This window comes from Veillonella sp. S13053-19, from assembly GCF_002959835.1.
GTDB lineage: Bacteria > Bacillota > Negativicutes > Veillonellales > Veillonellaceae > Veillonella > Veillonella rogosae.
Genome location: NZ_PPDA01000008.1, coordinates 230686 through 288356, shown reverse-complemented (window position 1 = coordinate 288356; position 57671 = coordinate 230686). Strand labels below are relative to the sequence as shown.

Sequence of the window (57671 nt, the reverse complement as noted above, 5' to 3'; positions counted from 1 at the left end):
TCAGTAACAGTTTTGTCACCATCTTTAATGAATACTTGTTCTAATAGGCAGTTTTCTTTATAGAATTTTTCAATACGACCAGCAACCATTTTTTCCAAAACAGCTTCAGGTTTTGGTTTACGGCCAGCTTTTACGTCTTCTTCAGCTTCTACTTTAGCTTGTTCCAACAATACTTGTTTTTCGTGTTCGATTACTTCAGCAGGAACTTCTTCACGGTTCAAGTATGTAGGGTTAACAGCAGCGATTTGCATAGCGATATCGCGTGCTAAGTTTTGGAAGTCGTCAGTTTTAGCAACGAAGTCAGTTTCGCAGTTAACTTCAACTAAAACGCCGATACGGCCACCAGCGTGGATGTAGGATTGTACTACACCTTCAGCTGCAATACGACCAGCTTTTTTAGCTGCTGCAGCTAAACCTTTTTCACGAAGAAGGTCAACCGCTTTATCGATATTACCGTCAGTTTCAACCAATGCTTTTTTAGCGTCCATCATACCTGCGCCAGTCATGTCGCGCAATTCTTTTACCAAAGCAGCAGTAATTGCCATTATTTTGTTCCTCCTAGTACTAATTAAGGTAAGGATATAGTCCTTACCCTAATTATATATGTTATAGATTTATCTTTCAAATGCTAATCAGAAATGATTAAGTAGCTTTGCAGAATTATTCTGCAGCTTCAGCATTGCCTTCTTCAAAGGATTCGCCTTGACGACCTTCAAGAACAGCGTCAGCCATTTTACCAGCCAACAATTTAACAGCGCGGATAGCGTCATCATTTGCTGGGATTGGGAAATCAACTTCATCTGGGTCGCAGTTAGTGTCAACTGTTGCAACTACAGGAATACCCAATTTTTTAGCTTCTGCAATAGCGATTTTTTCTTTTTTAGGATCAACTACGAAAAGAGCACCTGGCATTTTAGGCATATCTTTGATACCGCCAAGGTATTTTTCCAATTTTTCCATTTCATGACGAAGACCGATAACTTCTTTTTTAGGCAATACTTCGAAAGTACCATCTTCTGCCATAGCTTCCAATTGTTTTAAACGTTTAATACGAGTTTCAATTGTTTTGAAGTTTGTCAACATGCCGCCCAACCAACGTTCGTTAACGAAGAACATGTTAGCACGGATAGCTTCTTCTTTAATAGCTTCTTGAGCTTGTTTTTTAGTACCTACGAACAAGATTACTTCGCCTTGAGAAGCAACTTCACGCAAGAAAGAGTAAGCTTCTTCTACTTTTTTTACTGTTTTAGACAAGTCAATGATATAAATACCATTGCGCTCAGTGAAGATGAATTTCGCCATTTTAGGGTTCCATCTTCTAGTCTGATGACCAAAGTGTACACCAGCCTCTAATAATTGTTTCATTGATACTACTGCCATTGTGGCACCTCCTGTTAATTAACCTCCGCCGCTTCATCCTTCGGGTCACCCAAAATTAGGCACAGTACCAAAGTCCACCGACGTGCATATTTTTCATACCCAATAATTTTAACAAATAATTATTGTAAAAGCAAGCAAGGAGTTAGGATTTCTTAAAGAATTCCTAACTCCTTATCTTAATTCGTAGTTTAGATCATCACTCTATTATTTTTAAGCCTATAATAGATAACTCCAATACTAATATAGATTTAGTTATTGCGAATGGCTTCAATCATATGAGCACGATCTTCAGCACCAAACACAGCAGAGCCAGCTACTAATACAGTAGCACCTGCTCTTTTGATGGGTACACATGTAATATCGTTGATACCACCATCTACTTCAATTACAGCCGTAGTATTATCTACTTCCTCTAACAATATCTTAGCTTGTTTAACCTTTTTAATGGCATTTTTAATAAAAGATTGTCCCCCAAAGCCCGGATTTACAGACATAATTAAAATCATATCTAAATCAGCAGCCACATCTTCTAACACGGATACTGGTGTGCTTGGATTTAAAGCAACACCAGCTTTCATACCACATTGCTTAATATGTTGGATTAAACGATGCATATGCGGTACTGTTTCTTGATGGAACGTAAAATATTCTACACCGATTTTTGCATATTCTTCTACATAGTCACCAGGGTTTGTAACCATTAAATGTACATCAAAAGGCAATTTTGTATATGGACGAATCGCTTTCACAATAGGAGCACCAAAGGTTAAGTTTGGCACAAAATGTCCATCCATAATGTCGATATGTAATAAGTCAGCCCCCGCTAATTCAATAGATTGTAACTCTTCGCTTAAGGTCGCAAAATTTGCGGAAAGCATTGATGGTGCAATTTTAATCATATTAAAACCTCTTTCGTTGACTTTCTATATCATTACGTATAGACATATAAGCGTCATATCGCCCTTGATGAATATGACCTGCTTCAAGAGCATCTTTAATGCCACATATTGGCTCATGTTCATGATAACATGGGTTAAATTTACAAACATCCACATATTCACTAAATTCTGGGAATAATGTAGGCAATCGCTCAAGAGATACATCATTGAACTCAATAGCACTAAATCCTGGTGTATCCATAATGAAGGAATCTGCATCTAAACTATATAGGGAAGCATGACGGGTAGTATGTTTACCACGTTTTATTTTGTCACTTACCTCACCAGTTTGAAAGGCAAACTTAGGATCTACCGCATTTAATAGGCTGCTTTTACCAACCCCAGATGGGCCTGCAAAGGCCGTTACCTTATGTTGCAGTACATGACGTAAATCTTCAATGCCTGTCATATCATAGGTGGATGTCATCAATACGTCGTAGCCGATTGATTTATAAAGCTCAACCATCGCTTCCGTATCGGAATCCATCAAATCACATTTATTGATACATAGCACGATAGGAATATCTGCATGTTCAATCATAACGAGCATTTTATTTAGTAAAAGCTCATTAATATCTGGCTCATGAGCTGCTACAACTAATACAACTTGATCAATATTAGCTACTGCAGGACGAACCATAGCATTATGACGTTCGTGGATGGATTCAACGAATCCATCCTCCGAAATCGTAACGCGGTCACCAACAAGTAGACTGTAGCGACCTTGCTTAAGTCTACCTCGAACTTTGCATTCATGAATAGTACTCGTATCATCTTGAACATAAAAGTAACCATTCATATTTTTGACAACAATACCTGTAATCATAGTACCTCTTATAATGCAGTCTCTTGTACTAATGCACCATTGAGATATACCTCAATACGCACATTACCTACGCCAGATACTTTACGAACGATACGATCACCAGGTTTATTGGTATCATCATAAATGACAGCAGAACCTTCATCGTCTTTCACAACGATTTTAAGTTCTTGATTTTTAGAACCAGATGGTACAGTAACATCTACAGTACCAGTTGTTTTATTGCTACTGCTTTCTTCTTTTTTCTCAGATTTCTTTTTATCTTCTTTGAATTCAGTAGTAAGGTTTAATGTGGAGCCTTCATCAATCTCATCACCAGCTTTAATACTTTGCTCAATGACTACAGATTTTTCCTCCACAGAGCCCGCTACTTGATTTACACCTAAATGAGCATTGCTCAAAGTATTGCGAGCATCTTTTAATGTCATACCTACAAGATTAGGTACTTTTACTTTTTTAGCTTTTGCCTTATTTACAACAAGATCAATTGTAGTACCTTTAGAAACTTTAGAATCCCCAGAAGGACTTTGAGCAATAACTACACCATCTTTTTTACCTTCTACAGATTGTTGTGTTATCTTACCTACAACTAAGCCAACATCTTTAAGTCTTTGGCGGGCTTGATCTACAGTTAAGTCAGATAAATCTGGTACTGTAATATCACCAACACCTTTAGAAACAACAAGGTGAATCGTACGTTGCTCCTTAACTTTTTCCCCAGCTCCAGGAGTTTGTGAAATGACTTGACCTGCTGGAACATCTGGGTTTGTAACCTCACTTGTAGATACACGTAAATGTTTATCTTCTAAAATATTTTTAGCCACAGATACTTGTTTACCTACAACATTAGGTACATCTACCGTTGTATTACTCCAGAAGTTACCATAGCTTAAGAAAGCTCCTAAAAATGCTACCAAGAAAATGACAGCAGCACCTAGAACGATGTATTTTTGTGGAATCGATGCAATTTTACTTAACATACTCTTCTTTTGACCCTCGTCTTTACGTTCTTCTTGAATAGTGCTGAAATCCTCAAGTGCTTCAGGATCAACAGCAGGAATCATTTGCGTAGCAAAGTCATATGGCTCATGACGCTGTGTTTTCCCCATCGTAAAGCCTTGAGATAATCGTAAATCACTAATCATATCTGAAATAGAATCAAAACGATCAGCAGGGTTCTTAGATAAGGCCTTTAAAACTACAGCTTCTAAAAGCGGTGGAATAGATGGATTATAACGTGTTGGCGGTGCCACCTTCTCACGAACATGCTTTAAGGCAACTGCGATAGGTGTTTCCCCTTCAAATGGCACGCGACCTGTGAGCATTTCATACAATACGACACCAAGTGAATAGATATCTGTATTACCATCTACAGGTTTTCCACTCGCTTGCTCAGGTGATAAATAGTGAGCAGAGCCTAAAATTGAATTCGTATACATAACTGTATTAGTAGCATTCATAGCACGAGCGATACCAAAGTCAGTTACTTTTACACGACCAGTCTGAGTAATAATTACATTATGCGGTTTTATGTCACAGTGAACAATGCCCATTGTATGAGCGTGTTCAAGACCTTCAGCTATGGCAATAGTAAACTTAACAGCCTCATCTATGGATAGTCTGCCATGACGAGTAATATATTCTTTTAAGGTTTCACCGTTTACATATTCCATGATGATATAGTGTAAATCTTGATCAAATCCTACATCATACATATTTACAATATTCGGATGATTTAATTTACCTGCAGCTTGCGCTTCTCGCTTAAAACGAGTTACGAATTCATCATCATTAGCAAAGTTTGCATGCAATACTTTAATTGCTACTTGTCTACCTAATAAGGTATCTTCTCCTAGGTATACGTCAGCCATTCCACCAACGCCAATTTTATCAACAATTCGGTAGCGGTTATCTAGAAGTATACCTTTTATATTCATAGTACTCATTATTTCTCCATTTCTAGATTAGATTGTTCCCACTACAATGGTCACATTATCTCCTGCTCCGACTTCATAAACAGTATCCATCAATGATTCAACAACCATCATGTTATCATCAGACGATTGCAATGCAGAGGCAATTACATCATCTGTTACATAGCCACTTAATCCATCAGTACAGAGTAAAATACGATCACCGGGAAGAATCGACTCAATGCCGCTATCAACCTCTAATACTTCATCGACACCGACAGCGCGTGTCAATAAATTACGTTGAGGGTGACTTAGCATTTCATCCTTTGTAATCTCTCCAGCAGTTAATAATTCTTGTACCATAGAATGATCCGTAGTAATTTGTCTTAAAAGACCATCCCTATATACATACAAACGACTATCACCAACACTTGCCCAATATAACTGATTATCTTTTATTGCTGTAACTACAGCGGTAGTGCCCATACCAGCAAGGCGTTCTTCACTAGCCACGCGATTAACAATGCGTTGATTAGCGTGAATGATAGCGTCGCATAAATCTTGTTGACCCACCGTTTCAAGGGAGGCCAAATATTCTCTTATTTCATCTACAGCATAAGTACTAGCGATTTCACCACCGCTATAACCACCCATGCCATCAGTGACAGCGCAAACGTTACCATCAATAAAGAAACGGTCTTCATTGCGCTGCCGCACAAGTCCAATTTTACTTAAACCAACAAAATTATTCATGATTCTCCTTTTTCCGACCATGAGCAGCTTTTAATTGCCCACATGCGGCTTGGATTGCATCGCCCATTTCCTTTCGTACCGTTACAGATACTCCATAGGAACCAACGATGTCTTTAAATGTATTCATATTCGTAATAGATGGTTTATATAATTCAATATGTTCATTGCCGTTAACAGGAATTAAGTTAACATGACAATTTGGAAAATCCTTACAGATTTGTCCCAATGCATGAGCCTCCTCCATAGATGCATTTACAGAATCTATGAGGATATACTCAAAGGTGATACGACGTTGTGTTGTATCATAATAATATTTTACCGCATCTAAGACTTCCGTCAATTCATAACGGGCACCAACGGGCATGATACTACGACGTACTTCATTATTTGTAGCATGTAATGAAAGGGCCAACGTTATAGGCAAACCTTCATCGGCTAATTTATAAATATTAGGAACCCAACCACAAGTTGAAATAGTCATCTTACGATAACTAATATTACAAATCACTGGATCATGTAACAATTGCAAAGCTTGTAACACATTATCATAATTTTGTAATGGCTCCCCTGCCCCCATAACAACAACAGAATGTATTTGTTCTTTAGTAAGGGCACCAAAAATAACGACTTGACCAAGGATTTCAGCCACTGTTAAGTCGCGGTATAAGCCACCTTGTGTAGAGGCACAGAATACACAGCCCATAGCACAGCCTACTTGTGATGAAACACATACGGAGTAACCATAATGTTGCTCCATTAAAACAGCTTCTACTCGGCTTTGATCTGTCATCTCCAATAGGATTTTTCTAGTCTTTCCATCTGGAGATATAGACTCTGTAATTAATGTAGGCAAAGAGATAACACAATTATCACTTAACCATTGACGCAATTCTTTTGGGAATTGTGTCATTTCTTGAAAATCGAACACATATCTATGATAGATATAGTCGATCAACTGTTTCGCTCGAAACTTTTGTATATTATGGGTCTTAAAGATAGATTGTAATTCTTCTAAAGACTTACCCAATAATTCTATCATGGTACTCCATTTCTTATATTATGATAGGCGTTTCATACGAGCCATAAAGAATCCATCCATATGATCTCGCGGAGGATATGTCGAAATCATACCATCTGTAGCCGGTGGCAACCCTTCATAGGATACAGGGTCGATAACAAAGTTCTTATGAGTTGCTAGGAATTTTTCCAATACATCCTCATTTTCACCGCTATTGATAGTACATGTGGAATATACTAAATAGCCATTAACCTTAACCATTTCAGATGCTTTTTCTAAAATTTCTAGCTGTAATGGAGGTAATTCATTTAGCAAGTCCTCTGTTTTACGCCAACGCATATCTAATTTCTTTTGTAATATGCCAAGGCCAGAACATGGGGCATCAACTAAGACACGATCAAATTGTTCCTTCCAATTATCGGGTAAATATCGACCATCTTGTAATTTAGTAGAAACAATAGATACGCCTAATCGTTCTGCATTCTGATTCATAAGATCTAACTTATGGTCATAAATGTCACAACTCATAATAGCGCCCGTATTATTCATAAGGCTTGCCATATGCATAGACTTACCACCTGGTGCGGCACAGCAATCTAAAATACGGTCCCCTGGTTGAGGATCTACTACATGGGCAACGAGCATAGACGCTTTATCCATAAAGGTAATATGGCCTTCTATAACTGGTTTTGCTTTTTCTAAGTGCCCTTGGTGACTATTAATATACACTACTTCAGGAATATCTTTATCTTGTTCAATAGTCCATCCTAGATTTTGTAGTTCTTTTATACAATCCTCGATTGATACTTTCACCGTATTAATACGTGCTGTTAAACGAGGTTGTTCATTGAACCAAGCACATAGGTCTACGGTCTTATCTTTGCCAATTTCATTCATCCACAAATTGACAAGCCATAACGGTTGATTGTAGATGAAAGAAATCTCTTCGGCTTCAGACTTAGCAAGTTCACCAATAGAAATACTATCGCATTCACGCAAAACGGATCTCAATACAGCGTTTACAAAACCAGATAATCCTCGTGTTAACTTCTTAGCAAGTTTGACAGATTCATTGACCGCCGCACTTTCAGGAACCTTATCCATGTAGATAATTTGATAAATCCCAAGTCTAAGGATTTCCACAACCATAGAAGAAAGTTTCTTCAAAGGTCGTTTTGCAAAGTGAACAATTATGGCATCCAAATAATTTTTTCTACGAATAACACCATATACAAGTTCTGTAAAAAACCGTCGATCCAAATCGGATAAATGATATTTTTGTAAATACTCTTGCAACTTAATATTTGCATAAGCACCATTACGATTAATATCGCTCAATGCTTTCACAGCAAGCAACCGAATATTCTGTTGTTGGTTATTCTTTACTTCTAACATCACTATTCCTACCAATCAATTGTTCTACTACTGCACGAACACGTTCAGGATCTACGGTTGTATTACAACACGGCCCATTAGGACGTTCATTTAATACGCCAATAACTGGGATGGGAAATACATCAGCCATACCGCTTGCTAAATCTCGTTCGCAAGCTATTGCTACAATAGCTTTTGGCCGCGCTTCCTTTACCTTCATTCGTGCTAAAGTACCTCCAGTGACAACTATAAATTGACACCCGTAGTCTTTAGCCACTTGTAATAAGCTACCAACTTGACATCGCCCACACTGCTTACAGTTGTATACGTCATGTGTAACCTTATGAACACACGAGCTTTCTTGTAGACAATGTGGCGTCAATAATAATATACGTTCTGGATCAACCGTATACATATCAAGCATCACAAGATGATTAATTAAATCAATCATAGACTGACGAAGTTGATCCTTAGTAACCCCTCTCACCTTACCGATAGCCAAGGTTAATGGAAATAGTCCATATATAAACTGATTGGCTAATCTTAAAACAATAGGATGTAACCGAATAATACCTAAAGTTGCAACAATAAGGGATAAACACAATAACCATATAATACCTATCAGAATAGAAAGAACTATACTACTCATAACAGGTGCAATAGGATGTAATTGTAATAACCCAGGTTCTAATACATACATTAGAAAACCAAGTACTGCAGTGAGCAAAGCACATGTAATAGTTGATAATATTAGGTATAACGGATACGTTTCGTACTGTTTAATTTGAGTCCCCAAAAACGATACCTTCCTTTATCTGATGTCCATTAATAAAATCTGTAGCAGAAATGCGCTTTTTATTTTCTGGTTGGACTTCTGTTAATAAAATTATATTTCCATCACCACAAAATACACCTAAACCGTCTATTTTAGATACGATTGTACCAGGCACAGTGGTGACTGATATAGCAATTGGTACATGTTTACCACGGATATCTATCAAACAGTGAGTCGTATCACTTGGAACCACTTCTCCAGACCATATTTTTAAACGTTTTCCATCGAGATAAGTATAACATCCAGGTGCTGGATTAAGTCCTCTAATGAGATTTACAATTTCATTTGCTGGCTTAGACCAGTCTATTTGCCCCATTTCTTTTGTAATCTTAGCAGTATGTGTAGCCATTGTATCATCTTGTGGCGTCGCCACAATTTCCCCATTAACCCAACGAGTTAATACGGGAACAATTGTTTCACCACCAAGCACCGCTATACGTTCAAATAACTGTCCTGTCGTTTCACCAGGTAAAATATCAGTCTCCACGATATCGATAATATCACCAGTATCAAGTCCGTCATCCATGTGCATAATGGTAACACCTGTTTTAGTATCCCCATTTAGAATGGCATAGTGAATCGGCGCAGCCCCTCTATACTTAGGCAAAACAGAAGCATGTACATTGATACACCCATATTGAGGTAATCGAATTAGCCATGGCGGTAAGATTTTACCATATGCAATAACTACTACTACATCAGGTTTTAATGCTTCTAATTCTGCTTGCACTTGTTCATCCCGTAAAGTAACAGGTTGATAAACAGGCAAATTATGTTCTAAGGCAGCTACCTTTACTGGTGGCATTTGAACTTGTTTGCCACGACCCTTTTGTTTATCTGGCTGACAGTACACACCAACAATAGTATGTCCTGCTTGAATTAGCGCTTCTAAAGTGGGAACAGAAAAGTCTGGCGTTCCCATAAAGACAACACGTAAAGGATTATGATTAGACAATTTCTTTCTCCTCTGGATGCTCTGCAATCAATCGTAAGTTTGTCGCTTTTTCTATAAATAAATGACCCTCTAAATGATCGATTTCATGCTGGAAAATACGAGCCAAGAAGCCTTCCGCTTTAATAGTAACCTTTTTGTTATGTGGATCAATACCTTTAACGGTGATCTTATTAAAACGTTCTACATCTCCATAATAACCAGGTACACTTAAACACCCTTCAGGGCCTACTTGAGAGCCTTCAGCATGTGTAATTTCAGGATTAATTAATACAATAAGGCCACTACCAACTTGATCGTCTACTACGATAATTCGTTTAGAAACAGCTACTTGGGGCGCAGCTAGACCTACACCTTCCGTTTTATACATAGTTTCAGCCATATCATCGATAAGGGCTCTAAGTTTTTTATTAACATGTTCTACAGGTTCCGCTACTTGTTTCAAAACGGGATGACCTGCTTTTACAACATCTAATACTGCCATTGACACTCCTATACTACACAGGATCCACGTCAATCAGAAGCCCTTCTTGCGTGAAAATCCATGAGTTATATATATATTCTTTCAAATTCGTTAAATCAGTACCACGGATCATAATCGCTAAGCGATACATGTCCCGTACCTTTTTTATAGTTGCTTCGTAAGGACCATTAATAAGAATATCTTCATCCCCTTTATGAGCCTCCAAATCATCTACTATTCGATTTGCAATGGACTCTAAGGTCTCCATATCTTGATGACGCACTACCATGTGAATCATTTCTCTAAATGGAGGATATCCTAAAGCTTTTCTATTTTGAATTTCTTCATGGTAAAAGCCTACATAATCATGAGCCTTACTCTTTATTATAGCATAATTTAACGGATTATATGTTTGTATTACAACACTACCGGTTTTATCCCCTCGACCAGCTCGTCCAGAAGTTTGGGTAAGCAAATCAAAAGTTCTTTCAGAAGCAGTATACACAGGAATATTTAAAACCGAATCAGCTGTTAAAATACCAACCGCTGTTACATCTTTAAAGTCATGCCCTTTAGATACCATTTGGGTTCCCAATAAAATATCGTATTTATGAGCTCCAAAGTCATGTAAGATGTCTTCTGCCATTTGTTTGTTTTTAGTTACGTCTTGATCAAGGCGGGCAATGCGAGCCGATTTAAAATGACGTCGCAACTCTTCCTCTACCTTTTGTGTACCTGAGCCAAAGAATTTAATGCGTTTACTATTACACTTTGGACAAACCGTAGGAATCGGTTCGTGATGTTCACAATAGTGACAGCGCAATTCCTCACCTGATTGATGATAGACCATCGCTACATCACAATGAGGGCACATAATAGTTTCCCCGCAATCGCGACACATTACAAAGGTACTATAACCACGTCTATTCAACAGAATAATCATTTGATTATGTTCATGTAATGTTTTCTGAATCAACCGACTCATAGCGTCAGAAAAAACAGAATAATTGCCATGGAGGATTTCTTCCTTCATATCAACAATAGTTACCTTTGGCATGGGTTGTTCAAAAATACGATGAGGTAACTCGAGTAAATGATACTCTCCATGCTTGGCTTTATAGTAAGAAGTAATAGCTGGTGTAGCAGAACCTAAAATCACAGGACAATCATGTGCTTCACCACGCCATAAGGCAACATTACGGGCATGGTATCGAACCATATCTTCTTGTTTATAAGATGTATCATGTTCTTCATCCACAACAATAAGACCGATATCCTCAGCAGGAGCAAACACAGCCGAACGGGCACCAATAATGATATGACTATCCTTACGACGCAACCGTTCCCAATTATTATTGCGTTGTTGTACCGTCAATTTACTATGGAATACGACAACTTCATCGCCAAAGGTTTCCACAAAGCGTCGCACAATTTGATCGGTCAATATAATTTCAGGCACCAAGATAATAGCAGTCTTATCTTGACTAATACATTTTGCTGTAGCTCGTAAATATAATTGAGTTTTACCGCTACCAGTTACACCATGAAGTAAGAAGGTTTTATGCTCATGACTATTCATAGCCTCTTGTATAGGCTCATATACGGCTTGTTGAGCTTGAGTAAGAGGAATATTAACCTCTTCCGTTAAAAGCTCTGTAAAGGTCGTTTTTGTAGCTTTAAAACGTGATTCAATAGTAATCCCTTTAGCTTCACTTACTTGCTTTATAACCATGCGAGAAAAGCCTTTAGCTAATAATAGTGCCTTGGACGCACCACCGACTTCAAGTAAGTATTGCGCTAATTCACGTTGTTTCTTTTTTCGATCACTAAATTGATCTATTGAAAAATCAGGCATAACTACAAGCCATTCTTCTTTTGGTGCCTCATAGGATTTCAATGTTTTATTTACTGTAAATAATCGTAGTGCATCACCATAAGAAAAAAGATAATACTCATTTAAACGTCGTGCCGTATCCATCATTTCTGGTGTAAACCAAGGCTCACTATCTAATACTTGCACTATATTTCGCAACGTGAACTCAGGTGGCTCAACTAATTCTTCATAACCAATGAGGATCCCTTCTTCACGACTATGACCTAAAGGAATGAGTACGCGAGTACCAGGTAGGACATTACCAAACTTTTCAGGCATTAGATAGCTCAATGGTTTATGAAGTTGTTTGGCAGGTCTGTTGATAATAACTTGTGCTACACGCATAGACTCATATCCTTTCATTTACTATAAAAGGTCTCAGTAGAAATTCTACTAAGACCTTTTGTATTATAAGCCAGCTTCAGCTTTTAAAATTGCTGCTTTGTCAGTACGTTCCCAAGGTAAATCTACATCAGTTCTACCAAAGTGACCATACGCTGCAGTTTTGCGATAATGAGGTTTTAACAAATCAAGCATTTCGATGATACCTGCTGGACGAAGGTCGAAATGTTTCTTAACGAGTTCTTGAATTTTGGTTTCCTCAATGCGAGCTGTACCAAACGTATCTACCAATACAGATACAGGATGCGCAACGCCAATAGCGTAAGCAACTTGTACTTCACATTTATCAGCAAGACCTGCTGCTACAACGTTTTTAGCTACATAACGAGCTGCATATGCTGCAGAACGGTCTACTTTAGATGGATCTTTACCAGAGAAAGCACCACCACCATGACGAGCCATACCACCGTAAGTATCTACAATGATTTTACGGCCAGTTAAACCAGCATCACCATGAGGGCCACCGATTACGAAACGACCAGTTGGATTGATGAAGTATTTAGTATTTTCATCAACAAATTCTGCAGGTAAAGCCGCATCGATAACATAGCGTTTCAAATCAGTTTTAATTTGTTCTTGAGTTACTTCAGGGCTATGTTGTGTGGAGATAACAATTGTATCAATACGTTTAGGTTTACCATCAACATATTCAACAGTAACTTGAGTTTTACCATCTGGACGAAGATATGTTAAAGTGCCATCTTTACGAACTTCCGCCAGACGACGGGACAAGCGGTGTGCCAAAGAAATTGGTAGAGGCATGAGTTCAGGTGTTTCATTAGATGCATAACCAAACATCATACCTTGGTCACCAGCACCGATTTTATCAAGTGCTTCACCATTACCTTCTTTAGATTCAAGTGCTTCATCAACGCCCATAGCGATATCAGCAGACTGTTCATCAATGGATACAAGGACACCACAAGTATCACAGTCAAAACCGAATTTTGCACGTGTATAACCGATTTCACGAACTGTATCACGTACGATGCGAGGGATATCTACATAAGTGTGAGTAGAAATTTCACCTACTACATGTACTAGACCAGTAGTAACTAAAGTTTCACAAGCTACACGAGCAGTTGGATCCTTTTCAATAATCGCATCCAAAACAGCATCAGAAATTTGGTCAGCTATTTTATCTGGATGGCCTTCAGTAACAGATTCAGAAGTAAAAAACATATGTTTTTCAGCCATTTTATCCTCCTAATACGAAAAAAAGCCTCTCATGTACTCATGAGAGACCCTCCCATCTAACGACATTTGTCATAGGAATTAGCACCTTTTCCCCTTGGAATGGTTGCTGTAGCTTCACAGGGCCTATCCCTCCGCTACTCTTGATGAGTTACAGAATTATTATAGTGTATTTACAGTGAGAAAGCAAGTCATTATTATACTTCTTTACCATCTTTCAAGGCTAAATCATGTTCAGCTTTATGAAAGGCACTGTCGAACAGTCGATACATATGATGACGTCCTAGAACATCTAAAAAGTCAGATTTATACATTTCTCTACGAATATCGTAACTCACATCGCTAAGTAAAACTTCAATGTCTCTCTTTTGAAGTTCTTCTATGATGCCTCGCAGAATACGTAATCCCGTCAAATCTACAAAGGGTACTTTTACAAAACGAATAATTAAATATTTTGGATCTTTATGTATAGAACTTAATGCTCTGTCAAAAGCACTGATAGCACCAAAGAATAAAGGTCCTTCCACGGTATATACCATAATGTCAGGATGAAGTGTTATTTCGTGCTTAATTTGTTCAGATAATTCAGCACAACTCGCTTCATGGACATCGATAGTATTAACCATTTTACGCATAAACTGTAAGACTGCAAGAACCACACCAACGTTTACAGCAACTACCAAATCGGTAAAAATCGTTAAGAAAAAGGTGAGCAATAAGATTATCTGATCTGGTCTTGGTGCTAATATGAGCATTCGTATAAAACGCGGTGCATCACTCATATTATAAGATACTACAAACAATATTGCTGCCATAGATGCTAATGGAATGTAGACAGCATAAGGAGCTAAAAATAATAAAATAGCCCCTAATGTAATAGCGTGAACAATACCTGCTATTGGAGAATTACCGCCTTGCCGAATATTGGTAGCCGTTCGAGCAATTGCACCTGTGGATGCAATACCGCCGAACAAAGGTGCAAAAATATTGGCTAACCCTTGTCCAAATAGCTCCGTATTAGACTCATGCTTAGTACCACTCATACCATCTGCCACTACTGCAGACAATAAGGACTCAATAGCACCTAGCATGGCAATTGTAAAAGCTGGACCAATTAATGTCAAGATTTTATCAACATCAAAGTGTGGCACAGAAAATGCTGGCAAACCTTGTGGAATACCACCAAAAGCACTACCTATAGTCAAAACGGTAGGAAACTGATAAACAGCTTGTATGACTGTAGCGACCATCATGGCTACAATGGGAGCTGGAACTTTATTAATATAAGGAATTTTCGGCAAAACTAATAAAATGATTAAACTCAGTAAAGCAATCCCTAAGGTTGGTATATCAGAATACGGCAATGATTGAATCATAGCCCATAATTTTTCATGGAAATGAGGTATATACGGTAACTGAGGGAATCCAAAGAAGTATGGCCATTGACCTACCCAAATAGTAACACCGATACCCGCAGTAAAGCCCATAATAACCGGCGTTGGTATAAATCTAATAACAGTACCTAATTTGGCTATACTCATTAAAATAAGCATAACGCCAGCCATCATGGTTGCAATTTGTAAGCCATCAAAACCATAATTAACGACGATACTGCTCAATAAGACAATAAACGCTCCTGTAGGCCCTGCTATTTGTACGGGTGAGCCGCCAAACAAAGATACAAAGATACCGGCAATGATAGCCGTATAAATACCAGCTTGAGGTGTTACACCACTTGCGATAGCAAAAGCCATGGCTAAAGGTAAGGCTACAACTCCTACCACTAAGCCAGCAATAATATTATTACTCCATTTATCTTTACTTAAGGATCCATTTAAATATGCTTTTTGAATAGCAAACATATAAATAACACACCTTTCTCAAACTACACACAAAAAATTTGATATTAGGGGTGTTTATTTGCTACTAACTCAACTACTTCTTTCATAATATATTGAGCTAATTCAGATTTCTTCATATTAGCCATTTCTTTAGGCTCTTTATCAGGATATAAGAAATAACCTTCGTTTGTATCTACGTTAAATCCAGCATTAGATTTGCTTACATCGTTCGCTACAAGCATATCTAAGTTTTTTCTTGCTACTTTATCTTGACCATACTTAATTACATGCTCTGTTTCTGCCGCAAAGCCAACAAGGATTTGATGTTCTTTATGAGAGCCTAAACCTTGTAAAATATCTGGATTTTTTACAAGCTCCAGCGTCATAGATTCCATTTTCTTAATCTTTTGCTCCGCTTTATGAAGTACTCTAAAATCGGAAACCGCTGCCGCCATAACCACAACATCTACATTTTTATATCTAGATTCAACAGCTTCTTGCATGGAAAGTGCAGAATCTACTGGAACAAATTCAACACCACTTGGTACTGATAAAGATGTAGGGGCACTCACTAAAATGACATTCGCACCCATTCGTACAGCTTGTTCAGCAATAGCATATCCCATTTTACCGCTAGAACGATTTCCAATATAACGAACTGGATCTATATTCTCCTGAGTACCACCAGCAGTGACAAGCACTGTAGTACCTTCAAGTTCAGAAGTTTTACACAGTTGGGCTTCTAGCCATTCTACAATAGCTACAGGCTCTGGCAAGCGACCAACACCTGTAACGCCACAAGCAAGCCAACCTTCAGCTGGTTCCATAATATGATAACCCAAGGAACGTAGACCTTCTAGGTTACGTTGCGTAATTGGATTGTTATACATTTCTGTATTCATAGCAGGGCAAATATATTTAGGTGCTGTAGTTGCCATAATAGTAGTAGTCAACATATCATCTGCAATACCAGCATAGATTTTACCGATTACATTAGCTGTAGCTGGTACTACTACATACGCATCAGCCCATGTAGCCAATGCAATATGCTCCACATCCCATTGATGCACTTGTTCAAACATGTCTAATGCTACAGGGTGACCACTAATCTCACCAAAGGTCAATGGTGATGCAATATTCGTAGCATTACGAGTCATCACAACCTTGACCTCTGCCCCTTTTTTACGAAGACGACTAACCACTTCAATTGCCTTATATGCTGCAATACCAGCAGAGACTGCGACAATGATATGTTTTCCGCGCATGTTCTTCTCCTTTTAAAAATTCCTTGTATCAAGGATACAAGGAATTGATTTATCTTATTTAATGCCTTCTTTAGTACGTTTATACGTCACTTCACCTTCGGCAATTTCATAGAATGCCAAGGAAACAGGCTTGTCAGTTGCATGTGTAGATTCAGCTAAGCATGGTTCACCATCTGTTAGTTCACGAGCTCGTTTAGCTGCCAATGTTACCAAAGTGTATTTGCTATCTACTTGACTTTCCAATTTTTTCAATGGAGGTTTTACCATCATACTATCACTTCTCCTTAGACTCTTTATATTGTTTATAAATAAATTGAATTTGCTCTTTATTGCGACTAATCTTACAGGATTCAGCCCGTAAAATAGATGCAACCTTCTCTGACGCATCTGCAAGATCATCATTTACAACTATATAGTCATATCGATGAGCTAATGCCAATTCAGAACAAGCTAATGACAATCGTTTATCAATAACCTCTTTTGCATCAGTACCACGATTATGTAATCGTTCAGATAATTCAGTTAAGGATGGCGGTACAATATAAATAAATACGGCATCACTAAAGCGTTCCTTAACTTGCATAGCACCTTGAATATCAATTTCTAATAGTACACTTTTACCATCATCTAATAAATCCATTACATGTTGTTTAGGCGTACCATAGTAATTATCATATACCTTTGCATACTCCAAGAATGCATCTTCACTGAGTAAAATCTCAAATTCCTCCTTGGAGCGGAAGAAATAGTTAACCCCTTCCTCTTCACCAACACGCGCTGCACGTGTGGTCATAGAAACGGAATAAACTAAATTAGGCATTTCTTTACGAATATTCGCACAAATCGTACCTTTACCTGCGCCAGATGGCCCGGATATAACGATTAATAATCCTCTGTCTGACATATGTACTCCTATGATTCCACTGTATCTACATCTACATCATGTTGCACAAGTCGATGTGCTACGGTTTCCGGTTGAATTGCAGATAATACAATTTGACCACTATCCATAACTAATACAGCACGAGTCTTACGACCATATGTAGCATCAATGAGCAGGCCCTTATCTCTAGCATCTTGAACCATTCGCTTAATCGGTGCAGATTCAGGACTAATGATAGCCATAACACGGTTCGCAGATACCATATTACCAAAGCCTATATTCAGCAATTGAATACTCATTCATGGACCTCCTATTACTCTACATTCTGTACTTGTTCTCTAATTTTCTCTAACTCACATTTAAGTTGAACCACAAACTCTGTAATATTGGAATCCATAGCCTTGGATCCAATTGTATTTACTTCACGATTCATTTCTTGCAAAATAAAATCGACCTTTCGACCGATTGGATTTTCATCTGTAAGTGTGTTTTTTAATTGTACCACATGTGAGCTGAATCGGACAATCTCTTCAGTAATATCAGTCTTATCAGCTAATATAGCAATTTCCTGTAGAAAACGCTCTTCGCTGATACTTGATTCTAAAGAAACTAAATACTCTTGAATTTTACTTCTAATATGTTCACGATACGCTTCTACAGCACCAGATTTATTAGTATCAATATGAGAAATAATATTTTCTAGTGTGGCGATACGGCTCACTAAATCTTGTTGAATATGTTCACCTTCCACAGTTCGCATAGCAATCAAAGCATCTAATGCAAAACCTGTAGATTCTTTCACTATATCAGAAAGTACCTCTTCTGCAATGGGAGTATCTTGTTGTTGAATCCAATCATTAGAAATTGAATTTACAGCTTGTAATGGTACCTTTTTAGGATCATCATAAAATTCTTCTTGAACGAGCAATTCTTGAATTTGTTTTCTTAATACACTATTTATAGTAAAAGTTTTAGGTCTCTCACCTGCATCTTGAATAGAAACCGATACCTCTACCTTACCGCGATTTATACGATCTTGTACCATCCCACGAATGATACTTTCAAAAGGATTCATTTGTTTTGGACAACGTATAAATAAATCCAAGAAACGTGCATTGACGGACTTAATTTCTATCGTACAGGTAATGCCATCTTTGGTTGCTGTACCAGAACCAAAACCGGTCATACTTTTCATAAGATATCCTCCTTAGTAGTTTTTATTATTGTACCACGAATTACACAATCCGTGTTTAAATACTAAGAATTATATGTACACTATGGTATACTAAACTATACTTCTAAATAAATTTGAAAGGAGTACTATGAATTTAGACGGTCTTACCATGTCTGTACTCGCTAAAGAGCTAAATGAGCGATTACAAACTGGCCAAATACAAAAACTATATCAAATAGATAAAACTACACTATTATTTAAAATTCGAGCCCTTAATGAAGATCAAAACTTGATCATCACCGTAGGTGCTACCCCAGCCATGTATCTTAGCAAGCCACTGCAAGATTTACCAAAAGAGCCTAGCTCACTTTGTATGTTCTTACGTAAACATATCGAAGGTAGCCGCATTGTAAAAGTTGAGCAAATCAATGGGGACCGTATTATGTGTATCCAAACGGATAAACTAGAAATGGATGGTTCCATTACAAGTACACTTATTTATGTTGAGTTAATGGGCAAATATTCTAACTGTATCTTTGTTCAAGATGGAGTTATCTTAGAATCTTTAATTCATGTTTCTCCACTGATGAACCGTGAGCGTTCTATTAGCCCTAAACTTCAATACGAGTTACCACCAAATGCTAATCGCGTTAGTCTAATGGACTTTGATTATAATGAGATTAGAAATCTACTAGTCTCCTTTGGTAATGGCAGCGTTCAACAATCTATTCGCGCTATTTTTAACGGCTTTGGTAAACCTTTACTTGATGAGGTTTTATATAACGCTAATTTAAATGGTGATGAAATTATAACTGATTTAGAGGCATCACAAGTCGACAAGTTAGCAAATGCTTTGTACGATTTAAAAATGATGCTTCAAAACGGCAATGGATTACTCTCCTTAGTAAATGATAACCATAAAAAAGCATATTCTACCTTTATCTTACACAACTATAATGTTGTGAAAACATACGAAACTATTTCTGAAGCTTTAGAAGAAACAATTCACAGTACAAAAGCAATCCACACAGCGGATAAAGAGCAAGAAAAGATTTTGACGGCGGCCATCAAAAAAGAAGAAGGTCGTCACAAAAAAATTAAAGAGGAATTAGAAGACACGAATAAAATGGATACCTATAAATTATATGGTGATCTATTAATGATTAATGCACATCTTCAAGTGCAATACGAACCTTCTATTGAATTACAAAATCTTCTTTCTGATGAAGGAGAAATGCTAACAATACCATTAAAGCCAAATCTAACGATTGTAGAAAATGCACAATGGTACTACAAACTTTACACTAAACTGAAGAATCGTATGGTCAGCGGTGAGTACCAACTTAACGCAAGTACTACAAAACTTGAATACTTAAAGTCAATTTTGTATAGTATATCGCTTGCAACTACTCGTGAAAGTTTAGAGGAAATCCGCAAAGAATGTATGGATGCGGGCATTATAAAAAAATCGAAAAAGCCCCTATCCTACAAGTTAGGTAAATCTAACTACATTCACTTAACAATTGACGAAGGTGAAATGTTTATCGGTCGTAACAATCAGCAAAATGAATATTTAACGCATCGTTTTGCTAAACCAACGGACATTTGGTTCCACACGCAAGACATTCAAGGCTCTCACCTTATTCTTAGACTTAATGTTAAACCAGATGATATGATCTTATCTAAAGTAGCACAATATGCAGCCTACTTTAGTAAGGCACGAGAAACTAGTAAAGTTCCTGTAGACTATACATACATTAAAAATATCAAAAAACCGCCTGGATCGCCTTTAGGTTTTGTTATTTTTAATACACATCAAACTATGATTGTAGAGCCTAAAAAACCTGACAATTATACTGAATAAACCACAAAAAAGCGAAGGGCTGCCCCTTCGCTTTTTATAATTCAAAAATCAATATGTGCACATATTAATTATAACTAACTTATTATATATAAAACGGCTAGATACATCGTATTTAGCCGTTAATTTATATTATTGGTTTTCTTCTGTACGTTGTTCAGTCTGTTTCAAACTTTCACGGTTTTGACGTAAGCTTTCCAATGTTTTCTCTAAGTTATTTTCTACGTATTTAAGAACATCACCAGCATATTGAATGGAGCTGGATTTCAATTCTTCAGAGGATTGATTCGCAGCATTGATAATTTGATTAGCTTGTTCTTGAGCTTGTTTAACAAGTTCACTTTCTGCTGTTAATTTAGCAATGTAGTCTTTAGCTTGATCAATCAAAGTTTCAGCTTGACGTTGAGCATCAGCTAATACTTTATCCTTATCAGCTACAATACGACGAGACTCTTCAAGTTCCAATGGTAAGGACTCTTGAATAGAATCGATAATACGCATAATTTCGTCTTCCTCAACCATACGTTTTGTAGTCATAGGAATACGGCTGCTAGATTCAATAAGAACCTCTAAATCTTCTAATAATTTTTCTGTTTTCATACAATTCACCCCTATTTATTATGGACCGTATTAAATCGTTCTTCAAGTTTTTCCTTAACATCATCCGGAACAAGGCCATCTAGTTTACCACCAAATTTAGCTAGTTCTCGAATACCTGTGGAGCTGACAAAAGAGTATTTGTTATTTGTCATAATAAATACTGTTTCGATGTCATCATCCAAATATTTCGCAAACAAAGCACGCTGAAATTCATATTCAAAGTCGCTCAATGCACGTAAACCACGAATGATAATAGTAGCATTCTTTGATTTAACATACTCGTTAAGCAAACCACCTGTACAATCAATTTCAACATTAGGAATATGTTTGACAGAATTTTGAATCATCGCAACCCGTTCTTCCATGGTAAATAAGGAATTTTTATTCGGATTCGAGCTAACAGCAATGATTAATTTATCAACTAATCGACTGCCCCGTTCAAAAATATCAACATGTCCATTAGTAACTGGGTCAAAACTACCCGGACATACACCTATACGCACAGGATTAGCTCCTTTCAGCTATGTTTACAAAATAGGAAACTATCGTATAACCAAATTTCTGTTCTTTTATACACTCCCATGATTCAGGTAAACTAAAAACCTCATCCTTATGATGTTCTAGTAATAAAACACCTTCAGGTTTTAATAAATCATAGGTCACAACCAAATCTATGGTATCTTGTATAAATCCATTCTCATATGGCGGATCAGAAAAAATATAATCGAACTGTCGTCCCACTATATAATTTTTTAATTGTGAAAGTTTCCTCGGAATAATTTCTAACCGATCATCCACACGACAATGTTTAGCATTCTCTAAAATTAATTTTCCCGTTTTAAAGTCTACCGCTACTGCATGTGCTGCACCGCGACTTAAGGCTTCAATTGCTACTGCACCAGTGCCAGAAAATATATCTAATACGTCTGTACCAAATATGCCTCTATTAGCTAATACATTGAATACACTTTCCCGAACACGATCAAGTGTAGGTCTAGTATCAACCCCTTTAGGTGCTTTTATAGCATGTCCCTTCGCAGTTCCGCCAATAATTCGCATACAACCCTCACAAGATTATACTCATTAATTATAGTATATAAATAACCAAATTAAAAGTATCTTTTATTTATGATACTTCAATTTTAATATCGCGCCCCATTAACTCAGCCAAGGCTAAAGCAGGCGATTTCTCCTCATATAAAATTTCATACAACGCTTTAGTTATAGGCATTTCGATTTGATGTTCACAAGCCATTTTATATATAATATCGGTGGCAAAAAAACCTTCCACCACCATATTTGTATGATTAATAATATAGTCCATCGTCTTACCATCTGCAAGCTTTTGACCAGCCGCACGGTTACGACCATGAGGACTCATACAAGTAGCAATTAAATCGCCCATACCGGCTAGACCAGCGTAAGTTTCTTTCTGGGCACCTAAGGCAACCCCAAAGCGAGTCATCTCATGTAGGCCTCTCGTTAATAATAAGGCCTTACAATTGTCGCCAAGTTTAAGGCCATCAACGATACCAGCAGCTAAAGCGATAATATTCTTTGTAGCACCAGCAAGTTCAACACCTATGATATCAGTATTGGCATAAATTCTAAAACTTTGGCTACATAATGCTTTTTGAAGTGTAGTAGCCACCTCTAAATCCTCTGTACTTAATACAGAAGCAGCCGGTAAATTACGCCCAATCTCTTCTGCGTGATTTGGACCAGAAAGAACAGCCAAGTGACAACCAACTGGACCTAGAACCTCTTTCATAACAGTGGTTAATAATTTACCTGTTGTTCGTTCAACCCCTTTTGAACAAAGAATATAAGATTGATTTTTATGCGCATAAGGCTTTATAGACTCCAAGCTAGTACGGACATGTACAGAAGGTGTAACCATTAAAACAACTTCTGCATTTCTAATAGAAGTCTCTAAATCAGAGCTATATAGTAACTCTTTAGGTAGCTCTACACCCGGCAAGTAATCTTTATTTTCTAAATCTTTAGCCAATTGGTCAGCAAATTCTGGGCGACGACAATATAAAGTTGTAGTATTTCCAGCTAAAACGGATTTAATAGCAAGGGCTGTGCCCCAACTACCAGAGCCTATAACAACAACATTCATACATTAATCCTTTTTAATACGTTCTACTTTTAACTCATTACCTGCAAGTAAACGTTTAATATTATCCCAGTGACGAACTATAACAAATAACGCAGCTAATCCACCAAAGCCAACAAACCAATAAGATTCACCTGTAACGTACATCAATACAGGTACTAATGCAGCAGCTACAATAGAACCTAAGGATACAAGCTTGGTGAAATATACGATGATGCCCCACACAAGGAAGCAAAGCAATGCTACTAAAGGAGAAAGAGCAATGAGAACACCTAATCCGGTAGCAACGCCACGACCACCTTTGAACCCTAAGAATATAGACCAGTTATGGCCCATCATAGCAAGGATACCACCTAAAATCATATACATAGGTCCATAAGAGGATAATAATACTACCCCAGAAGCACCTTTTAGAGCATCACATAAAAATACTGGTAATGCAGCTTTGAGACCGATAACACGATATGTATTGGTAGCCCCTATATTCTTCGATCCATATTGGCGTACGTCTGTATTAAAGAAGGTTTTGCCAATGATTAAGCCACTAGGAATTGAACCAATAAAATACGCTAATACAGCATAAACGATAATCATAATATCCATTAGTCCTCATCATCCCGTTTCTTGCCACGTAATACTAAGCGAATTGGAGTACCTTCGAAACCGAAGGATTCACGCAATCGATTCTCTAAGAAACGCATATAAGAGAAGTGAATTAACTCAGGTTCATTTACAAACAAAATAAAGGTCGGTGGCTTGACACTTGCTTGTGTCATATAGTAAATCTTAGGAATTCTACCATTGCGAGATGGTACAGGATTTACTGTTTGCGCATCTTGTAACAATTGATTCAACGTACCGGTAGATACACGACGATATTGTTGTTCGGAGACGAATTTCAACATATCTGCTAATCGATGTATACGTTGCTTAGTTAAAGCAGATGCAAAAAGAATCGGTGCAAATTGCAAGAAACCTAATTCTTCATAAATATCTTCAGTAAAGCGCAATGTTGTTTTATCGTCTTTTTCAACAAGATCCCATTTATTAACAACAATGACTACACCCTTACCTGCTTCATAAGCATAACCTGCAATCTTCTTGTCTTGTTCGGTAACACCATCCTGTGCATCTAGCACAAGAACAACAATATCAGAACGGTCTACGGATCGCAAAGAGCGTACAATACTATATCGTTCTACAGCTTCATCAATTTTAGATTTGCGACGCATACCAGCTGTATCGATAAGTACAAATTTTTGATCCCCATGTGTCCAATATGTATCGATGGAATCACGGGTAGTACCTGCTACATCAGACACAATAACACGATCTTGACCCAATAAAGCATTCGTCAAAGAAGATTTACCAACATTTGGACGACCAATAATAGCAACATGAATTGTATCTTCGTCATCTACATTAGTACCTACAGGAGGGAAATGTTTCACGGTATCATCAAGCAAATCACCTAAGTTCATTAGATTTTTTGCAGAAATACCAATAGGATCACCTAAGCCAAGATTGTAAAATTCATAAATATTAGGCTCTTGATTTACGCTATCAATCTTGTTAACTACAAGAACTACAGGTTTACCACTAGCGCGCAAAATATTTGCAACCTCTTCATCAGCTGGCACAATACCTTGTTTACCATCAACGACAAATAAGATTACATCCGCTTCTTCGATAGCCAATTCAGCTTGTAATCGCATCATTTTTGGAATAACATGGCTATTTTCAGTAATGAATTCGATACCACCTGTATCGATCATTGTAAATTCACGATTTAACCACTCTGCATCGAAGTAAATACGGTCCCGTGTAACACCGGGAATATCTTCGACTATAGAGATACGTTTATTAACAATGGCATTAAAAAGTGTAGATTTACCTACATTTGGACGGCCTACAACGGCCACTAATGGTTTTGCCATAGTTTCACCTCATTATCTAATCTAATACATTACTATATTTTATCATATTCTACGTATAGTACGCAAAAAGGCTAACCAAGTAAACCTTGGTTAGCCTTATATTAGACAATGAATTATTCAGCGTCTTCTGCAGTTTCTTTGGATTCCATCATTTCAGTTAAAGCCAAACCCAATTTCTTTTCATCTTTGTTAAGAGAAATAATTTTAACTTCAACTTCTTGACCGCGGTTCAAGTAATCTTCAACTTTCGCATTACGTTGTTTTGTAATTTGGGAAATGTGAAGTAAGCCTTGAATGTCGTCGTTAACAGCTACGAATGCACCGTAAGCTACCAAACGAACAACTTTACCGTTGATAACATCGCCAACATGCAATGTTTCTTCAGCTACGTCCCATGGGCTCTTAGACAAAGCTTTCAAGGACAAGGATAATTTGTTGCTTTCAGCGTCGAAGGATTGTAATTTAACTTCGATTTCTTGACCAACGGAAAGAACATCTTCCACTTTTTTGATTTTTTGCCAAGAAATGTCGGAAATGTGAAGTAAACCTTCAATACCGCCGATATCTACGAAAGCACCATAAGGCATGATTTTACGAACGATACCTTTATAGTTTTCGCCAACGTTGATGTTTTTCAATGCTTCAGCTAATTTAGCTTGACGTTCAACTTCTAATACTGCACGACGGGAAAGAACCAAACGGTTTTTCTTTTCATCGATTTCAAGTACTTTAGCTTCGAATTCTGTACCAACCAAGTTGTCCAAGGATTTCACGAAGTGAACATCACCTTGGGACAATGGAATGAAACCACGAAGGGATTTTACTGTTACTACCAAACCTGCTGGGATAGCATCAATACCTTTACATACGATAGCTTCATCTTTTTCTTGTGCTTCGATAACATATTGCCAATCTTCATCTTTAGCCAAGCGAGTCATGGAAAGATAAATAGGATTATCTTCTTTGATGTGATTCATGATAACTGCTTTAATTTCATCACCATTTTTTAACACATCTTTGGCAGATTCTGGTGCTGGATAAGAAATTTCAGTTCTGTTCAAAATGGCTTCAGTTTTGTAGCCAAAAGATACATAAGCGCGTTCATCTTCAACTTGAACTACTGTACCTTCTACAACGTTCCCTTTCTTAAATTCTTCTTGACCTTCGGCTGCTAATAATTCTGCAAAATCTTTCATTGTCTCAATGACCTCCTTAATAATCCAGTCGGGAGTCGATGCTCCTGCTGTTACTCCTACCGTCTGTACTCGGTTAAACCATTCCAGTTGTAATTCAGTAGAAGTTTCAATGTGATATGTTGTACATCCAACGTCACGACAAACCTCTGCCAATCGGTTTGTATTGCCGCTGTTCTTACCGCCTACCACAATCATAAGATCTACATTACGTGCTAATTCAACGGCAGAGTTCTGTCGTTCTTGCGTTGCATTGCATATCGTTTTGAAAACCTTAAGATTCTTAGATTTTTTCTCTAATATGTCTATTATACTGTTAAATTTGAATTGTGAAAAGGTTGTTTGTACAACAACACCCATTTTTTCCACAATTTGTAGTTTTTCTGCGGATTCTTCATCTTCGATGATTATGCCTTCGTTATTAGCCCATAAATTAATACTTTTGACCTCAGGATGGTTTTTTTCGCCCAAAATCACCAAAGTCATCCCATCTTCAATGACAGACTTCGCATCTTGTTGTGCCTTTTTAACATGGGGACATGTAGCATCTACAATGTTTAACCCCTTTTCTTCAGCCTCTTCATAAATAGCAGGACCAACACCATGTGATCGTATAATCATTGTCCCCTCTTCGATGTCAGATACTTCTTGAACAGGACTAACCCCTTTATCTTCAAGACGACCTACAACTTGAGGGTTATGAATAATAGGACCCAATGTATAACTTTTGCCATCACTGTTCGCAGCTTCATTAGCCATTTCAACGGCTCTTTTTACACCATAGCAAAAACCATGGTTTTCAGCCAAAATTATTTCCATAAAGTCTCCTCTACACGATTTTCATGATAAGAATCAATCATTCGTTGGATTTCACCTTTAACATGATCATTTACTTTTTTAATTGCTTCTGGGGTAGCCTTTTCCTTTTCTACAGGTATTGGTTTTCCAATAATACAAGCTACCTTATCTCGCTCCATATTATAAGAGCCAATGATAGCTACAGGCACGATGCTAACTCCTGTCCTTAGCGCAATAGATGCTGCTCCATCGTGGAATTTACCAAGTTTACCACTTTTTTGACGGTTACCTTCCGCAAAGATACCTAATACCTTATTATCTTTGAGCAGCCCCATAGCATGGCGGATAGCAACTTTATCGATAGCGCCTCGATTTAATGGGAATGCACCAAGCCAAGTACAAATAAAACGAGAAATAGGATTTACAAATAATTCTTGTTTAGCCATGAAATGTACATGTCTAGGTAAGGCATAGCCACAGATAGGTGGATCATTATTACTTAAGTGATTCGGTACGACGATAACAGGACCTTCCATAGGGAAATTATCTCGTCCATATACTTTCAATCCATACCCAACCTTATAGCGAAGCCAGAAAGCAGTGCGCCATAGCCAGGTAGAAAATTTATTCATGATTGATGGTCTCCTGTATTAATTTCAACATATATGCCACAGTTTCATCGAAATTCATATCGCTAGAATCTACAACTACTGCATCGTCAACGCATACTAGAGGAGATTCCTCTCGATTTTTATCCATTTCATCGCGACTTTCAACATTCTTTTTAATTTCATCTAAAGTCTGCTCATTTGGTGTACCTTGTACTTCTAGCCATCTTCGTTTAGCACGGGCATCCACAGAAGCAGTTAAATATATTTTTAACTCTGCATCAGGCAATACAACAGAGCCGATATCTCGACCATCCAAAATAACACCACCAACAGCAGCCATTGCTTGTTGACGTTCTACCAAATATTGTCTAACCCCTTTATAAGAAGCAATGGTAGATACATTTTCATTGATTTGTTGTTGTCGTATTAATGATGTTACATCTTTACCTTTAACAAAAACTTTACATGCTGATGCAGTAGGCTCTAATGTTAAATTTAATGATGGCAATAAAGCTTCTACAGCTTCTTGGTCATTAACATCGATTTGACTATCTAGAACGGCCCATGTTACACCGCGGTACATGGCACCTGTATCAATATATAAATACCCTAATTCATTAGCCACTACCTTAGAAATACTACTTTTACCAGCCCCAGCAGGACCATCGATAGCAATGGCAATTTTTTTAGTGTTCATAATAACCTCTATTCTTTATCACCGTGTACGGCATGCATTGCCGCCACATAGCCTGTGGAAAAGGCAGCTTGTAGATTATAGCCTCCTGTGAAAGCATCGATATCCAATACTTCACCAGCGCCATATAAACCACTAATCAACTTTGATTCCATAGTTTTAGGATTAAATTCTTTTAAAGAAATACCACCAGCTGTAACGATGGCTTCAGCTACAGGTCGCAATTCCTTAACAGTTAACGTCATATGTTGTAACACATGACACAAGCGTAAACGCTCTTCCTTTGTAATCTGATTAATCGGTTTAGCTGGATCTAATTCAGCAAGCTTAATAACTATGGGAATGAGATTTACCGGAAGTAAGTCTTTCATACCATTAGCTAATTGTTTTTTAGAATATAAATCAAAGTCCTTTTGTAAGCGTTTATCCAATACCTCAGCAGTCAAAGCAGGCTTAAGATTGATTTCAATTGTAATTTTAGGGTTCTTCTTACGTAGCAACTTGCCTACCGTATGACTTAACGACAAAATCGTAGGGCCCGTAATGCCAAAATGAGTAAACATCATTTCCCCAAATTGTTTAGCCTGTACTTTATTCTTAGAAACTACAGACACTTCAACATTACGAAGACTAAGTCCCATAATGTCTTTTACCCATGCTTCGTTTGTAACGATAGGTACCAAAGATGGACGAATATCAGTGATCGTATGTCCCACTTTTTCAGCTAAAGCATAACCATCACCAGTTGAACCTGTTAAGGGATATGATGCACCGCCTGTACAAATGATGGCAGCATCACAAGCATATTGTTCCTTATCTGTTGTAACGCCTACTACGCGATTATCCTTTACCGTAATAGATGTAACAGGTTCATTCAAATGAACTTGAACATTATACTTTTTAAGGATTTTCATGAACGTATTGCGTACCTCTAAAGCTGAGTCGGATTCTGGAAACACACGGCCTCCTCGTTCAACCTTGGTTTTTAATCCCCAACTATGCAATAAATCTAAAAGGTCCTCATTACTGAAACGTTCATAGGCACCATATAAGAACTTGCCATTACCAGGTGTATTTTTAATAAACTCAGCCATATCACAACTATTAGTAATATTACAGCGGCCTTTACCGGTAATGCCCATTTTCTTACCAACCATATTCATTTTTTCTAATAAGATGACACGGGCTCCTTCACGGCCAGCTATAACAGCTGCCATTAAGCCTGCCGCACCACCACCAATGACTATGATTTGTTTCATTTCTTACCTGTTTCTAACGCTTTTAGAGCTTTCACTTCACGAATTGTAAGCTGACGAGAAGCACCGCGTTTAACACCGCCCAAGGTGAGACCAGCATAGGCAATACGTTTTAAATTATGAATGCGGTACCCAAAGTGTTCAAACATACGGCGAACTTGTCGATTACGACCTTCATGAATAGTAATCTCTACCTCATGTACACCGTTATGATCATCAAAACCTAAATCTACAATTGTAGCAGGTGCAGTCATACCGTCTTCAAGTTTCACACCATTAGCTATAACTTGTAAGTCTTCATCACGAACGCGACCTTTGATGCGCACTTCATAAGTTTTTTCCACACCTTTAGAGGGATGTGTTAAGTTTTGTGCTAACTCACCATCATTAGTAAGTAGTAATAAACCTTCTGTATACAAGTCGAGACGGCCCACAGGATAAATGCGTTTAGATTCATTTTTAATATAATCTAAAACAGTTTCTCTACCTTGAGGGTCAGATACAGATGTAATGACACCTTTTGGTTTATTTAATAAATAATATACAGGCTTTTCCTGAGCTAATAATTGGCCATTAACCTTAACTTTATCTTTTTGAGGGTTTATTTTAACGCCAAGCTCTGTTACCTTTCGGCCATTTACCTGCACCTTACCCTCTGTAATTAGTTCTTCTGCTTTACGTCGTGATGCAATACCACAACTAGCAATATATTTTTGTAATCGTTCCATATTATCCTTCTGCTTCCGAAACTTCTTGATGTAAAGCTTCTATCGATTCTACACCAGCACTTCTTAAAAATTCATCAGTCGTACCATATAGAATAGGTCTGCCTACAGTATCTTTATGGCCTAACTCAGCTATAAGAGATCTAGTAAGCAATTGTTTTATAATTTTATCACTATTTACACCGCGTACTTCTTCAATTTCAGCTTTAGTAATTGGTTGCTTATAAGCAATAACTGCCAGTGTTTCCATAGCCGCATTAGATAGTTTATCTTCTCTTTTACGGATATGCCCCACATAATCAGCACTTTCCATAGCACTAACTAATTCGACACCAGCCCCAGATATACGAAGTCGAATACCTCGATGTTGATCTTCTAACTCCCGTTTTAATTCATTTATATAGGCTTGTATGTCGTCTCGTGAAAGACCGAATACCTCTTCTAACATATCGATTGATATAGGTTTTGCCGCTGCAAACAAAACAGCCTCTAAATGCATTGTTGGTAAGCTCATATAGTCCCCTTTCTACACGGCTCCATCTAAAGCAGCAGTGAATATAATATCATCATCTTCGTAGCGCATTTGCATTACTTGCTGCTTTAACAATTCAAGAACAGCCATAAAGATTGTTACCATACCACTTTTGGTTTCTATAGCTACTAATAATTCCATAAAGTGTAAACTTTCACCACGACGTATACGACTCGACAACGATAAAATCATATCCTCTAAACTGTACGTATCTTTTTCTACCTTAACCTCACGAATAGGTTCCTCTTCAGGCAATTCTTTAGCCCGTTTTAAGGTTTGGTAAAAGATTTGATATAACTGTGAAAGCTCTAGATTATATACATTATCTAAACCGAGAACACTCGTTTCTTCAGGACGACTAAAAACATTTGCCGATACGGCTGTTCGCTCCATCAATAGAGATGTAAAATCTTTAATCTTTTTAAACTCAACTAATTTAGCTACTAACTCATCCCGTGGATCTTCAGCATCCTCTGGCTCAGGTTCAGCCTTAGGCAATAACATGCGCGATTTGATTTGTAATAAGGTGGAAGCCATAACAAGAAATTCACTACTATAGTGAATATCAAAATGGTTCCAGTTATCTAGATACTCCAAGTATTGACTCGTTATCTCAACGATAGGAATATCGGTGATTTCTATTTTATGTTTTTCAATGAGATGCAGCAGCAAATCAAGGGGACCTTCAAAGACGTCCAACTTGTAATTATAATCTCCCATAAACCCCAATCCTTAGAAAGATATACTTTAACTATATAATTATAAAGCATTTATAGTAGTACTTTCAAATAATTGTTTTTTTTATACTCATCTGCTATCTTTAATAATATAATTATTATATATTATAAAGATATATTATTGTGTGTTCCTTTAAGAGAGGCTTTATTATGTCATCTAGTTTAAGGCAAATTGGGCGTAACCCCATTTTTCGCTTTGGTATTATAGGTATTGTTTTATATATCATTCTATTTTTAATTTACGAACCCATTACACTAGGCTTAGATGTAGAGGATATTACAATTTTAGCGGTGCCCACCATTGTTGGTACATTCTTGTTTCAATATTTTATGGGCTGCACCGTTTTCCATAGACCATTTTTAGGATATGGATTGGTAGGTATCTTATGGGCTCTTACCTTCCCACTTCTATTTCACTGGTCTTATGTAAAACCATTGTACTTCTATGAATTTGCCAATGATTTCTTATTTGGTTTACTGATTTTTATGGGTTTATCGGGCATTCAGTTTTTACTCAATCAAACGAATCGCTTCCATAAAATAACCTCCTTAATCATGGCCATCATTTCCATGCTTCTTAGCCTCATCCCATTCTTACAAATTGGCTATTACATGACTACATGGCACTGTTTAACACCAGCTAGTCTTTTAGCAGTCTATATGACTAATCCAGAAGAAGCATTTGGTTTCCTAAAAAATGCAGCTGGTATTCCTGGTCTAATTGCAGTAGGTGTTGGTCTTGTATTGTGGACATATTTATTATACTGGTCTAATTTAGGTATGAAAGCGGTAGTTAATTTAAATACTACACGCCCTATGCGATCTGCCATGCTCATCGCTTCTATTGTAGCCTTCCTAGTATATGTTCCGTTCTTCTTATTCCCTCAAACATGTATCGTAGCCAACTGGATTGCTGCCGGTGATTATGTTAAACAAATGCAGCAATATAATGATAATCATCATATAGTATTTGATTCCTTTAACTTAGATACTAAAGAAACAGCTGCTCAGAAAGCACCAGGAACTATTATTCTCGTCATCGGTGAATCTAGCTCTCGTGATTACATGAAAGTATATAATCCGAACTTCCCTTATGATGATACACCATGGCAAGGAAATATGCGTGCAGACAATAAGGATTTTATATTCTTTGACAACGCCTATTCCTCTTATGTACAAACAGTACCAACTTTAGAGCGTGCTCTATCTGAACGAAACCAATACGACGATAGACCATTCCTTGATTCCGCAAATATCTTAGACGTAGCCAAAAAAGCTGGTTACACAACTTCTTGGTTTAGCAACCAAGGTGTATTCGGAGAATATGATACAGCTATTTCATTGATGGCTAAAACTGCAGACACTACAAAATGGTCTCATGAGTCTTATGCATTCTCCGATCGCTATGACGAAGCATTGTTACCATTATTAGAAACTGTAGACCCTACAAAAAATAACTTTATCGTAATTCATATTATGGGTAGTCATATTTATTACAATGACCGTTACCCTCATGAATTTAGTAAATGGAAACAAGGTCCATATCCTGACGGCCAAGAAGCATATGCAAATAGTCAGTTATATACAGACTGGTTATTACAACAAATTTACACCTATGGTAAAGATAAATTGAATTTACAAGCTATGGTATACTTCTCCGATCACGGTGAAAGCTTAGATAAATCTCACAATCCAGATACATTCGACTTTGTTATGACACATATTCCATTCTGGGTATACTTATCTCCACAATATCGTACAGCATATCCACAAACGGCAGATGTGCTGACTAAACACGAGCATCAATTCTTTACGAATGATCTGCTATATGACACATTAGTAGGTCTCATGCAGGCACCTAACTATCGTTACGATGCTACGCGAGACTTCAGTAATGCGTCATATCGATTCAATTTACATAACTTAACTACATTACTTGGTGAACAGCCACTAATTAATGATCCTGTTAATGCTGGTAAATAACAGTAGTACATACCAATAGTTAATGTTTCAAAAATAGTCCCCTATAACACACTATGTATTAACAATAAAGGTTAACTTAATAAAAGAAAAAGAGATGAGTTAAACTCATCTCTTTTTTTGCGGCAACAAAAGATCTATATCATGTTCCGTATAAATTCTAATATTTTCCGCTAATAAAGCCTCTACAGTACATCCATGACCATCCGTTAAGGTTCTAGTAAAGGAGCCATCATAAATGCGTTTATAACCACAACTAGGGCTTTTCGCCTTCAATAGAGCTTGTTCACATTTATATTCAATAGCTATACGAACTGTAAGCTCTGCACCTCGAATAAACTGTGTTGTCACATCGGTCCCATCAGCAGTGCATATACGATTTCCTTGACGCTCAGCAGGTTCTCTCGGCGTGCATAGCCCACCCAACACCTCTGGACATACAGGTACTAATTCATAATACTCATTCAGAAGGTCAAGTGCTTCTATATAATTGTCTTTTCCATCATAGCGACAAGGAACGCCACATAGGCATTCACTGATCAATAATTTAGGTTTATTATTCATAGCAATACTTTTTATTAATTCAGATAAGAAAAAAAGACTAACCGAAGTTAGTCTTAATTGGTGCCGAGGACCGGAATCGAACCGGTACGGTTGTCTCCAACCGACGGATTTTAAGTCCGTTGCGTCTGCCTGTTCCGCCACCCCGGCATGGGTAACGATTGTGGAGGCGGCACCCAGAATCGAACTGGGGAATAAAGGTTTTGCAGACCTCTGCCTTACCGCTTGGCTATGCCGCCATATAAAGTTGGAGCGGGAAACGAGATTCGAACTCGCGACCCCCGCCTTGGCAAGGCGGTGCTCTACCGCTGAGCTATTCCCGCATGTACATGGTGCCTCAGGACAGAATCGAACTGTCGACACACGGATTTTCAGTCCGTTGCTCTACCAACTGAGCTACCGAGGCATGAATGGCGACCCCGATCAGATTTGAACTGACGATCTTCGCCGTGACAGGGCGACATGTTAACCGCTACACCACGGGGCCGTATCCAAAGTACTTGCTTAGTATATCGGTTATCAGAAATTTTGTCAACACTATACTACAATATTTTTGATGAATTCTTCTTCATCTTTTAATATGGTAGATTCTTTATGTCCTGGCTCAATAATTAAGTCCTTAGATAAAGATAAAATATACTTCAAACTTGTAATTAAATCATGAGGATTACTTTTATAATTATCTGTATTTCCCACATTTTGCTTAAACACAGTATCGCCAGTAAATAAGTGCCCCTCAATTTCAAGACAAACAGAACCAGCACTATGGCCAGGTGTGTGATGGACAATAATTTCAAAAGGTCCTAATTGTAGTTTTCCTGTTACTAAATCTTCACAATTAGTATACATTTTCTTCTTGTAAACACTAGGTCTACGACGAATTAATTGTAACAACTCATGATCTAAAGGGTGTAAGTAGGCTGGAATTTTATAATGAGCACAGACCTCATCGAGGGCTGATACATGGTCACAATGACCATGTGTCAATAAAACTGCTATAGGCTCAGAATCTCCTACCATTTCAATTATATGCTTACTATGAAACCCGGGATCAATAATAAGGGACTTCCCCTCATTTATTAATACATAACAATTTGCTTTATAAAGCCCTAGAGGGCGTTTTATAATATTCATATTATTCGCCCTCCTATAGGATACGATACCGTTTAGTAGATTGTTTTTTTATAAAATACCCTTCCCAGAATTGAGGATGAAGCATAACAAGAATTGTAAATAATTCCAAACGACCTAATAACATATCTGCCATTGCTACGCATTTAGCACCATCAGACATACTACCAAAGGCATCTGTAGGCCCAAAACCACCAAATCCAATGCCTACATTACTAAGAAAAGCTGTTATAATTTGCATCGCATCATAAGTAGACATTCCCGAACAAGTCATAAGGAACACAGATATAACGTAAATCATTAAATATAAAAATAAAAATTGCTGTGCCATCTGTATCCATTTAGTAGGCATCGGTTTACCATTAATGCGCACTACTTGTACCATCTCAGGATGAATTGATTTTCTTAAATAAATAATGCTGCTCTTAATTAGAATAATGAGGCGAATAATTTTTACGCCCCCTGTTGTAGAACCACTACAACCACCAAAAAATGATGAAATAAATAACATCATCTGTGCAGCGGCTGGCCATAAATCATAATCGCTTACAGCAAATCCACTACCAGTTTGAATCGATACATAATTAAAGGAAACATCTCTGAAGATTTGAATTGGGTCATTGATATTTGATTGTACTGCCATCGAAATTGATATTATAGCAATTCCAATAAAAATAACTAGCCAATACATACGTGTTTCAAAATCATCAATCAAAACGCGAAAGCCTTTTTGAAGTGCGTTGTAATACACTGAAAAATTACCACCTGCAAGGATCATAAAGAAAACAAATACAAAGCAAATATAGTTACTCTGTTCATATATAAATGCCCCTGCTGATGTTGGTGCAAATCCACCCGTTGCAATAATGGAAAAGGCATAGTTTAACGCATCAAAAGGCTCTATACCACCAGCCCATAGCATAACGAAACAAAGAGCCGTAAAAGCAACGTATAAACGCCAAAGTTTAGTAGCCATTGATTGAATACGGGGCATAACAACACCAGGTTTTGGTACCGATGCTTCTGCATTAAACATATGAGCTGCATCTGCACCTAAGTTCTTTAAGAACGATAAGATAAGGACAATAATCCCCATCCCACCAATCCAGTGCATTAGTCCACGCCATAAAACATATGTCTTAGGTAAATCATCTACGCTATTAATAATTGTAGCACCAGTTGCTGTAATCCCCGATGTAGCTTCAAATAGAGCATCAAATACATTGGTTAATATACCACTAAGAATAAATGGTAAGGAACCTAAGATAACAGTTAATATCCATGTAGCTGATACAACTAAAAACCCATCACGAAGACTAAAGCTTTGACTTTCATGACCATAATAGGATAAAAGTCCACCTAAGCCAAATGAAATACCAGTAGTAACCAAAAACGACCAATATGCAGTTTCAAATACGATACCATATATAAAAGGAATTAATGTAAAAATCCCAAATATATATAATAATCGCCCCACTAAGGACATGACAATTTGAATGCGCATAGTCCCTCCATACTAAGTAAGATATTTAAGTAATTTACTTACAGATTCAGGTAACGCAAATAGAACAATGTGATCTCCATCTAAGATTTCAGTATTACCACGTGGTACGATGGCTTCATCACCACGTAAAATTACACCAACTAACGCCTTCCCTGGTAAACGGATGTCTTTTAATTGTTTACCAGCTACAGGTGATTCACTTGTAATGGCAACCTCTATAGATTCCGCTTTTCCACCTTCAAAGGTCGAAATAGATACAACCCCTTCTCCACTACGCACGAAACGTAAAATTTGACTCGCTGTAAATAAACGTGGCGAGAATACGACATCAATACCCACTTGTTCCATAAGCATAATATATTCAGGTCGACCTACGCGCACAACAGTCTTTGGTATGCCCATATGCTTGCCTACAAGAGCTACTAGTAGGTTAAGTTTATCATCGTCAGTTAAAGCTATAATAACGTCGCTATCAGCGATTTCTTCAGCTTCTAACAAATCAAAGTCGGTACCATCGCCATTGATAACCATCGCTTTATCTACAAGATTCGCTAATTTCTCACATCGCTCTAAGTTTTTTTCAATGACTTTCACAGAAAAACCAGCACGTTCTAATAAAACAGTCAGGTTACGACCAAGTAGTCCAGCACCAATGATGACAGCCCGTTTATAAAAAGCATTATAATTATGGAACCAAAGATTTTCCACTTCCTCTACAGACTCTTTTAATCCCAAGAAGAATACGCTGTCATCAGCTTGGAGAATACTTTCACCATGAGGAATAATCATTTCACCATAACGTAAAATCCCTACGAGAAGAACACCTTCAGGGAAGCGAATTTCTTTTAATGGCTGGCCTAACAGAGGGAACTCCTCAGTAAGTTTAAACTCCATAAGGCGCACTGTACCTTGACCAAAGTCTTCAACATCAATGGCAGATGGAGTTTCAAGTATTTGTAATAGTTCTTGAGCTGTAACCATTTCAGGGTTGATAAAGAGATCTACGCCCAGTTTAGCACGCATCTCTGCATCCATATGTTCCGCCACACTATTGTCACGAACACGAGCAATCGTTGTAGGAACTCCTGTAATTTTAGCCACCGCACAAGATAGCATATTAACCTCATCGGAATCAGTAACAGCAATAAACATGCCTACATCAGACATACCAATTTCATCAAGTAATTGCACATCACTGCCATTACCTTGGACAAGGCTAACATCTAATGTATTTTCAAGATTTTGTATACGTTCTGGTGAACGATCGATGACATACACATCATGATCATCTTGAATAAGGCGTTGAGCTAATGAATAACCAACCTTACCAGCGCCTACAATGACAATTTTCATCGTCTTTATTCCTTATCTTGGGACTCTTCACTAACAGGAGGTGTCCACTGGCGACCAATGTCGGTAAGCAATGTCCAACCATCCTCTTGAATAATTTTTTTCTCTTTCATTAAATGCCCTAAAGCACGTTTGAAAGCAGCTTTACTAATGTTGAATTTATCTTTAATCAACATAGCAGAAGATTCATCACTATACGGCATCTTGCCACCGCGATTCAAAAGATATTCCATAATAATATCTCCATCGGATACAAGAGCTTTTTCCTTTGTAGGGCGCATCGATACATTAACCCGACCATAATCACGTTTAAAAGTAATGCGACCTTCAACCATTTCTCCTACTTTTAATTTTCTAGTCATCTCAGAACGATGTAAAAAGGCAATCCATCGTTCAGGAGTGATAAAGAATGCCCCATCACTAGTCAAGTTGTAGATAGCACCTTTTACAAGTTGTCCTACTGTAGCATCTGTAGCAGCCTTAGATGCGCGACGCATTTCGTCATCAACATCCATAGATACAGCAAAACGACCAGATTTATCTGTATAGAGTCGAACCCAGACTTTTTCGCCCACTTGAGGACGACCACGCATCTCTGCATGTGGCATGAAGATACCGCGCTCAGTACCAACCTCTACGAAACAGCCAAAGTTTGTCGTATTGATTACCTCAACATACCCAATTTGCCCTACCTTCATCGCTGGTAAGCGCATAGAAGCAGTTAAACGACCTTTTGGATCGCGATATAAGAATACTTCTACTTCATCACCAATGGCAACGGAAGACGTTTGTTGATCTTTATGAAGCAAAATATCATCATTCGTATTGCCTGTTTGACCATCTAGGAAAGCACCTTGGTCACTAGTACGCAATACTTTCAATGTGGCAATTGTATTTTCCAACAATTCTGTAGCCATATTATACTCCTTCGAATGGAACTCGACCTGCGTCATTCCACAACTCTTCTAACCCGTAGAATTCTCGCAATTCATCGCCGCCAAAGACATGGCAAATTACATCGCCAAAATCTAATAAAATCCATTCACCTTCACGGTAACCTTCTCTATGACGAACTGTCATGCCTAATTCAGCAGCTTTATCTTCCATTTCATCAGCAATACTTTGAGATTGCTTAATATTATTTGCACTAGCAATTAAGAAGTAATCGCCTAGCATAGAAATACCTTCTAAATCGAGGATTTCAATGTCTCTACCTTTTTTATCAAATGCAGCTTGTGCTAATGCTAGTACAAATTGTTTAATATCTTCTTTATTTTTCATAGTTTTCCTCTTATCTTAACGTTTACTACCGCTTTCATCACCTGGTTCAGTAGGCTTAGTAATTGTACCGCCATTATGTTCTGATTCAGGTGCAACTTTAGCTGTACTGTTTGTAGGAGCGGATACAAATTGTGTCATTTCATTAGCCGGTAAATTGCCCATTGTAATGCCCACTAAACGTTGTGCTTCTGTTGGATTTACCTTCCAGTAAGTCATATCTCCTACTAACTCTTTTTCGCCAGGAAGAATGTAAAAATGAATTTCTTCCTTATTAATTTTGCTCGCGTTGTATACGAGCTTAATCGCATCTAAGGTAGAGATATTACTATCAAAATGATCCCAAATACGCCAAATATGCCATGCATTTGTTAAGAAAAATGCATTATGCTCTTGGTCCACCCACAATTTTAAAAATCGTTCTTGTCGTTGAACACGAGTAAACGTGTCATGTTTAGGATCTGAGTATCGTAAGTATGCTAACGCATTATTACTATCTAACGTTTGATATCCACGACGTAAATCAATATCTTTATTACCTTCTGCATCAACATGTTCCATAGGTTGCTCTACATAAATTTGTTGATCACCTAGAACATCATTTGTTTTTTTGAAAGCATTTTGATCAACCACTACATAGTATGGTATTGAAATGTGGAACATATCTTCAATAACGGCTTTAGTAAGCTCGATGCCGCCTTTTTCATAGATACCATTCAACATAGTTGCATCAGTTTGATCACGATTATCGATCTTACTATTACTTGGAATACCAATAACATCCATCGTTTTTTGATCAAGATTTACAGATAATAAAAATAAACTATCCCCTTGGCTTGGATTATTATCATCAGTACCAACAACCAAAATATATAGAGGTTTATCTAACCCTTTTTGCTCAACTGATACAGTGTTAGCGTCTTGTTTATTTCCATTATCTGCTACTGTTTCAGTAACTTCTGTAGTTCCTACAATAGCTCTATATGCATAAGATACGCCACTATATATGCCATATCCTATCCCACCGAGCAAAGCGAGAACAACAACGATGGCTAAAATGACTCTAGGCCATTTTACCGATGACTTTTGTTGACGTCTTCTCCTACGCCGGCGAGCTCTTGCTCGTTCACGTTCTTCCATATAAAAACTCCATTACTTACAAGATTGTAATACGTCATTACGACCAAGAATGGTCAAAGGATAAATAGAAAGATGTTGCTTAATAAGATGATTAATAGTGTTATCAAATCCCAATAATACAGCTTTATCTAAGTCTTGTTCTGCTAATCTACGCAATTCATCTACACCAGGGAAATCTCTATTAGGCTCAATATAATCGGCTAAAAATATAACCTTATCTAGCTTAGACATATGAACCTTACCAGTAGTATGAACACGAATCGCTTCTAAAACTTCTAAATCAGTTATAGAAAACTCTTTTTCAGCCCGAATCATACCTGCTAAGCCATGCAACAAATTACCATTAGCTAACAATTCATCATCAGCTTCGTATTTACTAGCCTCTACCAAAGCCTGCATATCCTTGAGTGGCATTTCCTTTGCACAGTCATGTAGTAATGCTGCTAAACGCGCTTTCTCTACATCGACGTTATACAGTTTAGCTAATTGAGTGGCTGATTCAACAACACCTAGAGTATGCTTAAAGCGTTTTTTACCCATCCATTGGCTTACTCTATGTTCTATTTCATCAAAAGATAACATCCTTTATTCCTTCCCATAAATATGGTTTTTTTCTATATAATCTACTACACATTTAGGCAACATATAGCGAACGGTTTTGCCAGAACGTAAACGATCCCGTAAATAAGTAGCAGATAATTTCATTTCAGGCACTTCCATAACATGAATCTTTTCATGTGCCTTTGGCCCTAGTTCATCTAATGTAGCATCAATAACACTCGTTCCATCTGGTCTAGTAGCACCAATAAAATGAACTTCATCTAATAATTCTTCTATAAATTTCCAAGTCGGCAATGCCCGAATTGTATCCGTGCCAGCAATAAAATAAAATTCTACATTTGGACCATATATAATTTTGAAATGTTGAATTGTATCTACAGTGTACGATGGACCTTCTCTTCGCATCTCTATATCGGAAATTTCAAAATTTGGATTATCTGCTACAGCAGCAGCTGCCATAGCATAGCGATGACGACTATCTATCACATCATGCTGTTTATGCGGTGGAATACGGGCAGGTACAAATATAACCTTTTCTAGATTAAAGCTTTCACAAGCAACCTCTGCAATCATTAGATGACCTAGATGAATGGGGTTAAAAGTTCCACCAAGGATACCTATACGACGTTTCTCTACCATAATGCGGTCACTCCCTTAATGACAATGACACAAATAATGATGAATAAGAGCAATGCCTTTCCATAGGATATCCATTCATATCGTCCTTTTGGTGTTTGAATATATCTGTAGTATGCCCTTATAAAGTAATATATATTCTTCACGTCCGCACTTGGCCTTCTCCAAATACGAAGTATTTATAAGATGTTAAAGCTTGTAAGCCCATAGGACCACGAGCGTGAAGTTTTTGTGTACTAATACCAATTTCTGCGCCAAAGCCAAACTCAAAGCCATCTGTAAAGCGTGTAGACGCATTATGATATACAGTAGAACAATCCACTAAATTCATAAAGACTCTAGCACGCATAGGCTCATCAGTAATAATAGCCTCAGAGTGATGTGTAGTATAGTAGTTTACGTGCTCAATAGCTTCCTCAAGATTTTGAACAATACGCACATTTAAATCCATATCATTGTATTCTGTGTTAAAAGACGTCTCTGTTAAAGGAATTGTATTTCTCATATATTGAGCTACTGCTTCATCACCGTGAATGCGAACACCATATTCTTGTAATGCTGTATCAAGGCGAGGTAAAAATTCATCAGCCACTGCTTGGTGAACTAACAAAGTTTCCATAGCGTTGCATACCGATGGACGTTGCACTTTAGCATTAATAGCAATGTCTAATGCCATATCGAGATTAGCATATTCATCTACGAACGTATGACATACACCACTACCCGTTTCAATAACAGGAATACTACTGTCCTCTACGACACGGCGAATGAGTCCAGCCCCGCCACGAGGAATAATAACATCTATGTATTCGCGTTGTTGCAATAGTACGCCAACCATATCTCGATCAAGAACCTCAACCAATTGGATAGCATCACCATTAATGCCTAAAGATTCTAAAGTATTACGCATGATAGACACGATGATTTGATTCGTATGGAATGCTTCTTTACCACCCCGTAAAATCGTAGCATTTGCAGTTTTTAAACAAAGTACACCAGCATCAATAGTCACATTGGGGCGCGCTTCAAAAATAATACCAATCACACCAAAAGGTACTGCTCTTTTTTCTATAATCAAGCCATTAGGACGTGTAATCGTTTCCATAACAGATCCCACAGGGCTTTCAAGAGCCGCGACTTGACGAACCCCTTCAGCCATTTGAGCAATTCGATTAGGGGTCAACGTTAATCGATCAATCATAGTTTGAGGTACATTATAGTCCCCAGATTTATCTAAATCTTGCTTATTGGCGGCCATGATTTCATCAGTTTGTGCTTCCACAGCATCAGCGATTGCTAATAATGCAGCATCTAACGTACCTTGATCAAGTTGAGCTAATTCAAAAGCAGCTGCTTTAGCTCTCAGGCCCATATCTTTACAAATTTCTTCGTACTGGTTCATATTATATCCTCAGTGTAATAAAACTAGATTATTACGATGTATAGCTTCATCATACGTCGTATTAATACCTAAAAGCTGAGCTATATCGTTAGTATTATGACCTTTAATAGCTTTCATATCATCAACACTATAGTTGATAAGACCACGTCCAATTTCTTTCCCATTATGATAAATAGAAATTGTATCACCAGGTCCAAATGTACCTTCCACATCAACAATACCAGCAGGTAATATACTAGCCCCTTTATCTAAAACAGCACGAGCACAACCATCATCAATAGTAATGGAGCCCTTCAACCGCTTACCAAAGGCTAGCCAATGATGTTTCCCTGATAGACCAGCATCATGTGCTTCAAAGAGAGTACCGATTTGTTCACCCTTACATACGCGACGAACAGAGTCCTCTACTTCACCAGAGGTAATAACCATAGGTACACCAGAGTTTGTCGCCATGTGAGCCGCTTTAATTTTAGTATACATACCACCAGTGCCCATGTTAGAACCAGCACCACCTGCAATAGCATACGTTTCATCTGTAATTTCAGAAACTGTTTCTATTAAGGTAGCATCTAGATGGGTTGCTGGATTAGCCGTATATAAACCTTCAATATCAGACAAAATGATAAGTAAATCAGCATCTACAATACCTGCCACAGTAGCAGATAAAGTATCATTATCACCTATTTTAAACTCTTCAATAGCAACCACGTCATTCTCGTTGATTATGGGAATAACATTAAGTTGCAACAAAGTATGTAATGTATTACGTAAGTTAAGATAACTATGACGTCCAGTGCTATCCTCTTTTGTTAAGAGAATTTGCCCTACAGTACGTCCATATTCACGAAACATGCGCTCGTACATATGGATAAGAATGCCTTGGCCGACCGCTGCTGCTGCTTGCTTAAGTACAAGATCTCTAGGCTTCTCTTTAAAACCTAATGGAGCAAGTCCAGCTCCTGTAGCACCAGAAGAAACAAGGATTACCTCTTTACCTTGGTTAGCCAAATCTGATAATTGTCGTACTAATCTTTCAATACGCTCTAAATTTAAATGACCATTAGCGTAACAAAGCGTACTGCTACCAACTTTGACTACAATTCGTTTAGCGTTTACGATAGCGCTGCGCATAGACTAACCTCCTAAGGTTAACAGTTTCTTAACTACAACATATTAATAGAAATGATTTCAAAACTATTTAGGTAAAATAATTTTTGGTTCTTTTTTAGCTTTATACAAAACGCCATTAAAGCCAATAACTTGCACTAGCTCAGCACCTAGCATATCCGCTAGTTCTTCGAAAATAGTTTTATCTTCAGGGCTGTTATTGTGTAATTTCACTTTAATTAACTCACGAGCCATCAACGCTGCACGAGCGCTATCAATAACACTATCTTCTAAGCCATTTTTACCAATTTGTACAACTGGTGGCATAGTAGCAGCTAAAGAACGTAAATACCGTTTTTGTTTTCCTGTCATTATATCTCCTACTCTTGGAATGTAAAGCGTTGATCCCCAATTACAACTTCATCACCGTCTTTACAACCTTTTTCTTTCAACTTAGCATCGAGCTCCATAAAACGCCAAATACGTTGGAATCTACGAAGAGATTGATCGTCGCTAAGATTTGTCATAGCAACTAATCGTTCAATACGTTTACCAGTAATGTAGAAGGCAGCATCATCACCACGAGTGATAACAAACTCTACATCTTGTTTCGCTTCATAAACCACTGTATCATCAGTCGCTTCAGGCTCTGGTTCGTAATTTTCTACATAGTAGTAAGCTCGTTCCATAAGCTCTGGTAAACCTTCACCGCTCAATGCATTGAGAAGAAATACTTCATAGCCCTTATCTTCAAAGTATTTTTTATTATCTGGAATTGTCGTGTCATCAAAGACCATATCGATCTTATTAAGAGCAACGATTTGCTTTTTATTAGCTAATTTTTCAGAATATTTACGTAACTCTTCGTTGATAGCATCAAAGTCAACCTTAGGGTCACGGCCTTCCATACCAGATACATCAAGAACATGAATTAAAATATTCGTACGTTCTACATGACGCAAGAAGTTATGACCTAAGCCAACACCTTCACTTGCCCCTTCAATAAGACCAGGAATATCGGCTAATACAAAGCTGCGGTCACCGGAAATAGTTACAACACCTAGAACTGGTGTCAAGGTAGTAAAGTGGTACGCTGCTACCTCGGGTTGAGCTTTAGATACTTTACGCAAAATACTAGATTTACCAACAGATGGATATCCTAATAAACCCACGTCAGCTAATACTTTTAGCTCTAATTGTAACCAGAATTCTTCACCTGGTTCACCTTTTTCTGCAAATGTTGGCGCACGATTAGCGCTCGTTTGGAAACGAGCATTACCGCGACCGCCACGGCCGCCTTTAGCAATAACAAATGTATCGCCATCATTAACGAGGTCGCAGAAAACTTTGCCCGTTTCTTCCTCTTTAATGACTGTCCCCAACGGAACAGGAATGATAAGTGGTTCAGAACCACGGCCATGTTTGTTGGAACTTTCACCATTACCACCAGCAGGTGCCTTGAATTGACGTTTATATCTAAAGTCTACAAGAGTATTAATATTCTTGTCCGCTTTAAAAATAACGTCCGCCCCTTTACCACCATCGCCGCCACTCGGACCGCCATTTGGCACGTATTTCTCACGACGGAAGCTAGACATGCCGTCCCCACCGTCACCAGCCTTAACAAAGACGCGCGCTCTATCTATAAACATAATTTAACTCCTATGCATTATTGTTGTAATATCTCTAATGCTTTTTTAATTTGAATATCATCTAATTTACTAGATGGATTTACACCTTTTGGTAACTCTATTTCCACATCTGGTTTAATCCCAGTTCCGTCAATAATACGGTCACTTGGTGTGTGGTATTTAGCAATGGTAACTTTAATGCCCTCATTATCTAAACTTGGGTATATAGTTTGAACTGTACCTTTGCCATATGTATTAGTACCTACAATAGTACCTAATTTACGATCTTGAACGGCCCCTGCTATGATTTCAGATGCACTAGCAGAGCCTTTATTTACTAAAACGACTAAAGGAATAGCTACTTCAGGACCATCAGACTTATAAACATCCTTTTTACCAGCCCGATTTTGTACTGTTACTAATGTACCTGGAGGCATGATGTAGTTGGATATTTTTTCAGTTGTTGAAAGTAAGCCACCTGGATTATCTCGCAAATCTAATACAAGTGCCTTCATACCTTGAGCTTGAAGCTCCTTAAACTGAGTAGCAAAATCATCTGCCGTATTCTCAGCAAATTGACTAATGCGAATATAACCAACTGTACTAGTTAGCATTTTACTTTTAACAGTAGGAAGAACAATGGATTCTCGAGTGATATCGAAATGCAACTTTTCACCATTCCGTTCAATATCAAGGGCTACAACAGTACCTGCTTCACCACGAATTTTAGAGGACGCTTCCTCAACTGTGATGTCACTAGTAGATTGTCCATCAATAGCAATGATATGATCTCCAGGCTTGATTCCTGCTTTAAAAGCTGGTTGATCTTCCATAACACTAACAGCATGTAAACCTTTATCATCAGTGCCAAGAACCATGCCTACACCTGCATAAGTTGCAGATGTTTGCATTTTCATGGACTTATATTCTTCTGCATCTAAGTAAACACTATGCGGTTCTCCCAAAGAGTCAATTAAACCTTTAAGCATACCATCATAAAGAGTGGATTTAGCCGTCGGTGTCATAAAGACTTGACTCGCAGCATAGTAGGCTACAAATAATCTTGGCAATCCCCAGAATGAACCGGAAAGATACCAAAATGTAAGCCACATAATGACGATGCCAGAGCCTATATATTTCAATAGACTCCATAACACCGTACGTGTGTCAAATTTCATATTATAAATATCCCATAGGATCCACTGGATCCCCACTTATACGAACTTCAAAATGTACGTGTGGTCCTGTACTGTTACCAGTACTACCAGCATAGGCTACAACTTGGCCTTTACCAACATCTTGACCTTCAGAAACAGCTAGCTCAGAGTTATGCGCATATAATGTAGACATACCGTTACCATGATCGATAACTACGGCATAACCATAACCACCCATCCAGCCAGACCAAACAACAGTACCTCCATCAGCAGCATGAACAGGTGTACCTTCATCAACACCAATATCGATGCCTGAATGGTAAATTGTAGTGCCCCAAATTGGATGTGTACGATAGCCATATGGTGAAGTAATTTCACCACTAACAGGCCAGCCAAGTTGACCAGACCCTTGTACCCAAGAATAACTTGGTGCAGCTTGTTGAGCCGCCGCTGCCGCTGCTGCTTCTGCAGCTGCACGTGCTGCCGCACGTTCAGCTTGGCGAGCTTTTAAGAGAGCTGTAATTTGAGCAGATGATGCGTTTAGTTCTTCTACAGCTTGCATTGCTACAGCACGATCATTTTGTGCTTTTTGTAGAACTACTTCACGCTCTTGTTTCTTCTGTTCAATTTCAGCTTGTTTAGCCACTGCCGCTTTTTCAAGCTCTACTAATTTAGCACGAGATTGTTCAAGGGCTTGCTTACGAGCAGCTATTTCAGCTCGCTCTTTTTTAATTTCATCAATTAACTTAATATCTGAATCAATGATACGCTTTAAGATTTCTAAACGATTTGCAAAGTCTTTAAAGTCTTTAGAACCAATAACTACATCTAAATAACTTAAACGACCATTGATATAAATATCACGTACACGTTTATAGAAAACAGCTTCACGTCCTTCTAAACGCTTTTGTGCTTCAGCAAGTAACTTTTCATTAACAGTAATATCATTTTCTACTGCTATACGTTGCTGTTGAATTACTTCTAATTGTTGTTGAGCTTGACGCAATTGTTCTTCAATTTGACGCAATTGCTCAGACACGCTAACAATGACGGTTTCAGCATCTGCTTTAATAGCATTTTGCTGATTTACTTGTTGTTGAATCGAATCGAGTTGATTCGTTAAATCTTCGTCTTCTGCAACGATGTATAGAGGTGTTCCCAGTACGACTATACCCGTTAAAATGGTTGCTACAAGACGGGATTTTATTGTTTTATATTTCATAAACATTACACCTTCATGTATTGTTTTAAAGAAATAGTACTACCAATAGCACCTACTACTATGCCACCACCTAAAATATAGATAGCCACATCATAGAAGAATGGGAACATTGGTACTAATGGGAAGAATGCTAAAGATTCAGATACTTCCATAGTAATAAAGTGATAGAATTCACCAACGCAAAGAACGGCAATGATAGCACCAATTAAGCCTAACAACATGCCTTCAATCAAGAACGGCCAACGGATAAAGCCATTAGTAGCACCTACATATTTCATGATTGCAATTTCTTTACGTCGTGCAAATACAGTCAACCGAATCGTATTAGAAATAATAAATAATGTAGCAGCTGCTAAAAAGGCAATCAATACAATACCACCAATACGAATAACTTGAGTAATGCGGAAGAGCTCTTCTACAATATCTTGACCATAATGCGTACTTTCTACACCTTGGAAGGTCGTAGCTAGCTTTGCAGTTGCCTTTACATCACTAGGATTATCAAAAGTTAATACATAAGAATTAGGTAATGGGTTTACACCACCTAAAGCATTAACTAATTGTTGTTGATCACCAAGACGCTCTTTAAACTCTTTCATAGCTTGTTCTTTATTAACAAACTCAAGCTTTTTAAGATTAGGTATAGCCTTAATTTGCTTACCTACAGACATAATTTGTTCTGTTGTTAAGCCGTCTTTTAAGTAAATGCTCAACTGTACTTGGTTTTCCAAGCTAGATGCCATATTATTCAAATTGATAACACCACAAAGGAATACACCAAGCATAAATAAGGATAAAGCTACTGTAGAAATGGACGCCAAGGTCATAAGCCCATTACGCTTCATAGATTTTAGAGCTTCTTTAAAATAGTATTTTATCGTTCTAGGCTTCATTAATTTCTGCACCTCTCATATTGTCACTTTGAACGCGGCCGTCTTTTAAACGAATAACGCGTTTATTTAAATACGAAACAAGATCCATATTATGGGTAACCATAATAACGGTAGTGCCAAAATTGTTGATATGCTTGAACAAATCTACAATATCCTTACTTGTATCAGGATCTAGGTTGCCTGTAGGCTCATCAGCAATGAGTACGGATGGGCGATTAACAATAGCACGAGCAATAGCCACACGCTGCTGTTCACCACCAGATAGATCCTCTGGTAAATCATTAGCCTTATCACTTAAACCAACAAGCTCTAATACATGACTCACCTTTTCTTTAATGATTTTTGGTTTTTCTTCAATTACTTCGAGAGCAAAGGCTATATTTTCAGCTACCGTTTTATTTGGTAATAGACGGAAGTCTTGGAATACTACTCCTAGCTTTCTACGTAATTTCGGAATTTTGCTACGCTTCATGCGCGTAACATCAAAGTCATCGACGATAACTGTACCAGTGTCTGGCACAACTTCATGTGTCAACAACTTAAATAGAGTTGATTTCCCTGCACCACTGTGACCACAAACGAGGATAAATTCACCATCGTTAATGGTTAAACACACATCGTCTAATGCAACAGAACCATTATCATAGACTTTACTAACATTCTTAAATTCAATCATGGGGGCCCCTTAAATTATTTACGAGTGATTACACGTTTTACTGCTTCTACAATGTCTTTTGCTGTTAAGCCATATTTAGCCATTAATTCTTTTGGTGTACCACTCTCCCCAAATGTATCTCGGACACCAACGAATTCCATAGGAACTGGCTTATTAGCCACAACAACTTCAGACACAGCAGAACCAAGACCACCAATGATATTATGTTCTTCTGCGGTAACGATAGCGCCTGTTTCAGCAGCTGCTTTTATAATTGCATCTGCATCGATAGGCTTAATAGATGCCATATTGATAACACGAGCAGATACATTAGACTCACCTAACAATTTTGCTGCTTCTACAGCAGGTCCAACCAACGCACCACAAGCGATGATTGTAACATCAGAGCCCTCTACTAATGTGGTAGATTTGCCTGGTACAAATGTATAACCTTCTGCAGTAACATCATCTACACCTGCACGACCAAGACGTACATATACAGGGCCTTCATAAGATGCAGCCCAGTCAATAACAGCCTCTGTTTCGCGCTCATCTGCAGGAACTACGACTGTCATATTAGGCAATGTACGCATACAGGAAATATCTTCCAAACTTTGATGTGTAGCACCATCTTCACCTACTGTAATACCCGCATGTGTAGCACATACTTTTACATTTAATTTTGGATAACATACAGCATTGCGAATTTGTTCAAAAGCACGACCTGTAGCAAACATAGAGAAGGAAGAAACAAATGGAATCTTACCTGCTGCTGCAAGACCGGCACCAACAGAAATTAAATTTTGCTCTGCAATACCTACGTTAAAGAAGCGCTCTGGGCATGCACCTTTAAAAGTATCTGTTTTAGTAGATTTAGATAAATCTGCATCTAAAACAATAATATTTGTATTTTCTTTACCAATGCGAGCTAGCGCATTACCATATGCTTCACGTGTTGCTTTACCCATTATTGTACCCCCATAATCTCATTAACAAAGGCTACACCTTGTTCTTCGCTTGGTGCTTTACCATGCCAACCAGCTTGACCTTCCATTTCTTCAACGCCTTTACCTTTTACAGTATGCATTACAATACATGTTGGGCCTTCTGTGAAAGCTTTTGCAGATTCAATAGCATTATGAAGTTCATCAAGATCGTGACCATTTACTTCAATAACATTCCAATTGAAAGCTTTAAACTTTTCTGGAATTGGCAATGGAGAAAGCACTTTTGTAATATCTCCATCAATTTGAAGACCGTTGAAATCGACAAAAGCAGTTAAATTATTGAGTTTGTAATGGCCAGCAAACATTGCTGCTTCCCAAACTTGACCTTCTTCAAGCTCGCCATCACCAAGAATGGAATATACACGATAGTCAGCATTATCAATTTTACCAGCCAAGGCCATACCGCAAGCCGCAGAGATACCTTGACCCAAAGAACCAGTAGACATATCTACACCTGGTGTATGTTTCATATCAGGATGACCTTGTAACATATGGTCAATTTTACGCAAGTTCAAAAGTTCTTCTTTAGGGAAATAACCTTTTTCTGCCAATGTAGCATATAATGCAGGTGCTGCATGACCTTTAGAAAGAACGAAACGATCTCTATTAGGATCCTTTGGATTTGCTGGATCTACATTCATTTCTACATAGTACAATAAGGCCATCACATCGGCGATAGATAGTGAACCACCTGGGTGACCGGATTTCGCAGCCGTCACAGACTGTACAATACTAACGCGAATAGCTTTTGCCTTCTCTTGAACTAATTGTTTAACATCTTGTGTTAATGTAGCCATAGAGACCTCTCTTTCTGGATAGGATCCAATATATTAATAATTCTTAAGTAATGAAATAGCAATTTCTGCATTGCGTTGAGAATCTACGCGCAATGTTTCAATGCGGTCATAAGAGGATTGATATTCTTCGCGAGAACTCAATAGTTTATGACACCGTTGATATAAAGCTTCTTCACGTAAATGAGTCATTGTGCCAATAGGTTCTTGCCCAATCATGTGTAAGAAACTTGTGATTTTAGGATCGTAAGAAATGCCAATAACAGGTTTCCCCATTAAGGAACTAAAGACTAAGGCATGTAGTCTTATACCAATCATTAAGTCTACATTACCGGATAGAGATACTTGTTCCTCCGTAGAGAATGGTCCCTCCAATACAATAGCGCCCTTCGGCATATAACTAGCAATAATCTTAGCTTCTTTTGTATCCTCAGGATGAGACATAGGAATAAAGATAATTTCCACATTATCTTGTTCTTGTAAGCGACTCAATACATTGGCTAAGGCCTCACGGTATTCGGTATCCTCTTTCCAACTACGAACAGCAACACCTATCTTCTTAGGTTGTTCAATTGATTCTGAAAGTTTAGAAGTATACCCCTCAAGAATATGAGCCCCAATAGATAAATCAGCTGGTTGCATTGCCAGTACAGCATCTGCAGTAACCTCTACATCCTCAATGCCTAAAGACTCTAATTCCTCTTTAGAAATAGAGTCTCGCACTGTAATTGTATCTACAAAGCGCAATACAAAACCTACAGCTCGGCGAGTAGATGGTCGATTCAAAGGTCCAATCCCTTGGGAATAAAGCATAACCTTTTTCCCCATCATTTTAGCTAACGACATAATACTTAAATAATAGTAAGTATTTCGAATACTAGTAGCATCTTGTAATAGGCTGCCACCACCACTGATGACAAGATCAGAATTAGCAATAGCCTTTAAAATACCGAATGCAGAAAATGTACCAACTGCATTGATATTGTGTTTTTTACTAGTCTCTTTAGGATTACCAGAAATTACAGTAATATGAGCGTCGGCCTCTTCTTTACGAATAGCATCGATAATGGCGCAAAGCATAGCCTCATCACCAGCATTACCAAAGCCATAATAACCAGAGATCACGATATTACTCATGGTCTACCTCCCTAGCTTGGAACCATTGTGTTGCATACATCATAAAACGTACTGCAATGATAAGAAGCAAGCCTAAAAGAGCTCCAATCAATAATCCATCATAACCACGCATGATAGACATGAATACAGGCGTTCTGAGATGGCAGAACGTTTCTACCATAGAAGCAATACCAATAACACCAGCTAGAGTTAATAAGAAATGAATCACTGAAGGCCATTTGCGTAAGAATGCAAAGGTAGCAAGCATTAATGCAGGATGACCGATAATAAATTCTTTTTCGCGAGGTCTTGCATACATTGTATTCTCAAGGAAACGACGAAGCATAAGTTCAGAAGTAGGCACTGGAACACCTGCAGTATGCCCACTACGACCAACAAATACCCATGCTACTGCACCAAGAGCAGCTACTACGAAGAACACATAGAATTTAACATCCATTGTAAGGAATTCTACTACGAACTTCTTCGCTTCTTCTTTAGAGTTAATCATGCGCCCCTTCCACAATGGGAATCGTTGTAAATAGGCAATCATAACGAGAATAACTGGTAATACAAATGTTAATTTAACACCTCTAAAGATAGCAAATTCCATAAAGAATTTCGTATTACCAAGTAAGGATGCAATATACATGCCTCCAATTGCAGCAAATAAAGCTGCAATTACGAGATAGAATAAAGCAAGCACTGTAGACTTAGTAGCGCCTAAAGGACGTGCACTGTCATAACGACGCCACTCTTCCATCAGGCGGATCATAGCCCCCACTGGAGCCATAACAGCACTAGATAAAGCCCAAATTTGAGTGATTAAAGTACCACTTGTAACGATAAATACAACGATAGACACTAAGGAAATACCAAAAAATGCAACCAATTGTGTATGTTTAGGCATTGGAATTAGCATTTGAACAACATAGACAAAGAGTGCAATAGCACCAGTCATGGTAAGAACTACTAACAATGGATTTGGCGTATACGGTGGATAAATATCTGCAGGACCAAATTCATAGCCTTTAGCAGCAAGTTTTTCCGTAGCCATACCAATATAGTTTATGGTTGTTTGTAATACAGTTTCATTGTTTACGCCTGTTTCATACATAGGGAACAAGTTGAAACGAATATTACGTTCAATATCACTAATATAAAAACGTTGAGCTGCTTCTTCAGGTGTAATTTTCTTTAATTCATCTTTAGCGATTGTATAGACACGCCCTACACTATATTCATCCTTAGCAGCCATTTCTAAGAAACCTTGTTGAGGCTCATATTGTAGTTGGTTAACTGCTTCGATACCTACTAATGGAATATGATTTTTGTGAAGTAACTCTAATGTTTCATCAGTTAAGTTTGGCGCACCAAGAGCTTCTTTACCTGCAAAAATCATACCTGTTACATGTGGAATACCTTCAAGACGTTTGAATACATATTGAAGATCTTCAGATGTAACATTTCTGTAGTTTGTAGGTCGAACAATAACATTAAAGCCACGATCAGCTACTTCTTGAGCTTGTAATTTAGAAATACCAAGATTCATCTTTGCATAGCTATCTGCTGTAGCCCCATACAACTCTAGAACAGGGCCGATACTTGTATTAAGTTCTTTAACCTTATCCTTGCCAATGCGATGATATAAATCTTCACGAATTTCTTTGTAATAACCTTCTTTACCAGAGATAAGCCCTACGTATGTGGCACCATGTTTAATAGATGCGCCATTAACGCGAACAGAATCCATCTCTTCAGACGTTAAGACTTTAACTTGTCCTGCATCTTTAGCTTTTTCTAATGTACGGTCATAAATAGCAAATGCTGTTACACCTGCATTGCGAAGTGCATCAAACGCTTCTTGTTGGCTACGCTTTTCAAAGGCATTTGCTCGTAAAACAGCGTCATAATCAACGATGTTTTCAATATGATTTTGAGATTTTTCAATTTGATGGCGTTCAAATACCAAGTATAAAGAAGATAAAAGCCCTACAATAATACAAAGTATGAGAATCCATGAGTACTTACTTTTATGTGTGTTCCGATGATTCACAGCAAATCCTTTCTAGTTGAGTATAGGTTTAACTTTAATGCGAATTTGGCCATTATCAGTAGTTAAAGTATCTGCTTTTACAGGAATAGGGAAATTATTGAAATCGTAAATCTCTGTATCTTCTAACACATTAGATGTCAAACCAGGAATTGTAGCACCATTAATGGTGAATTTTTTAGGTGAAAATAATAGTTTATTATTATTCAACTCTAAGTTACCATCCAATTTAACGGCACCTTTAAATACCATTCCCACATTCATTTGACCTGTTAAACTAATATTGTCTTTATCAATAGTTACATTAACATCTTTAATTTCACTGCCCGCTTGAGTACTCAAGAATGCAGCTAAATCAGAATTTGTAACAGTACCATCGATACTAGCATTACCTACACTAACAACATCAATTTCTTGACTCGCTAACAGAGAAATTGGATTAACAAGAATCTGTTTTGCATCATATTGGAAAGTTGCAAAATTAAGTTTACCAAGTTTAACATTATCTAAAGAGCCATACACATGGTCAGCTTCACCATACAATAGTTTGAATCCAGGTTGAGACTCAACATTAACACTTTGTGCTGATGGTTTTAAGGAATCATTTAATTGCTTTTCAATACGGGAACTAATATAAGAAGGTAATAAGAATTGTGTTGCTGCAGCCAGTGCAATAATCAACACTAATAGGAATAGCAAAAATTTTTTCATAATTATCTCCTAAATTGTTAAGTTCGCTTCTTTCTTCAAGAAACCTTCAATAAATTGATCAAGATTACCATCCATGACAGCTTGAACATTACCTGTTTCAACATTAGTACGATGATCTTTAACAAGATTGTAAGGATGGAATACATAAGAACGAATTTGACTGCCCCACTCTATGGCCTGGTATGTACCACCAATTTGTTCTTTAATTTCAGCTTGTTTTTCAAGCTCTAATTCAAATAACTTAGCACGTAATAAGCGCAATGCTTGTTCTCTATTTTGCATTTGAGATCGTTGTGTTTGACATTGTACAACAATACCTGTCGGTTTATGTGTCATACGTACGGCAGAGTCAGTTTTATTGATGTGCTGACCACCGGCACCACTGGCACGATAAGTATCCACCTGTACATCCTTCATATCGATATTGATTTCAACAGTATCATCAATTTCTGGCATTACATCGACAGCAGCAAAAGAAGTATGTCGACGTGCAGCAGCGTCAAATGGAGAAATACGAACTAAACGATGAACACCTTTTTCAGATTTTAAATAACCAAAAGCATTTTCGCCCTTAATAAGGAACGTAGAAGATTTAGTACCAGCCTCATCACCTGGTTGTTCATCCATGAGTTCAATAGAAAAACCAGATTTTTCAGCCCAACGCAAGTACATACGAATTAACATGGAGCACCAATCTTGTGCTTCCGTACCACCTGCACCAGCATGGAAGGTCAAAATTGCATTATTAGCATCATATTCACCGCTTAATAACAAGAGAACCTCTTGTTTTTCTACAGTTTCTTCTATGGCTTTAACATATTCTTTAATTTCACTCTCCATAGAACTATCATCTTCTTCGATAGCCATTTCAAGCATTACGTTGGCATCTTCAATATCACTAACAAGTTGCTTATAGCTTTCCACAGCATTTTTAAGTTGTGTAGCCTCTTGAGAAATCTCACGAGCCTTATCTGGATTATCCCAAAATGTAGGATCACTCATCTGTACATCGAGTGTAAAAATTCGATCTTCTTTCTGAGCGATGTTAAAGTGAATCCCTCATTCCATAAATACGTTCTTCCAGATTAGAAATTATTGGTTTTAAATCTTCTAACAATTTATGCTCACCACCTTTAACTTATTAGCCTATTATATTGATAAACTATTACCTTAATAAAATAGAAAAATGGCCGTTGCCCACTGGAAGTCCCATTGAGCAACGTGCCATTCACAAATCTTAGTCTTCGTTTTGTGGCTCCAACACATCTTCATGATGGGATTGTGCACCTTCTAAGTGATCAACTGGTTCTTCTAGTTCTTGAATCAATTGTGCACGAATTTTGTATAACGCCATGATTGTTTCATCTTGGATTGCTGCAATCATGTTTTGGAACATCTCAAAGGCTTCAAATTTATATTCCACCAATGGATTTTTTTGACCATATGCACGAAGGCCAATACCTTCACGCAACATGTCCATATTATCCAAATGTTCCATCCATTTGTTATCGACAACGCGCAACATAATAGCCTTCTCAAGTTGACTAAACATAGCCTCACCAAGCATATTAACACGGTCTTGGTACTCTTCATGAGCAATTTCCAATAAGCGTTCTAATAATTCCTGACGAGTAT

The 57671-nt window shown here is 37.7% G+C and carries 58 protein-coding genes, 5 tRNA genes and 1 riboswitch (2 of these 64 only partly in view); of the genes, 2 read left to right on the top strand and 61 right to left on the bottom strand.

The window, feature by feature from the left end; translation table 11 throughout:
• The 19 genes from tsf to VEHSUH06_RS04725 all read right to left on the bottom strand — a co-directional run.
• On the bottom strand, positions 1 to 545 hold the 5' portion of the coding sequence (gene tsf / locus VEHSUH06_RS04815) for a translation elongation factor Ts (RefSeq protein ID WP_009351493.1). 136 nt of this gene lie to the left of the window's left edge; only the first 545 of its 681 coding nucleotides appear in the window; the start codon lies at positions 543 to 545; its stop codon lies beyond the left edge, outside the window.
• A gap of 115 nt (positions 546 to 660) precedes the next feature.
• On the bottom strand, positions 661 to 1380 hold the full coding sequence (gene rpsB / locus VEHSUH06_RS04810; RefSeq protein WP_009351446.1) for a 30S ribosomal protein S2: 720 nt from the start codon (positions 1378 to 1380) through the stop codon (positions 661 to 663).
• Between the two features lie 248 nt (positions 1381 to 1628).
• Positions 1629 to 2279 carry a ribulose-phosphate 3-epimerase gene (gene rpe, locus VEHSUH06_RS04805; RefSeq protein WP_105097963.1) on the bottom strand — a complete coding sequence of 217 codons (651 nt, stop codon included), beginning with the start codon at positions 2277 to 2279 and terminating at the stop codon, positions 1629 to 1631.
• A gap of 1 nt (position 2280) precedes the next feature.
• The gene (gene rsgA, locus VEHSUH06_RS04800; RefSeq protein WP_105097962.1) at positions 2281 to 3144 is read right to left on the bottom strand and encodes a ribosome small subunit-dependent GTPase A; all 864 of its coding nucleotides are present in this window, start codon (positions 3142 to 3144) and stop codon (positions 2281 to 2283) included.
• 8 nt (positions 3145 to 3152) lie between these two features.
• Positions 3153 to 5078: a Stk1 family PASTA domain-containing Ser/Thr kinase gene (pknB, locus tag VEHSUH06_RS04795; RefSeq protein WP_199179735.1), complete on the bottom strand. Its 1926-nt coding sequence runs from the start codon at positions 5076 to 5078 to the stop codon at positions 3153 to 3155.
• Positions 5079 to 5105: 27 nt separating this feature from the next.
• Positions 5106 to 5807 carry a Stp1/IreP family PP2C-type Ser/Thr phosphatase gene (locus tag VEHSUH06_RS04790; protein WP_009351475.1) on the bottom strand — a complete coding sequence of 234 codons (702 nt, stop codon included), beginning with the start codon at positions 5805 to 5807 and terminating at the stop codon, positions 5106 to 5108.
• Complete coding sequence (gene rlmN / locus VEHSUH06_RS04785) at positions 5800 to 6846, bottom strand: 23S rRNA (adenine(2503)-C(2))-methyltransferase RlmN (RefSeq protein ID WP_105097960.1); 1047 nt, start codon at positions 6844 to 6846, stop codon at positions 5800 to 5802. The genes VEHSUH06_RS04790 and rlmN overlap by 8 nt, the downstream gene beginning before the upstream one ends.
• Positions 6847 to 6864: 18 nt before the next feature.
• Positions 6865 to 8220 carry a 16S rRNA (cytosine(967)-C(5))-methyltransferase RsmB gene (gene rsmB / locus VEHSUH06_RS04780; protein ID WP_105097959.1) on the bottom strand — a complete coding sequence of 452 codons (1356 nt, stop codon included), beginning with the start codon at positions 8218 to 8220 and terminating at the stop codon, positions 6865 to 6867.
• Positions 8201 to 8995, bottom strand: coding sequence for a DUF116 domain-containing protein (locus VEHSUH06_RS04775; protein ID WP_105097958.1), 795 nt, complete (start codon positions 8993 to 8995; stop codon positions 8201 to 8203). Before VEHSUH06_RS04775 ends, rsmB begins: the two co-directional genes overlap by 20 nt.
• Entirely contained in the window at positions 8979 to 9989 is a 1011-nt protein-coding gene (gene fmt, locus VEHSUH06_RS04770) for a methionyl-tRNA formyltransferase (protein WP_105097957.1), read from the bottom strand. The genes VEHSUH06_RS04775 and fmt overlap by 17 nt, the downstream gene beginning before the upstream one ends.
• Entirely contained in the window at positions 9982 to 10470 is a 489-nt protein-coding gene (gene def / locus VEHSUH06_RS04765; RefSeq protein WP_105097956.1) for a peptide deformylase, read from the bottom strand. Before def ends, fmt begins: the two co-directional genes overlap by 8 nt.
• A 13-nt stretch (positions 10471 to 10483) precedes the next feature.
• Positions 10484 to 12667: a primosomal protein N' gene (priA, locus tag VEHSUH06_RS04760; protein ID WP_105097955.1), complete on the bottom strand. Its 2184-nt coding sequence runs from the start codon at positions 12665 to 12667 to the stop codon at positions 10484 to 10486.
• Positions 12668 to 12730: 63 nt separating this feature from the next.
• Positions 12731 to 13921, bottom strand: a complete 1191-nt coding sequence (metK, locus tag VEHSUH06_RS04755) for a methionine adenosyltransferase (RefSeq protein ID WP_009351502.1) — start codon at positions 13919 to 13921, stop codon at positions 12731 to 12733.
• A gap of 49 nt (positions 13922 to 13970) precedes the next feature.
• Positions 13971 to 14071: riboswitch (SAM riboswitch) on the bottom strand.
• A 44-nt stretch (positions 14072 to 14115) separates the two neighbouring features.
• Positions 14116 to 15780, bottom strand: coding sequence for a SulP family inorganic anion transporter (locus tag VEHSUH06_RS04750; RefSeq protein WP_105097954.1), 1665 nt, complete (start codon positions 15778 to 15780; stop codon positions 14116 to 14118).
• A 44-nt stretch (positions 15781 to 15824) separates the two neighbouring features.
• Positions 15825 to 17024: a bifunctional phosphopantothenoylcysteine decarboxylase/phosphopantothenate--cysteine ligase CoaBC gene (gene coaBC / locus VEHSUH06_RS04745; protein ID WP_105097953.1), complete on the bottom strand. Its 1200-nt coding sequence runs from the start codon at positions 17022 to 17024 to the stop codon at positions 15825 to 15827.
• A 54-nt stretch (positions 17025 to 17078) separates the two neighbouring features.
• Positions 17079 to 17294: a DNA-directed RNA polymerase subunit omega gene (rpoZ, locus tag VEHSUH06_RS04740; RefSeq protein ID WP_004695660.1), complete on the bottom strand. Its 216-nt coding sequence runs from the start codon at positions 17292 to 17294 to the stop codon at positions 17079 to 17081.
• A 4-nt stretch (positions 17295 to 17298) separates the two neighbouring features.
• Positions 17299 to 17928 carry a guanylate kinase gene (gene gmk, locus VEHSUH06_RS04735; protein WP_105097952.1) on the bottom strand — a complete coding sequence of 210 codons (630 nt, stop codon included), beginning with the start codon at positions 17926 to 17928 and terminating at the stop codon, positions 17299 to 17301.
• 8 nt (positions 17929 to 17936) lie between these two features.
• Positions 17937 to 18206: an extracellular matrix/biofilm regulator RemA gene (gene remA / locus VEHSUH06_RS04730; protein WP_004695657.1), complete on the bottom strand. Its 270-nt coding sequence runs from the start codon at positions 18204 to 18206 to the stop codon at positions 17937 to 17939.
• Between the two features lie 14 nt (positions 18207 to 18220).
• Entirely contained in the window at positions 18221 to 19102 is an 882-nt protein-coding gene (locus VEHSUH06_RS04725; protein WP_105097951.1) for a YicC/YloC family endoribonuclease, read from the bottom strand.
• A 127-nt stretch (positions 19103 to 19229) separates the two neighbouring features.
• Here VEHSUH06_RS04725 and VEHSUH06_RS04720 point away from each other — a divergent pair, with 127 nt between their 5' ends.
• Complete coding sequence (locus tag VEHSUH06_RS04720; RefSeq protein ID WP_105097950.1) at positions 19230 to 20945, top strand: NFACT family protein; 1716 nt, start codon at positions 19230 to 19232, stop codon at positions 20943 to 20945.
• Positions 20946 to 21074: 129 nt separating this feature from the next.
• Here VEHSUH06_RS04720 and VEHSUH06_RS04715 read toward each other — a convergent pair whose 3' ends face one another.
• From VEHSUH06_RS04715 to VEHSUH06_RS04655, 13 genes are all read right to left on the bottom strand, one after another.
• Positions 21075 to 21542: a hypothetical protein gene (locus tag VEHSUH06_RS04715; protein WP_005386756.1), complete on the bottom strand. Its 468-nt coding sequence runs from the start codon at positions 21540 to 21542 to the stop codon at positions 21075 to 21077.
• 11 nt (positions 21543 to 21553) lie between these two features.
• The gene (coaD, locus tag VEHSUH06_RS04710; protein WP_105097949.1) at positions 21554 to 22045 is read right to left on the bottom strand and encodes a pantetheine-phosphate adenylyltransferase; all 492 of its coding nucleotides are present in this window, start codon (positions 22043 to 22045) and stop codon (positions 21554 to 21556) included.
• 4 nt (positions 22046 to 22049) lie between these two features.
• Positions 22050 to 22601, bottom strand: a complete 552-nt coding sequence (gene rsmD, locus VEHSUH06_RS04705; RefSeq protein WP_105097948.1) for a 16S rRNA (guanine(966)-N(2))-methyltransferase RsmD — start codon at positions 22599 to 22601, stop codon at positions 22050 to 22052.
• 67 nt (positions 22602 to 22668) lie between these two features.
• On the bottom strand, positions 22669 to 23667 hold the full coding sequence (locus VEHSUH06_RS04700) for an NAD(P)H-dependent glycerol-3-phosphate dehydrogenase (protein ID WP_105097947.1): 999 nt from the start codon (positions 23665 to 23667) through the stop codon (positions 22669 to 22671).
• A gap of 3 nt (positions 23668 to 23670) precedes the next feature.
• A complete protein-coding gene (plsY, locus tag VEHSUH06_RS04695) occupies positions 23671 to 24267 on the bottom strand; it encodes a glycerol-3-phosphate 1-O-acyltransferase PlsY (RefSeq protein WP_105097946.1) in 597 nt (198 codons plus the stop codon).
• Positions 24267 to 25601 (bottom strand): ribosome biogenesis GTPase Der, encoded by a 1335-nt coding sequence (gene der, locus VEHSUH06_RS04690; RefSeq protein WP_105097945.1) that lies wholly within the window; start codon positions 25599 to 25601, stop codon positions 24267 to 24269. Before der ends, plsY begins: the two co-directional genes overlap by 1 nt.
• 113 nt (positions 25602 to 25714) lie before the next feature.
• The gene (locus VEHSUH06_RS04685) at positions 25715 to 27613 is read right to left on the bottom strand and encodes a bifunctional 4-hydroxy-3-methylbut-2-enyl diphosphate reductase/30S ribosomal protein S1 (protein WP_105081117.1); all 1899 of its coding nucleotides are present in this window, start codon (positions 27611 to 27613) and stop codon (positions 25715 to 25717) included.
• Positions 27604 to 28224, bottom strand: coding sequence for a 1-acyl-sn-glycerol-3-phosphate acyltransferase (locus tag VEHSUH06_RS04680; protein ID WP_105097944.1), 621 nt, complete (start codon positions 28222 to 28224; stop codon positions 27604 to 27606). The genes VEHSUH06_RS04685 and VEHSUH06_RS04680 overlap by 10 nt, the downstream gene beginning before the upstream one ends.
• On the bottom strand, positions 28217 to 28900 hold the full coding sequence (gene cmk / locus VEHSUH06_RS04675; protein ID WP_105097943.1) for a (d)CMP kinase: 684 nt from the start codon (positions 28898 to 28900) through the stop codon (positions 28217 to 28219). Before cmk ends, VEHSUH06_RS04680 begins: the two co-directional genes overlap by 8 nt.
• Positions 28901 to 28908: 8 nt before the next feature.
• Positions 28909 to 30156, bottom strand: coding sequence for an NAD(P)/FAD-dependent oxidoreductase (locus VEHSUH06_RS04670; protein WP_105097942.1), 1248 nt, complete (start codon positions 30154 to 30156; stop codon positions 28909 to 28911).
• Positions 30153 to 30881, bottom strand: a complete 729-nt coding sequence (locus tag VEHSUH06_RS04665) for a pseudouridine synthase (protein WP_009351499.1) — start codon at positions 30879 to 30881, stop codon at positions 30153 to 30155. Before VEHSUH06_RS04665 ends, VEHSUH06_RS04670 begins: the two co-directional genes overlap by 4 nt.
• A 1-nt stretch (position 30882) precedes the next feature.
• Positions 30883 to 31392: an SMC-Scp complex subunit ScpB gene (gene scpB / locus VEHSUH06_RS04660; RefSeq protein ID WP_105097941.1), complete on the bottom strand. Its 510-nt coding sequence runs from the start codon at positions 31390 to 31392 to the stop codon at positions 30883 to 30885.
• A 12-nt stretch (positions 31393 to 31404) separates the two neighbouring features.
• On the bottom strand, positions 31405 to 32130 hold the full coding sequence (locus tag VEHSUH06_RS04655; protein WP_105097940.1) for a ScpA family protein: 726 nt from the start codon (positions 32128 to 32130) through the stop codon (positions 31405 to 31407).
• Between the two features lie 167 nt (positions 32131 to 32297).
• On the opposite strand from VEHSUH06_RS04655, the gene VEHSUH06_RS04650 reads away from it, so the two are divergent.
• Positions 32298 to 34130, top strand: a complete 1833-nt coding sequence (locus VEHSUH06_RS04650) for a phosphoethanolamine transferase (protein WP_105097939.1) — start codon at positions 32298 to 32300, stop codon at positions 34128 to 34130.
• Between the two features lie 105 nt (positions 34131 to 34235).
• Here VEHSUH06_RS04650 and VEHSUH06_RS04645 read toward each other — a convergent pair whose 3' ends face one another.
• From VEHSUH06_RS04645 to secA, 29 genes are all read right to left on the bottom strand, one after another.
• Complete coding sequence (locus VEHSUH06_RS04645) at positions 34236 to 34691, bottom strand: DUF523 domain-containing protein (protein WP_105097938.1); 456 nt, start codon at positions 34689 to 34691, stop codon at positions 34236 to 34238.
• Positions 34692 to 34749: 58 nt separating this feature from the next.
• Positions 34750 to 34838: transfer RNA gene (locus VEHSUH06_RS04640), tRNA-Leu, on the bottom strand.
• A gap of 14 nt (positions 34839 to 34852) precedes the next feature.
• Positions 34853 to 34927, bottom strand: a tRNA-Cys gene (locus tag VEHSUH06_RS04635).
• A gap of 9 nt (positions 34928 to 34936) precedes the next feature.
• Positions 34937 to 35011 (bottom strand) — tRNA-Gly (locus VEHSUH06_RS04630).
• A gap of 7 nt (positions 35012 to 35018) precedes the next feature.
• A tRNA-Phe gene (locus VEHSUH06_RS04625) sits at positions 35019 to 35094 on the bottom strand.
• 5 nt (positions 35095 to 35099) lie between these two features.
• Positions 35100 to 35175 (bottom strand) — tRNA-Asp (locus tag VEHSUH06_RS04620).
• Between the two features lie 50 nt (positions 35176 to 35225).
• Positions 35226 to 35822 (bottom strand): MBL fold metallo-hydrolase, encoded by a 597-nt coding sequence (locus VEHSUH06_RS04615; RefSeq protein WP_105097937.1) that lies wholly within the window; start codon positions 35820 to 35822, stop codon positions 35226 to 35228.
• Between the two features lie 13 nt (positions 35823 to 35835).
• Positions 35836 to 37323 (bottom strand): TrkH family potassium uptake protein, encoded by a 1488-nt coding sequence (locus VEHSUH06_RS04610; RefSeq protein WP_105097936.1) that lies wholly within the window; start codon positions 37321 to 37323, stop codon positions 35836 to 35838.
• Between the two features lie 12 nt (positions 37324 to 37335).
• Positions 37336 to 38676, bottom strand: coding sequence for a Trk system potassium transporter TrkA (gene trkA / locus VEHSUH06_RS04605; protein ID WP_105081108.1), 1341 nt, complete (start codon positions 38674 to 38676; stop codon positions 37336 to 37338).
• 5 nt (positions 38677 to 38681) lie between these two features.
• Positions 38682 to 39590 carry a S1 RNA-binding domain-containing protein gene (locus VEHSUH06_RS04600; protein WP_105097935.1) on the bottom strand — a complete coding sequence of 303 codons (909 nt, stop codon included), beginning with the start codon at positions 39588 to 39590 and terminating at the stop codon, positions 38682 to 38684.
• A 1-nt stretch (position 39591) separates the two neighbouring features.
• Positions 39592 to 39954 carry a ribosome silencing factor gene (gene rsfS / locus VEHSUH06_RS04595; protein ID WP_054747186.1) on the bottom strand — a complete coding sequence of 121 codons (363 nt, stop codon included), beginning with the start codon at positions 39952 to 39954 and terminating at the stop codon, positions 39592 to 39594.
• A gap of 15 nt (positions 39955 to 39969) precedes the next feature.
• A complete protein-coding gene (locus VEHSUH06_RS04590) occupies positions 39970 to 41091 on the bottom strand; it encodes an LCP family protein (protein ID WP_105081107.1) in 1122 nt (373 codons plus the stop codon).
• Between the two features lie 12 nt (positions 41092 to 41103).
• Complete coding sequence (gene yqeK / locus VEHSUH06_RS04585; protein WP_054747190.1) at positions 41104 to 41673, bottom strand: bis(5'-nucleosyl)-tetraphosphatase (symmetrical) YqeK; 570 nt, start codon at positions 41671 to 41673, stop codon at positions 41104 to 41106.
• 3 nt (positions 41674 to 41676) lie between these two features.
• The gene (gene nadD / locus VEHSUH06_RS04580; protein ID WP_054747191.1) at positions 41677 to 42291 is read right to left on the bottom strand and encodes a nicotinate-nucleotide adenylyltransferase; all 615 of its coding nucleotides are present in this window, start codon (positions 42289 to 42291) and stop codon (positions 41677 to 41679) included.
• Positions 42292 to 42430: 139 nt separating this feature from the next.
• The gene (locus VEHSUH06_RS04575; RefSeq protein ID WP_105097934.1) at positions 42431 to 43690 is read right to left on the bottom strand and encodes a glutamate-5-semialdehyde dehydrogenase; all 1260 of its coding nucleotides are present in this window, start codon (positions 43688 to 43690) and stop codon (positions 42431 to 42433) included.
• 9 nt (positions 43691 to 43699) lie between these two features.
• Positions 43700 to 44821 carry a glutamate 5-kinase gene (gene proB / locus VEHSUH06_RS04570; protein WP_105097933.1) on the bottom strand — a complete coding sequence of 374 codons (1122 nt, stop codon included), beginning with the start codon at positions 44819 to 44821 and terminating at the stop codon, positions 43700 to 43702.
• A gap of 63 nt (positions 44822 to 44884) precedes the next feature.
• Positions 44885 to 45169: a ribosome assembly RNA-binding protein YhbY gene (yhbY, locus tag VEHSUH06_RS04565; protein WP_054747195.1), complete on the bottom strand. Its 285-nt coding sequence runs from the start codon at positions 45167 to 45169 to the stop codon at positions 44885 to 44887.
• A gap of 8 nt (positions 45170 to 45177) precedes the next feature.
• Positions 45178 to 46449, bottom strand: coding sequence for a GTPase ObgE (gene obgE / locus VEHSUH06_RS04560; RefSeq protein WP_105097932.1), 1272 nt, complete (start codon positions 46447 to 46449; stop codon positions 45178 to 45180).
• Positions 46450 to 46466: 17 nt separating this feature from the next.
• Positions 46467 to 47606, bottom strand: coding sequence for a S41 family peptidase (locus VEHSUH06_RS04555; protein WP_043005991.1), 1140 nt, complete (start codon positions 47604 to 47606; stop codon positions 46467 to 46469).
• 1 nt (position 47607) lies between these two features.
• Complete coding sequence (locus tag VEHSUH06_RS04550) at positions 47608 to 48813, bottom strand: murein hydrolase activator EnvC (RefSeq protein WP_370397694.1); 1206 nt, start codon at positions 48811 to 48813, stop codon at positions 47608 to 47610.
• A complete protein-coding gene (gene ftsX, locus VEHSUH06_RS04545; protein ID WP_009351799.1) occupies positions 48813 to 49700 on the bottom strand; it encodes a permease-like cell division protein FtsX in 888 nt (295 codons plus the stop codon). The genes VEHSUH06_RS04550 and ftsX overlap by 1 nt, the downstream gene beginning before the upstream one ends.
• Positions 49690 to 50376 (bottom strand): cell division ATP-binding protein FtsE, encoded by a 687-nt coding sequence (ftsE, locus tag VEHSUH06_RS04540; RefSeq protein WP_009351813.1) that lies wholly within the window; start codon positions 50374 to 50376, stop codon positions 49690 to 49692. The genes ftsX and ftsE overlap by 11 nt, the downstream gene beginning before the upstream one ends.
• A 14-nt stretch (positions 50377 to 50390) precedes the next feature.
• Complete coding sequence (locus tag VEHSUH06_RS04535; protein ID WP_105097931.1) at positions 50391 to 51323, bottom strand: transketolase family protein; 933 nt, start codon at positions 51321 to 51323, stop codon at positions 50391 to 50393.
• The gene (locus VEHSUH06_RS04530; RefSeq protein WP_009351809.1) at positions 51323 to 52159 is read right to left on the bottom strand and encodes a transketolase; all 837 of its coding nucleotides are present in this window, start codon (positions 52157 to 52159) and stop codon (positions 51323 to 51325) included. Before VEHSUH06_RS04530 ends, VEHSUH06_RS04535 begins: the two co-directional genes overlap by 1 nt.
• A 33-nt stretch (positions 52160 to 52192) precedes the next feature.
• Positions 52193 to 53293, bottom strand: a complete 1101-nt coding sequence (gene csaB / locus VEHSUH06_RS04525; RefSeq protein WP_105097930.1) for a polysaccharide pyruvyl transferase CsaB — start codon at positions 53291 to 53293, stop codon at positions 52193 to 52195.
• Positions 53286 to 55328, bottom strand: a complete 2043-nt coding sequence (locus tag VEHSUH06_RS04520; RefSeq protein ID WP_105097929.1) for a DUF5693 family protein — start codon at positions 55326 to 55328, stop codon at positions 53286 to 53288. The genes csaB and VEHSUH06_RS04520 overlap by 8 nt, the downstream gene beginning before the upstream one ends.
• A gap of 12 nt (positions 55329 to 55340) precedes the next feature.
• The gene (locus tag VEHSUH06_RS04515) at positions 55341 to 56036 is read right to left on the bottom strand and encodes a DUF2993 domain-containing protein (RefSeq protein ID WP_009351794.1); all 696 of its coding nucleotides are present in this window, start codon (positions 56034 to 56036) and stop codon (positions 55341 to 55343) included.
• Between the two features lie 9 nt (positions 56037 to 56045).
• Positions 56046 to 57153 (bottom strand): peptide chain release factor 2 gene (prfB, locus tag VEHSUH06_RS04510; RefSeq protein ID WP_233187879.1). Its coding sequence is split into 2 segments (ribosomal slippage): positions 56046 to 57095 and positions 57097 to 57153, totalling 1107 coding nucleotides; the frame shifts between segments, so codons are not numbered across the junction.
• 120 nt (positions 57154 to 57273) lie between these two features.
• Positions 57274 to 57671, bottom strand: partial view of a preprotein translocase subunit SecA gene (gene secA / locus VEHSUH06_RS04505; protein ID WP_009351801.1) — the 3' portion only. It continues 2038 nt past the right edge of the window; 398 of the gene's 2436 nt are visible here — the last part of the coding sequence; its start codon lies beyond the right edge, outside the window — the gene reads right to left on this strand; its stop codon occupies positions 57274 to 57276.

What these genes read in the sequence shown, in the direction of transcription:
- rpoZ (WP_004695660.1), bottom strand. Translation starts at nt 17,294, where the DNA reads ATGATGGTAAAACCTCCATTGAAAAAATTGGAAAGTCAAGTAGATAGC.
- rpsB (WP_009351446.1), bottom strand. Translation starts at nt 1,380, where the DNA reads ATGGCAGTAGTATCAATGAAACAATTATTAGAGGCTGGTGTACACTTT.
- VEHSUH06_RS04720 (WP_105097950.1), top strand. Translation starts at nt 19,230, where the DNA reads ATGAATTTAGACGGTCTTACCATGTCTGTACTCGCTAAAGAGCTAAAT.
- rpe (WP_105097963.1), bottom strand. Translation starts at nt 2,279, where the DNA reads ATGATTAAAATTGCACCATCAATGCTTTCCGCAAATTTTGCGACCTTA.
- VEHSUH06_RS04750 (WP_105097954.1), bottom strand. Translation starts at nt 15,780, where the DNA reads ATGTTTGCTATTCAAAAAGCATATTTAAATGGATCCTTAAGTAAAGAT.
- VEHSUH06_RS04790 (WP_009351475.1), bottom strand. Translation starts at nt 5,807, where the DNA reads ATGAATAATTTTGTTGGTTTAAGTAAAATTGGACTTGTGCGGCAGCGC.
- trkA (WP_105081108.1), bottom strand. Translation starts at nt 38,676, where the DNA reads ATGAAAATTGTCATTGTAGGCGCTGGTAAGGTTGGTTATTCATTAGCT.
- priA (WP_105097955.1), bottom strand. Translation starts at nt 12,667, where the DNA reads ATGCGTGTAGCACAAGTTATTATCAACAGACCTGCCAAACAACTTCAT.
- coaBC (WP_105097953.1), bottom strand. Translation starts at nt 17,024, where the DNA reads ATGCGCGGAAAACATATCATTGTCGCAGTCTCTGCTGGTATTGCAGCA.
- remA (WP_004695657.1), bottom strand. Translation starts at nt 18,206, where the DNA reads ATGAGTATTCAATTGCTGAATATAGGCTTTGGTAATATGGTATCTGCG.
- VEHSUH06_RS04685 (WP_105081117.1), bottom strand. Translation starts at nt 27,613, where the DNA reads ATGGAAATAATTTTGGCTGAAAACCATGGTTTTTGCTATGGTGTAAAA.
- VEHSUH06_RS04645 (WP_105097938.1), bottom strand. Translation starts at nt 34,691, where the DNA reads ATGAATAATAAACCTAAATTATTGATCAGTGAATGCCTATGTGGCGTT.
- VEHSUH06_RS04610 (WP_105097936.1), bottom strand. Translation starts at nt 37,323, where the DNA reads ATGCGCATTCAAATTGTCATGTCCTTAGTGGGGCGATTATTATATATA.
- metK (WP_009351502.1), bottom strand. Translation starts at nt 13,921, where the DNA reads ATGGCTGAAAAACATATGTTTTTTACTTCTGAATCTGTTACTGAAGGC.
- VEHSUH06_RS04615 (WP_105097937.1), bottom strand. Translation starts at nt 35,822, where the DNA reads ATGAATATTATAAAACGCCCTCTAGGGCTTTATAAAGCAAATTGTTAT.
- obgE (WP_105097932.1), bottom strand. Translation starts at nt 46,449, where the DNA reads ATGTTTATAGATAGAGCGCGCGTCTTTGTTAAGGCTGGTGACGGTGGG.
- VEHSUH06_RS04715 (WP_005386756.1), bottom strand. Translation starts at nt 21,542, where the DNA reads ATGAAAACAGAAAAATTATTAGAAGATTTAGAGGTTCTTATTGAATCT.
- csaB (WP_105097930.1), bottom strand. Translation starts at nt 53,293, where the DNA reads ATGAGTAATATCGTGATCTCTGGTTATTATGGCTTTGGTAATGCTGGT.
- VEHSUH06_RS04600 (WP_105097935.1), bottom strand. Translation starts at nt 39,590, where the DNA reads ATGGCTACAGAATTGTTGGAAAATACAATTGCCACATTGAAAGTATTG.
- VEHSUH06_RS04650 (WP_105097939.1), top strand. Translation starts at nt 32,298, where the DNA reads ATGTCATCTAGTTTAAGGCAAATTGGGCGTAACCCCATTTTTCGCTTT.
- VEHSUH06_RS04555 (WP_043005991.1), bottom strand. Translation starts at nt 47,606, where the DNA reads ATGAAATTTGACACACGTACGGTGTTATGGAGTCTATTGAAATATATA.
- rsfS (WP_054747186.1), bottom strand. Translation starts at nt 39,954, where the DNA reads ATGAAAAATAAAGAAGATATTAAACAATTTGTACTAGCATTAGCACAA.
- der (WP_105097945.1), bottom strand. Translation starts at nt 25,601, where the DNA reads ATGGCAAAACCATTAGTGGCCGTTGTAGGCCGTCCAAATGTAGGTAAA.
- VEHSUH06_RS04665 (WP_009351499.1), bottom strand. Translation starts at nt 30,881, where the DNA reads ATGGAACGATTACAAAAATATATTGCTAGTTGTGGTATTGCATCACGA.
- VEHSUH06_RS04550 (WP_370397694.1), bottom strand. Translation starts at nt 48,813, where the DNA reads ATGTTTATGAAATATAAAACAATAAAATCCCGTCTTGTAGCAACCATT.
- scpB (WP_105097941.1), bottom strand. Translation starts at nt 31,392, where the DNA reads ATGAGCTTACCAACAATGCATTTAGAGGCTGTTTTGTTTGCAGCGGCA.
- VEHSUH06_RS04530 (WP_009351809.1), bottom strand. Translation starts at nt 52,159, where the DNA reads ATGGCTACATTAACACAAGATGTTAAACAATTAGTTCAAGAGAAGGCA.
- gmk (WP_105097952.1), bottom strand. Translation starts at nt 17,928, where the DNA reads ATGTCAGACAGAGGATTATTAATCGTTATATCCGGGCCATCTGGCGCA.
- ftsX (WP_009351799.1), bottom strand. Translation starts at nt 49,700, where the DNA reads ATGAAGCCTAGAACGATAAAATACTATTTTAAAGAAGCTCTAAAATCT.
- VEHSUH06_RS04655 (WP_105097940.1), bottom strand. Translation starts at nt 32,130, where the DNA reads ATGGGAGATTATAATTACAAGTTGGACGTCTTTGAAGGTCCCCTTGAT.
- VEHSUH06_RS04725 (WP_105097951.1), bottom strand. Translation starts at nt 19,102, where the DNA reads ATGAAAAGTATGACCGGTTTTGGTTCTGGTACAGCAACCAAAGATGGC.
- rsgA (WP_105097962.1), bottom strand. Translation starts at nt 3,144, where the DNA reads ATGATTACAGGTATTGTTGTCAAAAATATGAATGGTTACTTTTATGTT.
- VEHSUH06_RS04590 (WP_105081107.1), bottom strand. Translation starts at nt 41,091, where the DNA reads ATGGAAGAACGTGAACGAGCAAGAGCTCGCCGGCGTAGGAGAAGACGT.
- yhbY (WP_054747195.1), bottom strand. Translation starts at nt 45,169, where the DNA reads ATGACAGGAAAACAAAAACGGTATTTACGTTCTTTAGCTGCTACTATG.
- plsY (WP_105097946.1), bottom strand. Translation starts at nt 24,267, where the DNA reads ATGGATATTATGATTATCGTTTATGCTGTATTAGCGTATTTTATTGGT.
- def (WP_105097956.1), bottom strand. Translation starts at nt 10,470, where the DNA reads ATGGCAGTATTAGATGTTGTAAAAGCAGGTCATCCCGTTTTGAAACAA.
- ftsE (WP_009351813.1), bottom strand. Translation starts at nt 50,376, where the DNA reads ATGATTGAATTTAAGAATGTTAGTAAAGTCTATGATAATGGTTCTGTT.
- rsmB (WP_105097959.1), bottom strand. Translation starts at nt 8,220, where the DNA reads ATGTTAGAAGTAAAGAATAACCAACAACAGAATATTCGGTTGCTTGCT.
- VEHSUH06_RS04680 (WP_105097944.1), bottom strand. Translation starts at nt 28,224, where the DNA reads ATGAATAAATTTTCTACCTGGCTATGGCGCACTGCTTTCTGGCTTCGC.
- VEHSUH06_RS04575 (WP_105097934.1), bottom strand. Translation starts at nt 43,690, where the DNA reads ATGAACCAGTACGAAGAAATTTGTAAAGATATGGGCCTGAGAGCTAAA.
- nadD (WP_054747191.1), bottom strand. Translation starts at nt 42,291, where the DNA reads ATGGTAGAGAAACGTCGTATAGGTATCCTTGGTGGAACTTTTAACCCC.
- VEHSUH06_RS04535 (WP_105097931.1), bottom strand. Translation starts at nt 51,323, where the DNA reads ATGGGTAAAGCAACACGTGAAGCATATGGTAATGCGCTAGCTCGCATT.
- VEHSUH06_RS04700 (WP_105097947.1), bottom strand. Translation starts at nt 23,667, where the DNA reads ATGAATGTTGTTGTTATAGGCTCTGGTAGTTGGGGCACAGCCCTTGCT.
- VEHSUH06_RS04670 (WP_105097942.1), bottom strand. Translation starts at nt 30,156, where the DNA reads ATGAAACAAATCATAGTCATTGGTGGTGGTGCGGCAGGCTTAATGGCA.
- proB (WP_105097933.1), bottom strand. Translation starts at nt 44,821, where the DNA reads ATGCGCAGCGCTATCGTAAACGCTAAACGAATTGTAGTCAAAGTTGGT.
- yqeK (WP_054747190.1), bottom strand. Translation starts at nt 41,673, where the DNA reads ATGTTATCTTTTGATGAAATAGAACATAGAGTAAGCCAATGGATGGGT.
- rsmD (WP_105097948.1), bottom strand. Translation starts at nt 22,601, where the DNA reads ATGCGAATTATTGGCGGAACTGCGAAGGGACATGCTATAAAAGCACCT.
- cmk (WP_105097943.1), bottom strand. Translation starts at nt 28,900, where the DNA reads ATGAACACTAAAAAAATTGCCATTGCTATCGATGGTCCTGCTGGGGCT.
- rlmN (WP_105097960.1), bottom strand. Translation starts at nt 6,846, where the DNA reads ATGATAGAATTATTGGGTAAGTCTTTAGAAGAATTACAATCTATCTTT.
- pknB (WP_199179735.1), bottom strand. Translation starts at nt 5,078, where the DNA reads ATGAATATAAAAGGTATACTTCTAGATAACCGCTACCGAATTGTTGAT.
- VEHSUH06_RS04515 (WP_009351794.1), bottom strand. Translation starts at nt 56,036, where the DNA reads ATGAAAAAATTTTTGCTATTCCTATTAGTGTTGATTATTGCACTGGCT.